The sequence below is a fragment of the Nonomuraea sp. NPDC052634 genome, assembly GCF_040678535.1.
Taxonomy (GTDB): Bacteria; Actinomycetota; Actinomycetes; order Streptosporangiales; family Streptosporangiaceae; genus Nonomuraea; species Nonomuraea fastidiosa.
This window is the reverse complement of sequence record NZ_JBFATY010000005.1, coordinates 1-56,313: the sequence shown is the minus strand read 5'-3', so window position 1 is coordinate 56,313 and position 56,313 is coordinate 1. Positions and strand designations below refer to the sequence as shown.

General features: G+C 70.4%; 49 protein-coding genes, 1 pseudogene and 1 riboswitch (1 of these 51 only partly in view). Of the genes and pseudogenes, 22 read left to right on the top strand and 28 right to left on the bottom strand.

Annotated features, from left to right (window positions below):
- A protein-coding gene (locus tag AB0K67_RS22690; protein ID WP_364063418.1) for a S8 family serine peptidase crosses the window boundary here: on the bottom strand, window positions 1-2,893 show its 5' portion. It extends 701 nt beyond the left edge of the window; the window shows 2,893 of its 3,594 coding nt (coding positions 1-2,893); its start codon is at window positions 2,891-2,893; its stop codon lies beyond the left edge, outside the window.
- Window positions 2,894-3,044: 151 nt separating this feature from the next.
- On the opposite strand from AB0K67_RS22690, the gene AB0K67_RS22685 reads away from it, so the two are divergent.
- Entirely contained in the window at window positions 3,045-3,758 is a 714-nt protein-coding gene (locus tag AB0K67_RS22685; protein WP_364063415.1) for an HAD family hydrolase, read from the top strand.
- Window positions 3,759-3,858: 100 nt separating this feature from the next.
- Here AB0K67_RS22685 and AB0K67_RS22680 read toward each other — a convergent pair whose 3' ends face one another.
- From AB0K67_RS22680 to AB0K67_RS22665, 4 genes are all read right to left on the bottom strand, one after another.
- Window positions 3,859-4,353 carry a hypothetical protein gene (locus AB0K67_RS22680; protein ID WP_364063412.1) on the bottom strand — a complete coding sequence of 165 codons (495 nt, stop codon included), beginning with the start codon at window positions 4,351-4,353 and terminating at the stop codon, window positions 3,859-3,861.
- Between the two features lie 205 nt (window positions 4,354-4,558).
- Window positions 4,559-5,089, bottom strand: a complete 531-nt coding sequence (locus AB0K67_RS22675; RefSeq protein ID WP_364063409.1) for a TetR family transcriptional regulator — start codon at window positions 5,087-5,089, stop codon at window positions 4,559-4,561.
- A gap of 304 nt (window positions 5,090-5,393) precedes the next feature.
- Complete coding sequence (gene lpdA, locus AB0K67_RS22670; RefSeq protein WP_364063406.1) at window positions 5,394-6,773, bottom strand: dihydrolipoyl dehydrogenase; 1,380 nt, start codon at window positions 6,771-6,773, stop codon at window positions 5,394-5,396.
- 39 nt (window positions 6,774-6,812) lie between these two features.
- Window positions 6,813-7,187: a tautomerase family protein gene (locus AB0K67_RS22665; RefSeq protein WP_364063403.1), complete on the bottom strand. Its 375-nt coding sequence runs from the start codon at window positions 7,185-7,187 to the stop codon at window positions 6,813-6,815.
- Between the two features lie 18 nt (window positions 7,188-7,205).
- Here AB0K67_RS22665 and AB0K67_RS22660 point away from each other — a divergent pair, with 18 nt between their 5' ends.
- From AB0K67_RS22660 to AB0K67_RS22650, 3 genes are all read left to right on the top strand, one after another.
- A complete protein-coding gene (locus tag AB0K67_RS22660; RefSeq protein ID WP_364063401.1) occupies window positions 7,206-7,856 on the top strand; it encodes a response regulator transcription factor in 651 nt (216 codons plus the stop codon).
- A 6-nt stretch (window positions 7,857-7,862) separates the two neighbouring features.
- On the top strand, window positions 7,863-8,915 hold the full coding sequence (locus AB0K67_RS22655; RefSeq protein ID WP_364063398.1) for a quinone-dependent dihydroorotate dehydrogenase: 1,053 nt from the start codon (window positions 7,863-7,865) through the stop codon (window positions 8,913-8,915).
- Between the two features lie 115 nt (window positions 8,916-9,030).
- Entirely contained in the window at window positions 9,031-9,591 is a 561-nt protein-coding gene (locus AB0K67_RS22650; RefSeq protein WP_364063396.1) for a GNAT family N-acetyltransferase, read from the top strand.
- A 14-nt stretch (window positions 9,592-9,605) separates the two neighbouring features.
- Here AB0K67_RS22650 and AB0K67_RS22645 read toward each other — a convergent pair whose 3' ends face one another.
- The 4 genes from AB0K67_RS22645 to AB0K67_RS22630 all read right to left on the bottom strand — a co-directional run bounded on the left by AB0K67_RS22645 (window position 9,606) and on the right by AB0K67_RS22630 (window position 13,599).
- The gene (locus AB0K67_RS22645) at window positions 9,606-11,198 is read right to left on the bottom strand and encodes a beta-N-acetylhexosaminidase (RefSeq protein ID WP_364063393.1); all 1,593 of its coding nucleotides are present in this window, start codon (window positions 11,196-11,198) and stop codon (window positions 9,606-9,608) included.
- Complete coding sequence (locus AB0K67_RS22640) at window positions 11,195-12,094, bottom strand: N-acetylmuramoyl-L-alanine amidase (protein ID WP_364063391.1); 900 nt, start codon at window positions 12,092-12,094, stop codon at window positions 11,195-11,197. The genes AB0K67_RS22645 and AB0K67_RS22640 overlap by 4 nt, the downstream gene beginning before the upstream one ends.
- A gap of 88 nt (window positions 12,095-12,182) precedes the next feature.
- The gene (locus AB0K67_RS22635) at window positions 12,183-12,431 is read right to left on the bottom strand and encodes a hypothetical protein (RefSeq protein WP_364063388.1); all 249 of its coding nucleotides are present in this window, start codon (window positions 12,429-12,431) and stop codon (window positions 12,183-12,185) included.
- A gap of 118 nt (window positions 12,432-12,549) precedes the next feature.
- Window positions 12,550-13,599 (bottom strand): LacI family DNA-binding transcriptional regulator, encoded by a 1,050-nt coding sequence (locus AB0K67_RS22630; protein ID WP_364063385.1) that lies wholly within the window; start codon window positions 13,597-13,599, stop codon window positions 12,550-12,552.
- A gap of 221 nt (window positions 13,600-13,820) precedes the next feature.
- Between AB0K67_RS22630 and AB0K67_RS22625 the strand changes: the two genes are divergently transcribed.
- Window positions 13,821-14,417 carry a TetR/AcrR family transcriptional regulator gene (locus tag AB0K67_RS22625; RefSeq protein ID WP_364063383.1) on the top strand — a complete coding sequence of 199 codons (597 nt, stop codon included), beginning with the start codon at window positions 13,821-13,823 and terminating at the stop codon, window positions 14,415-14,417.
- Window positions 14,418-14,677: 260 nt separating this feature from the next.
- Here the strand turns inward: AB0K67_RS22625 and bldC are convergent, their stop codons facing one another.
- Complete coding sequence (gene bldC / locus AB0K67_RS22620; protein ID WP_013133571.1) at window positions 14,678-14,881, bottom strand: developmental transcriptional regulator BldC; 204 nt, start codon at window positions 14,879-14,881, stop codon at window positions 14,678-14,680.
- A gap of 321 nt (window positions 14,882-15,202) precedes the next feature.
- Window positions 15,203-16,066, bottom strand: a complete 864-nt coding sequence (locus AB0K67_RS22615; RefSeq protein WP_364063380.1) for a hypothetical protein — start codon at window positions 16,064-16,066, stop codon at window positions 15,203-15,205.
- Window positions 16,067-16,175: 109 nt separating this feature from the next.
- Between AB0K67_RS22615 and AB0K67_RS22610 the strand changes: the two genes are divergently transcribed.
- Entirely contained in the window at window positions 16,176-17,255 is a 1,080-nt protein-coding gene (locus AB0K67_RS22610) for a Glu/Leu/Phe/Val dehydrogenase dimerization domain-containing protein (protein ID WP_364063377.1), read from the top strand.
- 151 nt (window positions 17,256-17,406) lie between these two features.
- The gene (locus AB0K67_RS22605; RefSeq protein WP_364063374.1) at window positions 17,407-17,637 is read left to right on the top strand and encodes a DUF3073 domain-containing protein; all 231 of its coding nucleotides are present in this window, start codon (window positions 17,407-17,409) and stop codon (window positions 17,635-17,637) included.
- Between the two features lie 212 nt (window positions 17,638-17,849).
- Here the strand turns inward: AB0K67_RS22605 and purM are convergent, their stop codons facing one another.
- Entirely contained in the window at window positions 17,850-18,875 is a 1,026-nt protein-coding gene (purM, locus tag AB0K67_RS22600) for a phosphoribosylformylglycinamidine cyclo-ligase (protein ID WP_364063371.1), read from the bottom strand.
- Complete coding sequence (gene purF, locus AB0K67_RS22595; protein ID WP_364063368.1) at window positions 18,872-20,308, bottom strand: amidophosphoribosyltransferase; 1,437 nt, start codon at window positions 20,306-20,308, stop codon at window positions 18,872-18,874. Before purF ends, purM begins: the two co-directional genes overlap by 4 nt.
- A gap of 259 nt (window positions 20,309-20,567) precedes the next feature.
- On the opposite strand from purF, the gene AB0K67_RS22590 reads away from it, so the two are divergent.
- A complete protein-coding gene (locus AB0K67_RS22590; protein WP_364063365.1) occupies window positions 20,568-22,439 on the top strand; it encodes a hypothetical protein in 1,872 nt (623 codons plus the stop codon).
- 375 nt (window positions 22,440-22,814) lie between these two features.
- On the opposite strand, the gene AB0K67_RS22585 is transcribed toward AB0K67_RS22590, so the two are convergent.
- Window positions 22,815-23,252, bottom strand: a complete 438-nt coding sequence (locus AB0K67_RS22585; RefSeq protein ID WP_364063362.1) for a sterol carrier family protein — start codon at window positions 23,250-23,252, stop codon at window positions 22,815-22,817.
- Window positions 23,253-23,381: 129 nt separating this feature from the next.
- Between AB0K67_RS22585 and AB0K67_RS22580 the strand changes: the two genes are divergently transcribed.
- Together AB0K67_RS22580 and AB0K67_RS22575 are read left to right on the top strand one after the other, a co-directional pair.
- A complete protein-coding gene (locus AB0K67_RS22580) occupies window positions 23,382-25,463 on the top strand; it encodes a PhoX family phosphatase (RefSeq protein WP_364063359.1) in 2,082 nt (693 codons plus the stop codon).
- Between the two features lie 34 nt (window positions 25,464-25,497).
- The gene (locus tag AB0K67_RS22575) at window positions 25,498-27,378 is read left to right on the top strand and encodes an ABC transporter ATP-binding protein (RefSeq protein ID WP_364063356.1); all 1,881 of its coding nucleotides are present in this window, start codon (window positions 25,498-25,500) and stop codon (window positions 27,376-27,378) included.
- Here the strand turns inward: AB0K67_RS22575 and AB0K67_RS22570 are convergent.
- Complete coding sequence (locus tag AB0K67_RS22570; RefSeq protein ID WP_364063353.1) at window positions 27,339-28,754, bottom strand: DHA2 family efflux MFS transporter permease subunit; 1,416 nt, start codon at window positions 28,752-28,754, stop codon at window positions 27,339-27,341. The genes AB0K67_RS22575 and AB0K67_RS22570 overlap by 40 nt on opposite strands.
- A 71-nt stretch (window positions 28,755-28,825) precedes the next feature.
- On the opposite strand from AB0K67_RS22570, the gene AB0K67_RS22565 reads away from it, so the two are divergent.
- Together AB0K67_RS22565 and AB0K67_RS22560 are read left to right on the top strand one after the other, a co-directional pair.
- Entirely contained in the window at window positions 28,826-29,479 is a 654-nt protein-coding gene (locus AB0K67_RS22565; protein ID WP_364064729.1) for a TetR family transcriptional regulator, read from the top strand.
- 10 nt (window positions 29,480-29,489) lie between these two features.
- Window positions 29,490-30,236, top strand: a complete 747-nt coding sequence (locus AB0K67_RS22560; protein ID WP_364063350.1) for a methylenetetrahydrofolate reductase — start codon at window positions 29,490-29,492, stop codon at window positions 30,234-30,236.
- On the opposite strand, the gene AB0K67_RS22555 is transcribed toward AB0K67_RS22560, so the two are convergent.
- From AB0K67_RS22555 to purS, 7 genes are all read right to left on the bottom strand, one after another.
- Window positions 30,197-31,666, bottom strand: a complete 1,470-nt coding sequence (locus tag AB0K67_RS22555) for an MFS transporter (protein WP_364063347.1) — start codon at window positions 31,664-31,666, stop codon at window positions 30,197-30,199. The genes AB0K67_RS22560 and AB0K67_RS22555 overlap by 40 nt on opposite strands.
- Before the next feature lie 40 nt (window positions 31,667-31,706).
- Window positions 31,707-32,369, bottom strand: a complete 663-nt coding sequence (locus AB0K67_RS22550; protein ID WP_364063344.1) for a Crp/Fnr family transcriptional regulator — start codon at window positions 32,367-32,369, stop codon at window positions 31,707-31,709.
- 45 nt (window positions 32,370-32,414) lie between these two features.
- Window positions 32,415-34,439 carry an adenylate/guanylate cyclase domain-containing protein gene (locus AB0K67_RS22545; protein ID WP_364063341.1) on the bottom strand — a complete coding sequence of 675 codons (2,025 nt, stop codon included), beginning with the start codon at window positions 34,437-34,439 and terminating at the stop codon, window positions 32,415-32,417.
- 121 nt (window positions 34,440-34,560) lie between these two features.
- Complete coding sequence (gene purL, locus AB0K67_RS22540) at window positions 34,561-36,810, bottom strand: phosphoribosylformylglycinamidine synthase subunit PurL (protein WP_364063338.1); 2,250 nt, start codon at window positions 36,808-36,810, stop codon at window positions 34,561-34,563.
- Window positions 36,807-37,487 (bottom strand): phosphoribosylformylglycinamidine synthase subunit PurQ, encoded by a 681-nt coding sequence (purQ, locus tag AB0K67_RS22535; RefSeq protein ID WP_364063335.1) that lies wholly within the window; start codon window positions 37,485-37,487, stop codon window positions 36,807-36,809. Before purQ ends, purL begins: the two co-directional genes overlap by 4 nt.
- A 134-nt stretch (window positions 37,488-37,621) precedes the next feature.
- Window positions 37,622-38,011: an ATP-binding protein gene (locus tag AB0K67_RS22530; protein WP_364063332.1), complete on the bottom strand. Its 390-nt coding sequence runs from the start codon at window positions 38,009-38,011 to the stop codon at window positions 37,622-37,624.
- Window positions 38,012-38,232: 221 nt separating this feature from the next.
- Window positions 38,233-38,478, bottom strand: a complete 246-nt coding sequence (purS, locus tag AB0K67_RS22525) for a phosphoribosylformylglycinamidine synthase subunit PurS (protein WP_364063329.1) — start codon at window positions 38,476-38,478, stop codon at window positions 38,233-38,235.
- Between the two features lie 226 nt (window positions 38,479-38,704).
- On the opposite strand from purS, the gene pdhA reads away from it, so the two are divergent.
- From pdhA to AB0K67_RS22505, 4 genes are all read left to right on the top strand, one after another.
- Entirely contained in the window at window positions 38,705-39,796 is a 1,092-nt protein-coding gene (gene pdhA, locus AB0K67_RS22520; RefSeq protein WP_364063326.1) for a pyruvate dehydrogenase (acetyl-transferring) E1 component subunit alpha, read from the top strand.
- Between the two features lie 42 nt (window positions 39,797-39,838).
- Window positions 39,839-40,819 carry an alpha-ketoacid dehydrogenase subunit beta gene (locus tag AB0K67_RS22515; RefSeq protein ID WP_364063323.1) on the top strand — a complete coding sequence of 327 codons (981 nt, stop codon included), beginning with the start codon at window positions 39,839-39,841 and terminating at the stop codon, window positions 40,817-40,819.
- 10 nt (window positions 40,820-40,829) lie between these two features.
- The gene (locus tag AB0K67_RS22510) at window positions 40,830-42,290 is read left to right on the top strand and encodes a dihydrolipoamide acetyltransferase family protein (RefSeq protein WP_364063320.1); all 1,461 of its coding nucleotides are present in this window, start codon (window positions 40,830-40,832) and stop codon (window positions 42,288-42,290) included.
- Between the two features lie 115 nt (window positions 42,291-42,405).
- Entirely contained in the window at window positions 42,406-42,699 is a 294-nt protein-coding gene (locus AB0K67_RS22505; RefSeq protein WP_364063317.1) for a Dabb family protein, read from the top strand.
- Between the two features lie 16 nt (window positions 42,700-42,715).
- On the opposite strand, the gene AB0K67_RS22500 is transcribed toward AB0K67_RS22505, so the two are convergent.
- Both AB0K67_RS22500 and AB0K67_RS22495 read right to left on the bottom strand, forming a co-directional pair.
- Complete coding sequence (locus AB0K67_RS22500) at window positions 42,716-42,979, bottom strand: hypothetical protein (protein WP_364063314.1); 264 nt, start codon at window positions 42,977-42,979, stop codon at window positions 42,716-42,718.
- Between the two features lie 147 nt (window positions 42,980-43,126).
- On the bottom strand, window positions 43,127-44,932 hold the full coding sequence (locus AB0K67_RS22495) for an acyl-CoA dehydrogenase (RefSeq protein WP_364063311.1): 1,806 nt from the start codon (window positions 44,930-44,932) through the stop codon (window positions 43,127-43,129).
- A 102-nt stretch (window positions 44,933-45,034) separates the two neighbouring features.
- Here AB0K67_RS22495 and AB0K67_RS22490 point away from each other — a divergent pair, with 102 nt between their 5' ends.
- The 3 genes from AB0K67_RS22490 to AB0K67_RS22480 all read left to right on the top strand — a co-directional run bounded on the left by AB0K67_RS22490 (window position 45,035) and on the right by AB0K67_RS22480 (window position 46,689).
- Window positions 45,035-45,832, top strand: coding sequence for a methyltransferase domain-containing protein (locus AB0K67_RS22490; RefSeq protein WP_364063308.1), 798 nt, complete (start codon window positions 45,035-45,037; stop codon window positions 45,830-45,832).
- A gap of 23 nt (window positions 45,833-45,855) precedes the next feature.
- Window positions 45,856-45,918, top strand: a riboswitch (guanidine-III (ykkC-III) riboswitch).
- 34 nt (window positions 45,919-45,952) lie between these two features.
- Window positions 45,953-46,267 (top strand): multidrug efflux SMR transporter, encoded by a 315-nt coding sequence (locus tag AB0K67_RS22485; RefSeq protein ID WP_364063305.1) that lies wholly within the window; start codon window positions 45,953-45,955, stop codon window positions 46,265-46,267.
- A 32-nt stretch (window positions 46,268-46,299) separates the two neighbouring features.
- Window positions 46,300-46,689, top strand: a complete 390-nt coding sequence (locus AB0K67_RS22480; RefSeq protein WP_364063302.1) for a VOC family protein — start codon at window positions 46,300-46,302, stop codon at window positions 46,687-46,689.
- Between the two features lie 4 nt (window positions 46,690-46,693).
- Here AB0K67_RS22480 and AB0K67_RS22475 read toward each other — a convergent pair whose 3' ends face one another.
- Window positions 46,694-47,155, bottom strand: coding sequence for a hypothetical protein (locus AB0K67_RS22475; RefSeq protein WP_364063299.1), 462 nt, complete (start codon window positions 47,153-47,155; stop codon window positions 46,694-46,696).
- A gap of 67 nt (window positions 47,156-47,222) precedes the next feature.
- On the opposite strand from AB0K67_RS22475, the pseudogene AB0K67_RS22470 reads away from it, so the two are divergent.
- Together AB0K67_RS22470 and AB0K67_RS22465 are read left to right on the top strand one after the other, a co-directional pair.
- Window positions 47,223-47,639 (top strand): annotated as a pseudogene (locus tag AB0K67_RS22470) (GNAT family N-acetyltransferase); the annotation flags it as partial.
- Between the two features lie 60 nt (window positions 47,640-47,699).
- A complete protein-coding gene (locus AB0K67_RS22465) occupies window positions 47,700-48,152 on the top strand; it encodes a GNAT family N-acetyltransferase (RefSeq protein ID WP_364064726.1) in 453 nt (150 codons plus the stop codon).
- On the opposite strand, the gene AB0K67_RS22460 is transcribed toward AB0K67_RS22465, so the two are convergent.
- Window positions 48,139-50,148 (bottom strand): molybdopterin-dependent oxidoreductase, encoded by a 2,010-nt coding sequence (locus AB0K67_RS22460; protein WP_364063296.1) that lies wholly within the window; start codon window positions 50,146-50,148, stop codon window positions 48,139-48,141. The two genes, AB0K67_RS22465 and AB0K67_RS22460, sit on opposite strands and share 14 nt — an antisense overlap.
- Window positions 50,149-50,366: 218 nt before the next feature.
- Between AB0K67_RS22460 and AB0K67_RS22455 the strand changes: the two genes are divergently transcribed.
- Entirely contained in the window at window positions 50,367-52,742 is a 2,376-nt protein-coding gene (locus tag AB0K67_RS22455) for a lysylphosphatidylglycerol synthase transmembrane domain-containing protein (RefSeq protein WP_364063293.1), read from the top strand.
- A 10-nt stretch (window positions 52,743-52,752) separates the two neighbouring features.
- On the opposite strand, the gene mgrA is transcribed toward AB0K67_RS22455, so the two are convergent.
- On the bottom strand, window positions 52,753-53,745 hold the full coding sequence (gene mgrA, locus AB0K67_RS22450; protein WP_364063290.1) for an L-glyceraldehyde 3-phosphate reductase: 993 nt from the start codon (window positions 53,743-53,745) through the stop codon (window positions 52,753-52,755).
- Window positions 53,742-55,832, bottom strand: a complete 2,091-nt coding sequence (locus AB0K67_RS22445) for a S9 family peptidase (RefSeq protein WP_364063287.1) — start codon at window positions 55,830-55,832, stop codon at window positions 53,742-53,744. The genes mgrA and AB0K67_RS22445 overlap by 4 nt, the downstream gene beginning before the upstream one ends.
- Between the last annotated feature and the right edge of the window lie 481 nt (window positions 55,833-56,313).

The following is a 56,313-nucleotide window of genomic DNA, read 5'->3' as shown; positions in this document are numbered from 1 at the left end:
AGTTGGACTCCCAGGTGTGCATGTGCTGCACGATGTGCTGCCACTGAGTGTCGCCGGAGCTGACGTACTCGGCCCTGCGGTTGGCGGTCGGCAGGACGCGCTGCGTCTCCATCTGGGCGTCCAGGCTGTAGATCTGCCAGGGCCGCCAGCCGAAGCGCTGGTCCTTGGCGTACCGATCGCTGCCGGTCGCCGGGTAGTGGGAGTCGACCAGGGCGGTGTTGCGCCAGTTCACGTCGTGCACGATCTTCTCGGGCACCCGGCCGGAGGAGACCTGCATGACCTCGTACAGGTACGGGGTCTGGAACCGGCCGGTCACCTCCACCGTGCCGCCGCCCTTGCGCAGGCGGTCGAGCAGCACCTGGCCGCGATCATGCGTGATCATCAGGGCGGGCAGCGGGTCACGGTCGCCGGTCGGCTGCCACGGCTGCCACATCGGCGAGCCGTCGGGGCCGACCACGATCACCGCGGCCGCGCCGCGCTCCTTGAGGCCGTCGAACTTGCTGTTCCAGTCGCCCTGCTCCTTGCTGGTGATGACGGCGATCTTGCCCTTCAGCTTGCCGTCCGCGTCGCCGTCGGCGAGCTTCCAGCGCTTGGTGCCGGAGATCTCGGGCGACCTGATCGTCGGACGGACCAGCAGGGTGTCGCGGCCGACCTTGACGGTCACCCGGGGCGCGGCGAGCTGCCAGCGGGAGGAGAACTCGAACGTGCCCTCCTGCACCTGGGCGGTCGGGGTGACGGCCAGGGCCTCGACGGAGGGGAAGTTCATCGCGCCGAAGGCGAGCCTTCTGTTGCCGATCGTGCGGTAGGTGAAGTAGGTGGCGATGCCGTCCTGCATCACCGGCTGCGAGGTCCTGATCTCGATCGGCACGGCCTTCCTGGCGTCGAGCACGACCTCCAGGTCCCGGTCCACCTTCAGCTCGGGGAAGAGGATCAGGGAGTCGACGGGCAGCTCGTCGTGCGACTCGCCCATGACGGCCTGCGTGTGGTAGACGCCCTCGGGGACCTCGACGGTCCAGCCCGCCTCCTCGTCCAGGATGTAGCCGAACGCGTCGTCCCTGCTGGACGCGCTCTGCATCATGATCACGGGGACGCGGGCGGGCGAGCCGTCGCGTTCGATCCCGGTGAAGTGCACCTTGTGCATCTTGCCGCGGGTGGTCAGCGCGAGCGTGGTGTGCGCGAACGCGGAGCCGTCCGCGGTGGTCGCGGTGACGTAGCCGGCGTGCCGGCCGTGGACCAGCTTGGTCAGGTCCACCTGGACGTCCACGGTGGCGCTCTGGCCCGGCTCGACGGTGACGGAGGCGGCCGACAGGGTCAGCGCGCCCTCACCGGGTGCGTCGCCGTCCAGGTTGGACAGCGTCGGCGTGAGCGTCAGCGTGACGGGGGAGTCGCCCGAGTTGGTGTAGGTGATGGTGCCGGAGGGGGTGCCGGTGGCGCCGTCCTCGAACACGCCGAGGCTGAGCGAGGAGGTGGCGGTGACGGTCTGGCGCAGCGCGCGGGCCACGTCGAGGCGGCCGCCGCCCTGCTCGTACGGGGTCTGCCCGTCGATCGTCTTGGCCGTCGAGACCAGCGCGTCCTTGAGCTGCCCGGCCGTCCAGTCCGGGTGCCGCTGGGCGAGGATCGCCGCCGCGCCCGCCACGTGCGGCGTGGCCATGGAGGTGCCGCTCGACCGGGTGTAGCGGTCGTCCAGCGGGTTGCCCATCATCGTGCCCTCGGCCCTGGCGGCGGTGATGTTCACGCCGGGCGCGGTGATGTCCGGCTTGATGGCCTCGTCGAGGCGCGGGCCCCTGCTGGAGAACGGGGCGAGCTGGTCGTTGCCGTCCACGGCGCCGACGGTCAGCGCGGAGGTGGCCGCGCCGGGGGAGCCGACGGTGTACTCGTCGCCCGCGTTGCCCGCCGCGATGACGAACAGGGTGCCGGTCTGTTCGGTGAGCGTGTCGACGGCGACGCTCAGCGGGTCGGTGCCGTCGGTCGGGTCGCCGCCGAGGCTCATGCTGACGATGTCGGCGCCGCTCTCCCGCGCCGCCCACTCCATGCCGGCCAGCACCTCCGACTCGGTGCCGCTGCCCTGGCTGTTGAGCACCTTGCCGATGACGAGCTGCGCACCCGGGGCCACGCCCTTGCGCTGCCCGCCGGAGGCGGCGCCGGTGCCCGCCACGGTCGCGGCGACGTGGGTGCCGTGGCCGTGCTCGTCCTTCACCGAAGGGTCCGCGGTGAAGTTCCTGGCCTCGGCGATCTTGCCGGCGACGTCGGGATGGTTCTCGTCGATGCCGGTGTCCAGCACGGCGACCTTCACGCCGCTGCCGTCGTACCCGTCCTGCCAAGCCTGCGGCGCGCCCACCTGCGGGACGCTGTTCTCCAGCGTCGCGTGCACCTTGCCGTCGAGCCACACCTTGGCGAGCCCATCGCGCAGCCTGGGCTCGCTCGACGACGCGCTGAACAGCGTGGGCAGGTCGTCCTTCTCGGCGCGCATCGTGGTCGCGTTGACGCTGCGCAGCGTGACGCCCTTCGCGCCCTTGTCCTGGTAGGACAGGATGAGCGGCAGCACGTCGCTGCTGTCGTCGTCATAGCCCTGCTCGATGAGGTCGCTGACGGAGAACAGCCGCTCGTCCACCAATCCGCGCGACAGGTAGGGCACCATGTCGGCGGGCGTGACGACTAATTCGCCGTCCTCCTCGCGGGTGAAGAACCTGACATCCTCACGGCCCTTGGCGGGGTGCACGGTCGCGGCGCGCTTTCCGCCCGCGAATTCCTGTACGGTGACCACGTCACCGGTGATCAACGTGACCCGGTGCAGCTCCCCGCCGGCCTCAGGGCCGGGCTCCGCGGCCTGGGCCGGAGCCGCAAGCAGCGCCAGGCCCACGCCGGTGGCGGCGAAGAGTGGGATCCATCTCATGAAAAAACCGATCTTTCGTGCGGCTTTACCCGCTCATGAGAATGGAGGATCCCGGCGGTCCGCAGGGCGCAAACCGCCTGGTCAAATGACGACATGTCGTGAAAATGACAGCCGCGAGGGGAATCGGGCGGGGACGGGCAGTATGAGACGTATGCCGCGCACCCACATCCTCTTCGACTTCTTCGGCACGCTCGTCGACTACTCGCCGAGCCGCACCGAGCAGGGCTACGACTCCTCGTACGCGCTGCTGCGCGAACTCGGCGCGACCCTGTCGTACGAGGAGTTCCTGGACGGATGGTCGCGCACGTCGGCGGCCTTCGACCGGCGCAGCGACGCCGACGACAGCGAGTTCTCGATGACCGAGTGCGGCGCGGCGTACCTGGGCGAGGCGCTGGGGCGCGCGCCGCGCGACGGAGAGGTGGAGGAGTTCGTCACCCGCTACCTGGCCGAGTGGAACACCGGCGTGCGCTACCTGCCCGGCCTCGCCGACCTGCTGGGCGAGCTGGCGGCGGGGCACCGGCTCGCCGTCGTGACCAACACGCACACGCCGTCGCTCGTGCCGGGGCACCTGGCCGCGATGGGGGTGCTGGAGGCGTTCGACGCGGTCGTCACCTCCGTCGAGGTCGGCTGGCGCAAGCCGCACCCCCGCATCTACGCCGCCGCGCTCGACACGCTGGGCATCGAGGCGTCATCGGCGGTCTTCGTAGGCGACACCTACGAACCCGACTTCGCCGGGCCCGAGCGGCACGGGATCCCGGCCTTCCTCATCGACCCCGACCGGCGGGCGGCGGTGCCGGACGAGCGGCGGCTGAAGTCGGTCTTCGCCCTGCCGGAACGACTGCGCTCCGGCCCGCACGGGGGCTGAGACGGCGCCTCGGGGAGGCGCGGGGCGGCCGGGACCCGGGCATGGGACGGCGGTGACCGGCCCCCCACCCATTGGGCCGGTCACCGCTGGTGCCCCTAGGTCAGGCCAGCGGCTCCTTGCGCTTCGGCGTCACGCTGGCCAGCAGCAGGAGCAGCGCGGCCTGGGCGAGCATGCCGGGCGCGAGCGGCGGCGCGCCGCCGACCGACTTGGTCAGCGCCGACCACCACTGGGCGAGCGGCGACATCGAGTCCCAATCGGGATCCATCGCGCCCATGCCGTGGTTGGCCACCACGTGCATGAGGACGCCGTACGCCGAGGCCAGCAGCACGATCACGGCGAGCACGCGCACCACCGTGAGCGCCGGACCCGCGTCGCGCACGGCGAGCATGAGCAGCGCGACCGCGAGCAGCGCTATGGCCACCCACGGGATCAGCTGGACGGGGCTCTGCCAGTGCCGCTCGAAGGCCAGCTCGAGCGCGGCGCCCACGATGCCGATCGCGACGAGGGCGAGCAGCCCGAGCCGCAGCGCCGCGGCGCCGACGGGCCCGCGGCGGTGGCTGGACCGTGCGGTCGTTCGAGGAGTGGTTGAGGTCATGTGCGGGGACCACCGTCCGGTACGAGGGGTCTTCGTCGATACCACGGTCTCGGGGGATCCTCAGATATTTCTCAGTGGAATGTGAAGATCTGGTGAGAAGTGCTGTCAGGGGTGCTGGTACGGGCCGTCAGAGGGCTTGGGCCGGTCGGGGTGGAGGGTGAAATGTGAAGATCTGGAAGTGCTGTCAGGAGTGTTGTAAGGCCCCTCAGAGACGTGTAGCGCGCTCGAAGAGCCGTACCAGGTCGTCCGCTACGCGACGGGGATCGTCCGACAGGGCCAGGGCCTCGATGGAGGCGCGGAGCGCGGTGCTCATCACCTCGGCGTCGAACGCACCGAACGCCCCCTCACGCTGCCCCTCCGAGAACAGCCCGGCGGGAAAGCCGTCGGAGGCCGCCTCACGGGTGTTGCAGACGATCTGCCGCAGCGCCCGTACGTGCTCGGGCCGCGCGGCGGCGAAGTCGAGCCGCGCCCGGATGTACGCCGCCAGCCGAGCCGCGAAGTCGGAGGCGCCGGCGGCCTCGACCGCCCGCCGTACGAAAGCCGCCTCCTCTTCCCGCACCACCCGCGCCACAGTCGCGAGCAGCTCCTCCTTGTCGGCGAAGTGGTACGAGATGAGCCGCTTGCTGCTGAGCCCGGCCTGCCGGCAGATGGCCTCGAAGCTGGTGCCCGCGTACCCCCGACGCGCCAGCACCGTGATCGTGGCGGACGTGATCTGCGCCCGGCGCGCCTCGGACACCGGCAGGCGCCTCGCGGGGACCCCCATGGATGCACACTTCCACGCCCCGGCTCGGGACATCCCCAGCGATGCTTAAAGTCTGCAGCCGGTCACACCCCCGTAAGCCACCCACGAGACGGGCGAAGCGCGCCTCTCGCGGGTGACCCGGCCGCACCAGCCGGCCCGGGGGACGCAGGCCGAGCCGGTCGCGGCTGTGACATCGAACAGACTGCTGCGACATCGGACAGACGGCTGTGACATCGAAGACATCGAACAGACGGCTGTGACGCAGGGAAGACGCGTGTGCGTCAGGGAAACCGGGTGCTCACATGTTGATCATGTGGCCGGCGAGCCCGTGGATGGCCTCCTTGACGGCCTCGCCGAGCGTCGGGTGCGCGTGGACGTTGCGCGCCACCTCGTGCACGGTCAGGTCCCACTGCTGCGCCAGCGTGAGCTCGGGCAGCAGCTCGGTGACCTCGGGCCCGATCATGTGGGCGCCGAGCAGCTCGCCGTGGGTGTTGTCACTGATGATCTTCACGAAGCCGGTGGTGTCGCCGAGGCCGTGGGACTTGCCGTTGGCGGTGAACGGGAACTTCGCCACCTTCACGTCGAAGCCCTTCTCGCGGGCCTGCTTCTCGGTGTAGCCGAAGCTCGCCACCTGCGGCTGGCAGTAGGTCGCGCGCGGGATCATCACGTAGTCGAGCTCCATGGTCTCGGCGTTCGCGATGGTCTCGGCGGCGATGATGCCCATCGACTCGGCGGCGTGCGCCAGCATCAGCTTGGCGGTGACGTCGCCGATGGCGAAGATGTGCGGCACGCTGGTCCGGCAGCGGCCGTCGACGGCGATCGCGCCGCGCTCGGTCAGCTCGACGCCGGTCTTCTCCAGGCCGTAGCCCTCGACCCGCGGCTGGAACCCGATGGCCTGCATCACCTTGTCGGCCTCGAGCACCTGCGTCTGGTCGCCGCGGGTGACGGTGACCTTGACGGAGGAGCCGGTGTCCTCGATGGAGTCGACGCGGGTGGAGGTCATCACCTCGATGCCGAGCCGCTTGTAGCGCTTGGCCAGCTCGGCCGAGACCTCCTCGTCCTCCAGCGGCACGATGCGGTCGAGGAACTCGACGATCGTCACCTTGACGCCGTAGTTGTGCAGCACGTACGCGAACTCGACGCCGATCGCGCCGGCGCCCGCGATGATGATGCTGCTCGGCAGCTCCTCGGAGAGGATCTGCTCCTCGTACGTCACCACACGCTCGGAAAGCTGCGTGCCCGGGATCAGCCGGGTGGTGGCGCCGGCGGCGATGATGCAGTGAGAGAACGTGATGGTCTCGCCGTTGACCTGGAGCGTGTTGGGGTCCAGGAACGTGCCGCGCCCGTTGTACTCGGTGATGGCGTTCTTCTTCATCAGGTAGTGAACGCCCTTGACCCGCCCGTCGGCCACCTTGCGGCTGCGCTGGAAGGCCGCGCTGTAGTCGAAGGTGACCTCGCCGTTGATGCCGAAGGTCTTGGCCTCGTTCTTGAAGATGTGGGCAAGCTCGGCGTTGCGCAGCAGCGCCTTGGACGGGATGCAGCCCACGTTCAGGCAGACGCCACCCCAGTACTTCTCCTCGACGACCGCGGTGCGCAGTCCGAGCTGGGCGGCGCGGACGGCGGCCGTATACCCTCCAGGACCCGCGCCGAGTACGACGACGTCATAGTGAGTGCTCATGTGTCGGACCATACCGCCCGGGCGTACCTGCCCCTGACCTCAGACCTCCACCTTGTACGGCAGCGCGAGCTCATCGGCGGGAACGCCGCGGATGCCCCAGTTCTGCGGAGGCATCTCGATGATCGTGATCTCGACGTCCTGGGGATCGTACCCCGACCTGTCGTAGATCTCGCGAATCAGCGCCTTCTTGGCGGCGTCGCTGCGCCCGGAGAAGCAGATGATCTCGATGATGAGATAACGCTCACTGCGCTGCGGGCAGATGAAGTCGTCGGCGTCGAGCAGCAGGAAGCGGTGGAACCGCTTGTCCTCGGGCAGACCCCACGCGCTCACCAGGCTCGCCTGGATGAGGTCGGAGAGCTCGCGCCGCCGGTCGGCCCAGACGTCCCTGCGGCCGTACACCTTCACCTGCGCCATGCGGTCACTATAGAGGGCGTGATCCGCATACTCCTGGCCGACGACGAGGCCATGATCAGAGCGGGGGTCAGGGCGATCCTCGAATCAGACCCCGAGCTGAACGTCGTGGCCGAGGCGGGCGACGGCAGGCAGGCGGTCGATCTGGCCATCAGCCACCATCCCGACGTCGCGCTCCTCGACATCCGCATGCCGCGCCTCGACGGCCTGGCCGCCGCCGCGGAGATCCGCAGGGCGGCGCCGGGCACGGCGGTGGTGATGCTCACCACGTTCGGCGAGGACGACTACATCGCCAAGGCGCTCGACGTGGGGGCCGGCGGGTTCCTGCTCAAGTCGGGCGACCCGCGCGAGCTGCTGGCCGGCATCCACGCGGTGGCCGACGGGGCGGCGTACCTGTCGCCGAAGGTCGCCCAGCGGGTGATCGCGCAGTTGTCCGGCGGGCGCATGGCGCGTGGCGCGGCGGCGCGCGACCGCATCGAGCAGCTCACCGAGCGGGAGCGCGAGGTGCTGGCGCTGCTCGGGGCCGGGCTGTCCAACGCGGAGATCGCGCGTGAGCTGCACATCGTGGAGGGCACGGTCAAGGCGTACGTGAGCGCGATCCTCACCCGGCTCGACGTGCGCAACCGCGTACAGGCCGCGATCATCGCCCACGAGGCCGGCTTGGTAGCCTGACGCGTGATGTATCGCCTCGTGTTCACGCAGGTCTTGCGGCGTTTCGACGCCGAGGCCGTGCACCGACTCACCGTGAGCGCACTCGCGCTCCTCGCCCGGCTGCCGCTGCTGAAGCGGCTGCTGCACCGGGCGTACGCGCCGCACGACCCGGCCCTGCGCGTGAGCGCGTTCGGCGTGCACTTCCCCGGGCCGCTGGGTCTCGCCGCCGGTTTCGACAAGGACGCCGTGTGCGCCGAGGCCATCGCCGCGCTCGGCTTCAGCCACGTCGAGGTGGGCACCGTCACCGCGCACGGCCAGCCGGGCAACCCGCGGCCCCGCCTGTTCCGCCGCTTCCGCGAGCGGGCGCTGATCAACCGGATGGGCTTCAACAACGCGGGCGCCCACGCCGCGGCCCGCAGGCTGCGCCGCCCGCGCGGCGTCCCTGTCGTGGTCGGGGTCAACATCGGCAAGACCAAGGTGGTCCCGGAGTCGGGCGCCGCCGCCGACTACGTCGCGAGCGCCAAGGAGCTGGCCCCGCTCGCCGACTACCTGGTGGTGAACGTCAGCTCGCCCAACACGCCCGGGCTGCGCGACCTTCAGGCGGTCTCCCTCCTGCGGCCGTTGCTCACCGCGGTCAAGGAGGTCTGCGACTCGACGCCGCGCCGTACGCCGCTGCTCGTCAAGATCGCGCCCGACCTGGCCGACGAGGACGTCGACGCGGTCGCCGAGCTGGCCATGGAGCTCGGGCTCGACGGCATCATCGCCACCAACACCACGATCAAGCACGACGGCGAGCGCGGCGGGCTGTCCGGCCGCCCGCTCAAGGAGCGCTCGCTCGAGGTGCTGCGGCGGCTGCGCGCCAAGGTCGGCGACCGGATCACGCTGATCTCGGTCGGCGGCGTCGAGGACGTCGACGACGTCTGGGAGCGCATCCTCGCGGGCGCGACGCTCGTCCAGGCGTACACGGGCTGGATCTACGGCGGCCCGCTGTGGGCCTCCCACATCCACCGGCGGCTGCTGCGCCGGGTCCGCCGCCACGGGCTCACCTCGATCACGGAGGCCATCGGCCGTACGGCGTGACCGGCGTCCCCTCAAAGTGGCAGGCGTCCAAAGTGACCGGCGTCCAAAGTGGCCGGCGTCCCCTCGAAAGTGATCGGGTCTCCGCTAGAGCGGCGGCTCCTCTAAGGTGGGGCGAGTGATCCGACCCGTGACCCTTCCCGGCGGCGTGGTCATGCGCCTGGCGACCGAGCGGGACGCCGAGGCGCTGCTCGACGCCTACACCCGCAACCGCGACCACCTCAAGCGCTGGGAGCCGCGCCGCTCCGAGGCGTTCTACACCCTCAAAGCGCAGGCCGAGGGGCTCAAGGGCCAGCTCCAGGCGTGCGAGAGGGGCCAGGCGGTGCCCTGGCTGCTGCTCGACGGCGAGCGCGTGGTCGGCCGCATGACGCTGAGCAACATCGTGCGCGGCCCCTGGCTCAGCGCCGACCTCGGCTACTGGGTCGATGCCGCGTACAACGGCCGCGGCATCGCCACGGCCGCCGTACGCGAGGTGTGCCGGCTGGCCGACGAGGAGATCGGCCTGCACCGCGTCGCGGCGGGCACGCTGCTCGACAACGCCGCCTCGCAGAGCGTGCTGCGCAAGAGCGGCTTCGAGCCGTACGGCACCGCGCCCGACTATCTGGAGATCGACGGCCGCTGGCAGCACCACCTGCTGTGGCAGCGCATACTCAACGACCGCCCCGCGTTCTCGTTCTAGATCAGATGCGGCGCTCAAATACTGGGCCTGGTGGATGCGGCGTCGTGCGTCATGGCGTCGATGCGGGCCATCACCTCGGTGACCCGCACGGCGCTCGGCCGGTGCGGACGGCGGCGCTGCCACGGGCGCGGCCCGGCCGCCGGCCGGTACTCCACGCCGAGCGCGTCCAGCCGCGCCAGGTGCCCGGCCAGCCGGCCGTCGAAGTCGTCGCGGGCCCGTCCCGCCCAGGCCACCTCCGCGAGCGCGCAGGCGCGCGGCCACATGCGGTAGTCGGCCGTCCTCGGGTCGGGCACCCGCTCGGTCCAGAGCTGGGCCTGCACGCCGATGACCCGCGCCCGCTCCTCCTCGCTCCAGTCCGCAGGCGCGGGCTCGAACGCCGCCACGTCCGCCACGGTGATCGCGTCGCCGATCGCCATCGGCTCGTCGGGCGAGCCGGCCTCGGCGTAGTCGAAGTAGAGCGGGAACACCGGCGTTGCCACCACGTCGTGACCGGCCGCGGCGGCCCTGCGGCCCACGTTCATGCCCCGCCACGGCATGACGATCGTGTCCTTGCGCAGCTCGCCGCTGACGAACGCCTCGTCCCACACCACGGCCCGCGCGCCCCGCTCGGCCAGCACGTCGGCCAGCCGGCGTAGGAAGTGCGCCTGCAGCTCCGCCACGGAGCCGAGCCCGAGCGACTCCCGGTACGCGGTGATCTCCGGCGACGCCGCCCACCGGTCCAGCACCACTTCGTCGCCGCCGATGTGCACGTAGGGGGTCTCGCCCAGCGCGCCGAGCAGCTCGTCGAAGATCGTGGTCAGGAACTCCACGGTCTTCGGCAGCGGCGACAGGATGGCGGGGGAGATGCCCCACCGGTCCAGCACGTCGTGCCGCTCGCCGGTGGCCCCCAACTCCGGGTAGGCGGCCAGGATCGCCGACGCGTGGCCGGGCACGTCGATCTCCGGCACGATCGTCACGTGCCGCGAGCGCGCGTAGGCGGCCATCTCGGCCAGGTCGTCGAGGGTGTAGTAGCCGCCGTGCGGCACCTCGTCGTACGCGTCCGGCTCGCGGTGGTGGTTGATAGCCGTGCGCGGCCGGTGCGAGGCGACCTCGTGCAGCAGCGGGTAGGCCCGGCTCTCCACCCGCCACCCCTGGTCGTCGGCCAGGTGCAGGTGCAGCCGGTTGAGCTTGTGCACCGCCATGAGGTCGATCAGCCGCAGCACCTCGCGCTTGGGGAAGAAGTGGCGGGCCACGTCGAAGTGCAGGCCCCGCCAGGCGAAGCGGGGCGCGTCCTCGATCCGCACCCCGCGCACCGGCCAGGCGGCGCCGGACGAGAACCGGTAGGAGGCCGGCGGCAGGAGCTGGCGCAGCGACTGCGCGGCGTAGAACGCGCCCGCGGGGCCGCCCGCGACGATCTCCACGCCCCGCGAGCCGACCGTCAGCCGGTACGCCTCCTCGCTCAGCGCCGGGTCGCGGCGCACGTCGATCTCGCCGTTGTCGCCGGGCAGCGGGTCCAGCCCGGCCAGCGCCGCGCGTACGGAGGCGATGAAGTCGCCGGAGACCGTGGGCGACGGCGTCAGCTCGAAGGAGGAGGAAAGGTCACGAAGCAGCTCTGGGCGAGGAATCATGCTTGCAGATAGTGCTGCAATCCGTTGGCCAGCGCCACAGCGATCTTCTGCCGGAACTTCGGGTCGCGGAACTTGGCGGCCTCGGTGGCGTTGCGCATGTTCCCGCACTCCACGAAGATCTTCGGCACCGTCGACAGGTTGAGCCCGCCCAGGTCGCTGCGGTAGTCGAGGGCCTTGCGCCCGATGTAGGTCGAGTACGGCAGCCCCGTGCCCTTGCGGAAGGCGTCGCGCACGGCCACGCCCAGCCTGCTGGAGGCGCCGACGACCTTGTCGACCGGCCCGTTGATCTTCTTCGGCATGATGACGTGGAAGCCGCGGTTGGCCGGTGCGGAGCCGTCGGCGTGCACGGAGATCGCGGCGTCGGCCTTGGCCTTGTTGCCGATCGCGGCCCGCTCGGTGATGCACGGCCCCACGCCGTCGTTGCCGCTCCTGGTCAGCTTCACCGTCGCGCCGCGGCTCTCCAGGATCTTGGTGAGGCGCTTGGAGACGTCCCAGGTGAAGGCGGCCTCGCTGTAGCCGTCGTTGGTGGACGTGCCGGTGGTGTCGCAGGCCTTCATCTGGGTCAGCACGTTGACCTTGCGGTTGATGGCCTTGGGTGCGCGCCAGTTGCCGCCGTTGTGGCCGGGGTCGATGACGACGACCTTGCCCTCGAGCGGCTTGGCCTTGGGCGGCGCGTCCTTCGCGGGCGCCTCTTTCGCAGGTGCTTCCTGTGCGGGCCCTTCCTTGGCGGGCCCTTCCTTGGCGGGCCCTTCCTTGGTGGGCGCTGTGGCCGCCGCCTGCCCCGCCGCGGTCGCTGGGGCGGCCTGACCTGCCGCGGCGTCACCGGTGCCGGTGCCGCCACACGCGGAGGCGATCAGGCCGCAGACGGCGAGGACTGTGGCTGGTAGAGCACGCATGCCGTCCAACTTACGGCAATCTACGCACTCGATCTCGACAAATGCCTAGCGTGGCGTGCCGCTTGCGAGCGCCGCACGCCGTACGTCCTCACCAGACGCGTTCCCCGGCCTCCTGACGTTCGAGCAGGGCGGCCAGCTCCCGCGCGTCCTCGGCGTCGAGGCCGAGGACGACGCGGGGACGGCCCCACGGATGGTCGAGCGAGTGGGCGACGTAGCTGGCGACCGACTCGGCGGCGCCGTCGGTGCCCCGTCCTCTGCCCGCGCGCCACTGCCCCCAGGCGCGTTCGAGCTCAGCCGCGGCGCGCTGGGCGCAGGACACCAGTTCCGGATCACGCATAGCTGTTCCCCCGGATCAGACCGTGGCCGGATCGGATCCGGCCACTCCTAGCATGACCCTGCCGAGTAAACCGCCGTGTGGCGGCAACGCCACACGGCTTGACCCGGTTTTGAGGCTCTCAGGCGGGTCCCGTGGTCCGCCGGACGATCAGCTCGGGGTGCACCTCCCGCAGGCGTGAGCCCTTGCCGGGGTCGCCGATCCTGTCGCTCAGCAGCGCGGCCGCCGACCTGCCCATGGTGCGGCGAGGCTGGTCGACCGAGGTGAGTGAGATGTGCCGGGACGCCGACAGGTGGGTGTTGTCGTAGCCGACGACGGAGAGGTCCTCGGGGACGCGCAGGCCCAGCTCTCTCGCGGCGGAGAGCACGCCGAGCGCGACCGTGTCGTTGGCGGCGAAGATCGCCGTGGGCCTGGGGTCGCGGGTGAGCAGCGCCACCGCCGCGTCCCTGCCGCCGTCCTCCGTGGACTCCGCGGCCTCGACCATGATGTACGGCGCCAGCGAGTGCCTGCGCATCGCCACGAGGTAGCCCTCGCAGCGCGACGCCCGCCGGCCTTCGATGTGCGCGATGCGCTTGTGGCCCAGCTCGACCAGGTGGTCGATGGCCAGCCGCGCGCCGTGCTGGTCGTCGTCGACCACGATGTCGACGCCGTCGAGCTGGATGTCGCGCTCTCCCACGACCACGGTGGGGGTGTAGGAGGTGGCCTCGATCAGCGTCTCGCTGGTCGGGGCGATGCCGAGCAGGACCAGCCCGTCGACCCGGAGCTCCAGGAAGGCCTCGACGGCCTCGTCCTCGAACGCGGGGTCCCATTGGCTGTTTCCGATCAGCATGCGCAGCCCGTCGCCGTGCAGGCTTTCCTGCAGGCCGTCGAGGAACTCCGCGTAGAACGGGTTGTGCAGGTCGGCGACGAGCGCGCCCACCAGATGTGTACGTCCTTCGACCAGGCTCCGCGCGACCGCGTTGGGCCGGTAGCCAAGCTCGCGGGCCGCCTGTAGCACGGCCTGGCGGCGGTGCTCGCTCACGTGCGGGGAGCCGCGCAGCACGAGTGAGACCAGCGATTTGGACACGCCGGCTCGTTCAGCGACATTACGGATGGTCGGTCTGGGCCGAGGCAGCGCGTCTACCTCTCTTAGCTCAGTGACGGTGGAAGTGTTGACGGGCGGTCCTGACATGTGTCTCCCCCGCGATGCGGATATGGGCACCTGTCTGACCAAACGATCGAGTTGACCGCAGGGTACGGCTTGCGTCACGGATTGCCGTAATCGAGTCGCCCGGCGGCCCGCGTTCCGGCGCCCGCCATGGGGGAAGACAGCCCTGACCGGTCGGATACTGTGCAGATGTGACACCCGGGAAGTCAGCCGAGACGGCGCGACCGGCTCGGCGCAGGCTCAGTGTGGACCGCCGCAGGGAAGAGCTGATGGCGGCGGCGCTGGAGTTGTTCTCCACCCGTGACGCGGAAGACGTGTCGATCGATGACGTCGCCTCGAAGGCGGGGGCTTCGCGGGCCCTGGTCTACCACTACTTCGGTGGCAAGCAGGAGCTCTACGTGGCCGCACTGAGAAGCGCGGCGGAGCAGCTGGAGTCCCGGCTTCAGCCGCAGGAGGGCGGCAGGCCGCTCGATGAGCTGACCTCCGGGCTCAAGCGCTATTTCGACTTCGTCGAGGAGCACGCGGCGGGCTTCGCGGCGCTGCTGCGCGGCGGCCCGGCCAACAGGACGGGCGAGGTGGGCGAGATCGTCGACGGCGTGCGCCGGCGGCTCTTCCTCCTCATCCAGAAGCAGATGGGCGTCGAGGAGCCCAGCCCGGTGCTGCGCACGACGCTGAGGTCGTGGATCGCCTCCGTCGAGACCGCCGGGCTCGACTGGCTCGAGCATCGCGACATCGACCGGCCGACCCTGGAGAAGCTGCTGGTCGACCAGATGGTCGCGCTGCTTCGCGTCGCCGCGTCACATGACGGCGACGTCGCCGGTCTACTCGAACGGCCGGCGTGACGGCACAGGGGCGCGGACGACACCACGGACGACGCAGCGGACGACACCGCGGACGACGCAGCGGACGACGCCAGCGGACGGCACGGTGAACGACGCAACGGACGACACGGAAGAGACGCAGCGGACGACACGGAAGAGTGGCGCCGGGCGGGCGGCGCCAACTTCCATCCGACGTCTCGTCGTCACAGTGGTGGACCCGGCCAGAAAGGCGACCCGGTCCACCCCTTCAAACCCCCCTGAGGTCCGTGACGACCTTCCCGCTACTCGGAACGCTGCTGCGGGATGCCCGCGAGCAGCGCCCGAACCTCGGTCTCCCGGTAACGCCGATGACCGCCGAGGGTACGAATCGACGTCAACTTGCCCGCCTTGGCCCACCGCGTAACGGTCTTGGGGTCGACCCTGAACATGGTCGCGACCTCAGCGGGCGTGAGCAGTGGCTCGGCCTCGGGTGTACGAGCTGACATTTGTGCGGCCTCTCCTCCGTGTGGACCGGCTTGCGATCCTGTGACTGCCTTTGCGCGTGTCACGGATGTCCCCCTATGGCACAGAGCGTGCGGCTTTTCTGAGCCATATGCGGCATCACCCGATGTGACCATACCGCCACTCAGAGCGATTGGCGAGCCCTTCTTTGACCCAGCTGCCCGCCCCCGTGGCCATGTCACGCTCGGTGATTCTAGCGACACGGTTCGTGGTATCGCAGTGAAAACGGCAAACTACTCAGTTCGCAGAAGAGAGCAGCCGCGAGACGTGACCTACTCATGCAGGTCAGACGGCCGTATTGGGGCTCAGTTGGCAGATTCCAGCAGTTGCATTGACTTCCACCGCAGGATGACCCTCTGGTACATGGCATAGGCAAGTTCTTCTTGACCCGTGTCCAGGCCCGTCAAAGCGGCAGAAAGCTCCGCAACCGACTGGTCGGCCTGCAGGGCGTCGTCGTCCATCAGGTGGACCAGCCCGCCGTAGTCGAGCTCCACCAGCGAGTGCGGATGGAACTCCTCCAGCCACCTGGCGACGTCCTCGACCTCCAGATTGGCCGCCGCGTCGCCCAGGTGGCGGCGCAGCACGTTGAGCGCGCGGGCGGTCCGCCTCCGGGCCTGGGCCATGGACGTGACGTAAATGAGGTTGCGGCCGGTCGTGGTCGTCACGTCCTGTCCCGGGTTGGCGGAGCCGAGCACCAGCCAGCGCTCGTTCCCATCAAACGGCACGAACCACGACGGCGGCACGTGCCACGCCGTGGTGCGGATGTGGGTCCGCAACGCGGCCGAGCCGGCCTGTCTCTTGTACCGGTCGAAGTCGTCGGCCACCTGGTCGGCGATCGCCTTGGGCACCAGATGGTCCATGATTTTCGTGGGAGTGGTGCCACGAAGCCGTGAGAAGGCCAGCCACGACCGCAGGCGCGTCTGCCAGGGGCAGACATAGAGACGGTCCTCAACGCGCCGGAGATAGGCGTTGGGGCTCTCCTGGGCGGGAACTGGTTGAGGGGGCGTGCCGAGCAGACGCATGAGCGACTCGCCATGCTCCGCATTGAGCGCGTTCGCGCGTCGCGGGCGGTCACGTGACTCGGCATATTCGGCCCACACCTTGCGCTCGGACTCGGCGAACGCGGTCAGTGGCTCATAGACACGGAGGTAGGCGGCATAGGGCAGCACGGAGGCATCGTGTCACGAAGCGAACTCGCGTGCATCGTCGTGTGTCTTACTACGCTGTGAGGTTATCTCCGCCGCAAAGGAGCGGTGGACCGGACAGGGAGTCACTACCGTGACCGACGTCTTCGGAGCGTCCCACAAGGACGTACATGAGCAGGTCGTCTTCTGCGCCGACGAGCAGAGCGGCCTTCGTGCCATCATCGCCATCTACAACACGGCCCTGGGCCCGGCACTCGGCGGCACGCGGTTCTACCCGTACGCCGGCGAGCAGGAGGCCCTGGCCGACGTGCTCAACCTCGCCAAGGGCATGGCCTACAAGAACGCGCTGGCCGGCCTCGACCTGGGCGGCGGCAAGGCCGTCATCATCGGCGACCCGTCCCGCGACAAGAGCGAGGCGCTGCTGCGCGCGTACGGCAGGTTCGTCCAGTCGCTCGGCGGGCGCTACATCACCGCCTGCGACGTGGGCACCTACAGCGAGGACATGGACATCGTGGCCCGCGAGTGCCGGTACGTCACCGGCCGCACGGTCGCCAACGGCGGCGCGGGCGACTCGTCGATCCTCACCGCCTTCGGCGTGTTCCAGGGCATGCGCGCCTCCGCCGAGCGGGTCTTCGGCACGCCGTCGCTGCACGGCAAGCGGGTCGGCGTCGAGGGCGTCGGCAAGGTCGGCCACCGCCTGGTCGATCTGCTGCGCGAGGACGGCGCCGAGGTCGTGATCTGCGACGTCTCGCCCAAGGCGATCGAGCGGGTGCGCCAGCGTCACCCCGAGGTCGACGTGGTCGAGGACGCGAGCGCGCTCATGACCTCCGACATCGACGTGTTCGCGCCCTGCGCGCTGGGCGGCGTGCTCGATGACGACTCGGTGGCGAAGCTGCGCGCCAAGATCGTCTGCGGCGCGGCCAACAACCAGCTCGCCCACCCCGGCGTCGAGAAGCAGCTCGCCGAGCGCGGCATCCTGTACGCGCCCGACTACGTCGTCAACTCCGGCGGCGTGATCCAGGTCGCCGACGAGATCGGCGGCTTCGACATGGAGCGCGCCAGGTCGAAGGCCGCCCAGATCTACGACACGACTCTGAAGATCTTCTCGATCGCGGCCGACGAGGGCGTTCCTCCCGCCGTCGCAGCGGATAGGCTGGCCGAGCGCAGAATGTCGGAAGTCGGGCGTATTCGGTCCATTTGGCTGGGCCACTGACGCCCCGCGCCCATACGGCGTACCGAGCTGGGCACAAAACAGGTACGGTAATAGGCGAACGATAGGCTGACGCCCGAAGTCAGGCGGCGTCAGTGTGTGGTGCGTTAGCGACGAGGGGTCGGGGACGACCCCACACGAGGGGGTCGAGCCAATGGGGCGCGGCCGAGCAAAGGCCAAGCAGGTCAAGGTTGCTCGCCAGCTGAAGTACAACAGCGGTGGCACGGATCTTGACCGTCTTCGCGACGAACTCGGGGTCGGAGACTCCAGCCGCAACAACGACGCCGACGACCTCACCGATGAGCTGGCGGATCGCTATGCCGATTACGCCGATGACTATGCCGCCGGTGACGACGACGACGGCCGCAGGTCCGGCCGCCGATAGCCGTTCTTCTGGTCGATGTGACCGGTTGATGTGACCGGTTGATGTGACGAGGGCCCGGCGCGGGTCCCCTGCGGACGCGCCGGATCCTCGCTCACGCTTCGGGCCCCACGGGCTGCCGTGGGGCTCTCGTCACATTTACCAGCGGGCCCGAACGAACAATGGCCCGGCCGTTCTCACGGCCGGGCCATCTGTGCGTGGCGGGCTTTGGACGGTCAGCGGTAGCGGGCCCGGCCCTCGCCAGGGACGACCTCGCCCAGCACCCAGGCGTCCAGCCCGCGCTCGGCCAGCAGCCTGATCGCGGTGTCCGCCGCGCCGGCCGGCAGCACGGCGGCCATGCCGACACCGAGGTTGAACGTCTTGTCCATGTCCGGCTGCGCGATGCGCCCGTGGCCCGCGAGCACGCCGAAGATCGCCGGAGGCGTCCACGACGAGCGGTCGAGCACCGCGTCGAGGTGCGCGGGCAGCGAGCGCGACAGGTTGGCCTCGATGCCGCCGCCGGTGATGTGGGCGTACGCGTGCACCTCCACCTGCCTGGCCAGCTCCAGGCAGTCGAGCGCGTAGATGCGGGTGGGCTCCAGCAGCTCCTCGCCCAGCGGCCGGCCCAGGTCGGGCAGCACGGCATCGAGCGACAGGTCCGCCTCGCGCAGCACGTGGCGTACGAGCGAGTAGCCGTTGGAGTGGATGCCGGACGACGCGAGGCCCAGCACCACGTCGCCCGCCGCGACCCGGTCGGGCCCGAGCATCTTGTCGGCCTCGACGACGCCGGTACCGGCGCCCGCCAGGTCGTACTCGTCGGGGCCCATCGCGCCGGGGTGCTCGGCGGTCTCGCCGCCCACCAGCGCCGCCCCGGCCAGCCGGCAGCCCTCCGCGACGCCGCCCACGATCTCGGCGACGCGCTCGGGCACCACCTTGCCGCAGGCGATGTAGTCGGTCATGAACAGCGGCTCGGCCCCGCACACCACCAGGTCGTCGAGGACCATGCCGACCAGGTCGATGCCGATCGTGTCGTGCTTGCCGTACCGCTGGGCGATCATCACCTTGGTGCCGACGCCGTCGGTGGACGTGGCGAGCAGCGGGCGCTTGTAGCGCAGCAGGGCGGAGGCGTCGAACAGACCGGCGAAGCCGCTCGCGTCGTCCACGACCTCCGGCCGCCGCGAGCGCGCCACCTTGTCCTTCATCAGCTCGACGGCCCGCTCGCCGGCCTCGATGTCGACGCCGGCCGCCTCGTACGTGCTCACGCCTTGCTCTCCAACACGAACTTGCCCACGTTGTCCTGGTCGATCGGGATCGGGTACTCGCCCGTGAAACAGGCCCGGCACAGCCGGTCGGCGGGAAGCGTCGTGGCCCTGGTCAGACCCTCAAGCGAGATGTAGCCGAGCGAGTCGGCGCCCAGCGAGGCCCTGATCTCCTCCACCGTCAGCGAACCCGCGATCAGCTCGGCCCTGGTGGCGAAGTCGATGCCGTAGAAGCACGGCCAGGCCACCGGCGGCGAGGAGATGCGGACGTGCACCTCGCGCGCCCCCGCCTCGCGCAGCATCTTCACGATGGCCCGCTGCGTGTTGCCGCGCACGATCGAGTCGTCTACGACGATCAGCCGCTTGCCCTCCACGACCTCGCGCAGCGGGTTGAGCTTGAGCCTGATGCCGAGCTGGCGGATGGTCTGCGACGGCTGGATGAACGTGCGGCCCACGTACGAGTTCTTCACCAGGCCCTGGCCGTACGGGATGCCGCTCTCCTGGGCGTAGCCGACCGCGGCCGGCGTGCCCGACTCCGGCGTGGGGATGACCAGGTCGGCCTCCACCGGGTGCTCCCTGGCCAGGATGCGGCCCACCTCGACGCGGGTGGTCTGCACGCCGCGACCGGCGATCGTGGTGTCGGGGCGCGCGAGATAGACGTACTCGAACAGGCAGCCCTTGGGGTCGGCGAGCGCGAAGCGGCGGGACCTGACGCCGCGCTCGTCGATCGTCAGCAGCTCGCCGGGCTCGATCTCGCGGATGAACGTGGCGCCCACGATGTCGAGCGCCGCAGTCTCGGAGGCCACCACCCAGCCGCGCTCAAGGCGGCCGAGCACCATCGGGCGGATGCCCTGCGGGTCGCGGGCCGCATACAGCGTGCGCTCGTCCATGAAGACCAGCGAGTACGCGCCCTTGACCTGCGGAAGCAGCTCGGCGGCGGCGTCCTCGACGGACCTGCTGCGGTCCTGCGCGAGCAGCGACGTCAGGACCTCGGTGTCGGTGGTGGCGCGGATGGAGCCGGGCGCGAGGCGCTGCGCCAGCTCGGGGGTGTTGATGAGGTTGCCGTTGTGGGCCAGCGCCAGTCCGCCCACTTCGGTGGAGCTCAGCGTGGGCTGTGCGTTCTCCCACACGCTCGAGCCGGTCGTGGAGTAACGGCAGTGTCCGATGGCCAGGTGGCCGCGCAGGGTGCTGAGCACCGACTCGTCGAAGACCTGGGCGACCAGGCCCATGTCCTTATAGACGAGAATGCGGCTGCCCTCGCTGACCGCGATGCCCGCGGACTCCTGCCCGCGGTGCTGCAACGCGTACAGCCCGTAGTAGGTGAGTTTGGAAACTTCCTCGCCCGGAGCCCAGACGCCGAAGACGCCACAGGCGTCTTTAGGTGCGCGGTCGTTAGGGTCCAGGTCATGGCCGAGCCGGCCGTCGCCCTTCAGCACATGCCTCAGTCTAGGTTGGCCGCGTACGTGCTTGCACACCTGGGGGTGACTCAGCGGACTTGCGGTGACCTGCCCGCTTTCGTCCTTATCGTCGGTACGGCCTCCGCCTGCCGATCGCCCGCTCCCTTACTCACGTTCTGACGTTTTGTCACACGGTGACCCAAGGATGAGGGCTCTCTTACCGTGTCGCGCGGTTTAGCGGTCGCTCTCCGCGAAAGGGTGAGGTATCCGGCATGCAGACCCGTCGGGAGACGCAGACGTGACCACACCTGGGGACCCCAACGAGCCCCGCCCGGGGCAGGACCAGCGTCGAGAGCAGCAGGACACGCCCGAACCCGAGTGGTGGAACGAGGGCGCCCTGCCCGACGACGACCGCCCGCCCGGCCGGTCGCCGGGCGAGGGCGACGAAGGTGCGGGCGAGGAAGGTGCGGGCGAGGAGCCCGGTGAGCCCAGGCAGCCGGGTGAGGAGCCGATCGCACCGGCGCCGCCCGTGGTGCCGCCGCCCGATGTGCCGCCGACGCACGAGCCCCGACCGGCCGGGCGGCCGTCACACCCCGACCTGCCGACCTCGCCCGAGACCTCGCAGCCGGTCGGCGGCGGGACCGCGCCCGAGCGGCCGTCTCACCCTGACCTGCCGACCGCGCCTGAGGTGCCGGGACCGATCGGCGGCAGGGGCCCGTCTCCGGTGGGCGGCGGGACGTCGCCCGAGCGGCCGTCTCACCCTGACCTGCCGACCGCGCCTGAGGTGCCGGGACCGATCGGCGGCGCCGGCGCGTCCGGGCCGTCGCAGCCGGCCGGGGGCGGGGAAGGCCCGTCCGGGGGCGAGCCCGGAGCCGGGGGCGAGGACACGGGCGGGAGGTTGCGACCCGCTCGCGGTGAGGACACGGGGGAGGAGCCGCGAGCACCGAAGAGTCCGCCGGAGCGGCCTTCGGGCGGCGACGCCGAGGAGACGCAGGTGTTCCCGATCCCCGGCGGCAGGCCGACCTACCCGGGGTGGGGCGGAACATCGCAGGAGGAGGAGCCCCCGGCCAGGCCGCAGCCCTCGCGCTACGAGCAGCCGGGCGACCAGCCGGACCAGCCGCACTTCGCGCCGCCGGGCGGCAGCTCGCGCTGGGAGGGCGGCCAAGCGGGCACACCACCCGCCGGAGCCGGCCCGGCAGGCACACCGCCGCACGCGGGCGAGCAAGGCGGCGACCAGGCCCACCCGGCCGAGCAGCAGGAGCAGCGCGACCAGGCGTACCGGGAGGGCCGTCAGTACGAGCAGAGCCGCGGCTACCAGCCCGGCGAGGGCGAGGAACCGGGCGGCGTCTGCATGCCGGGCGAGGGCGACCAGCCGGGCGGCATCTGCCTCCCGGGCGAGGGACAGCAGGGCCAGAGCTACCAGCCAGGCCAGGGCTATCGGCCGGGTGAGGGCTATCGGCCGGGTGAGGCGCAGGCGGGCCAGGGCCGGCAGCCGGGCGAAGGGCAAGAGGGCCAGGGCCGGCAGCCGGGCGAAGGGCAAGAGGGCCAGGGCTGGCAGTCAGGCGAAGGGCAAGAGGGCCAGGGCTGGCAGTCAGGCGAAGGGCCAGGGGGCCAGGGGCAGCAGCCGGGCGAAGGGGAGCAGCCGGGCCAGGGTCACCAGCCCGGGCAGTACCCGTCCGGGCCGTACCCGTCCGGGCAGGGGCAGCCGTACCAGGGCGGGCGCGACGAGGACCAGACGATCCCGGGCACGATGCCGTCAAGCCCGTACGGCGGCCCGCCCGGCTACCCGCCGCCTCCGCCTCCAGGCGCGCCCTACGGCCCGGGAGGCGGCCAGTACGGCTACGGCCAGTACCAGCCGCCCCGCCCGGGCAATGGCCTGGCGACGGCCTCGCTCGTGCTCGGCGTGGCCAGCCCGTTCCTGGTCTTCGTCTGCTTCACGGGCCTGATCACCGCGATCCTGTCGATCATCTTCGGCTGGGTCGCGCTGGCCAAGGGCGCGGGCCGGGGCCGCGCGATCGCCGGCATCGTGATCAGCGTCCTGTCGCTGATCCTGTTCGCGATCGTGGCGATCTGGTTCTGGAACGTGGTGCAGGAATGCGCCCAGCTGCCGAGCCCGGCCGCCGATCGCTGCTTCGAGTCGAAGTTCCCGTGGATGACCGGCACCGAGTGACCAGGCCGGCCCGCTGCGGAGGCCTTATCCGCTCAGAGCCGGGCCGCGACCGGGGGCCGCGACCGGGGGCCGCGACCGGGGGCCGCGACCGGAGGGCCGCCACGGCCGCAGGGCGGCACCGATGCCGGAGTCGCTGAGGGCGCGTAAGTGCCAGGGGGAGCGGCTGCGGCTGCGTCAGGCCGCGAGCGGCGGGCCGGACGGCAGGTCGTCAGTGGCCGGGCCGAGACGGCGGGGTCGCGGAAGGCCGGGCGGGATGCGGCGTGGCCGAGTGGGATGCGGCGGGGCCGTGTGGGGGGCCGGGCCGAGTGGGATGCGGCGGGGCCGAGTGGGGGGCCGGGCCGAGTGGGACGCGGCGGGGCCGAGTGGCGGGGCGGGTCAGAGGGGCAGGTACGGGGAGAGGTCGGCGCGGGAGCCGCTGGCGGAGACAGCGCCCTTGGCGACCGCCTCGTCCCAGGTGAGCCGCCCCAGCGCGAGCTCGAGCCACGTGCGACCGTCCATCTCGACGACGTTGGGCGGCGTGCCGCGCGTGTGCCGGGGCCCTTCGATGGCCTGGACGGCGGCGTACGGCGGCACGCGGACCTCGACGGTGCGGCCGGGCGCGGCGGCGGCGAGCTTGTCCAGCAGGTACCGCACGGCCAGCCTGGCGGCGTCGCGCTCGGGCCGCAGGCCGCGGTCGTAGGCGGCGAGCACGGCGGCGACGAGCGCGTCGGGCAGGGCGGAGGCCGGCCCGTCGTACGGGGGCGAGTCGAGGGCGACGAGCTGGCCGTCGAGCGCGGCTCTCAGCTTCTCCGGGTCGAGCTTGCGTGGTGGCACCCCTCCATTGTCTCGCGGCAACCGTTCATCGAGACGCGTTCATCGAGACGGAGAGTTTCGTTCACCTCCGGTTTCGACGCCGCCCGTAGCCTCCCCGCCGTACAACTGCGCACTTTTTCTGGAGGACCTGTGGCGAACCCCAACGCGGGAGGTCGTCGGCTGCTGCCGCTGCTGTCGACCCCGCACAAAGGTGGCCGATCCGCGCTGACCTGTCAGTTCCGCTGCGGCAACGCGTGCGCGCACGACGTCGCCAACACCACGGACAACGCCTATTTCGGCGACGTGGTGAAGGAGGCCCTGTCGCGACGCGGCGTGCTGCGGGCGGGCGCGCTCGGCGCCCTGGTCGCGGGTGCGGGCATCGCGGGGGCGGCGCCGGCGCACGCGGACGGGCAGGCGGCGACGGCGGGGGCGGCGGCGGAGACGGCGAGCCGTCCCGGCGGCGGCTCCGGCCTGCGCTTCACCCCGGTGCCGCCGAACAAGGAGGACGCGCTGCGCGTCCCCGAAGGCTACAAGTCCTCGGTGGTGGTGCGCTGGGGCGACCCGGTGCTGCCGGACGCGCCGGAGTTCGACTTCGAGAACCAGACGGCGGACGCCCAGGCCAAGCAGTTCGGCTACAACTGCGACTACGTGACGGTGTTCCCGCTGGGCCGCGACCGGGCGCTGATGTGGGTGAACCACGAGTACACCGACGAGAGCCTGATGTTCCGCGGCTACACGGGCGGCGCCGAGGCCACGGAGGAGCAGATCAGGATCGCGCTGGCCGCGCACGGCGGCTCGGTGGTGGAGATCGAGCGGGTCGGCGGCAGCGGCCAGTGGAGGCTGGTCACCAAGGGGCGCCGCCGCTACAACCGGCGCATCACGGCCCAGACGAAGATGCGCTTCAGCGGCCCGGCGGCAGGGCACGAGCTGCTCAGGACGGCCGCCGACCCGAAGGGCCGCACACCGATCGGCATGCTCAACAACTGCTCGGGCGGCACCACGCCGTGGAAGACGGTGCTGACCGCCGAGGAGAACATCGACCAGTACTTCGTCAACGGCGACAAGGTCCCCGCGAAGCAGAAGCCGTACATCGAGCGCTACACGATCACGACGGGCACCCCCGAGGACAACCGCCGCTTCGACCGGGTGGAGGAGCGCTTCGACCTGGCCAAGCACCCGAACGAGGCCAACAGGTTCGGCTGGATCGTGGAGATCGACCCGTTCGACCCCGACTCCACGCCGATCAAGCGCACCGCGCTCGGCCGGTTCAAGCACGAGGCGGCCACCACCACGCTGGCCCGTGACGGCCGCCTGGTCGTCTACATGGGTGACGACTCGCGCTTCGAGTACATCTACAAGTACGTCTCCAAGGACCGCTACATCCCGGGCAACGACCGGCACAACCGCTCGCTGCTCGACGAGGGCACCCTGTACGTCGCCAAGTTCACCGGCGACAGCCCGGAGAAGGAGATCGACGGCTCCGGCAGGCTGCCGAAGGACAAGGAGTTCGACGGCTCGGGCGAGTGGATCCCGCTGGTGTCGGGCGACCGCTCGTACGTCAAGGGCATGTCGGCGGCCGAGGTGCTGGTCTACACGCGGGTCGCGGCCGACAAGGTGGGCGCGACGAAGATGGACCGCCCCGAGGACATCGAGCGCAACCCGGTGACCGGCGGCGTGTTCGTGGCGCTGACCAATAACACCAACCGCACCCCGGCCCAGGTGGACGAGGCCAACCCGCGCCCGTCGAACAAGCACGGCCACGTGCTGGAGATCACCGAGCGGCGCGGCGACGCGGGCGAGCGGCGCTTCGCCTGGTCGCTGGTGCTGGTGTGCGGCGACCCGAAGGACCCGGACACCTACTTCGCCGGTTACGACAAGCGCAAGGTCTCGCCGATCTCCTGCCCGGACAACGTGACGTTCGACAAGGACGGCAACCTGTGGATCTCCACGGACGGCAACGAGCTGGGCTCCAACGACGGCCTGTTCGTGATGCCGGTCAAGGGTAAGGAGCGCGGGCACCTGCGCCAGTTCCTGACCGTCCCGGTGGGCGCGGAGACGTGCGGCCCGCTGGTCTCCTCCGACCAGCGCAGCGTGTTCGTGGCGGTGCAGCACCCGGGCGAGATCGACGGCGCCTCGCCGGAGAACCCGGGCAGCCGCTGGCCGGACGGCGACCAGCCGCGCCCGGCGGTGGCGGTGGTCTGGCACGGCAAGGGCAAGAAGATCGGGGCTTGACCTCAAGTTAAGTCGAGGTCCTACCGTCCATGCCATGAGCATGGAGATGACGGCCTGGCACCAGCTGTACTCGATGAACAACCGGCCGGAGCGTCGCAAGCTGTCGCGGGCGACGCTCCGGCGCATCGCGGCCTTCGCCCGGCCGCATCGGGCGAAGATCACGTGGTTCGTGCTGCTCAGCATCGTGCTCGCGGGCCTCGCCGTGGGCTCCCCGCTGCTCGCGGGCCGGGTGGTGGACGCCATCTTCCAGGGCGAGCCGCTCGGCGTGGTGGTCGTGGTGTCGCTGGCGATCGCCGGGATCGCGATCGCGGAGGCCGGTCTCGGGCTGCTGAACCGGTGGCTGTCGGCGGGGCTCGGCGAGGATCTCATCCTCGACCTGCGTACGGCCGTCTTCGATCACGTACAGAAGATGCCGATCGCGTTCTTCACCAGGACCCGCACCGGTGCCCTGGTGAGCCGGCTGAACAACGACGTGATCGGCGCGCAGCGGGCCTTCACCGACACGCTCTCCAGCGTGGTGGGCAACCTCGTCACGCTCGTGCTGACGCTGATCGCGATGATCGGCATCTCGTGGCAGATCACGCTGCTCGCGCTGCTGCTCCTGCCGGTGTTCATCCTGCCGGCGCGGCGGATGGGCGGCAGGATCGCCCGGCTGCGGCGCGAGGCGGCCGACCACAACGCGGCCATGGGCAACCAGATGACCGAGCGCTTCTCCGCGCCGGGCGCGACGCTGGTCAAGCTGTTCGGCCGGCCCGCGCACGAGTCGGCCGAGTTCGCCCGCAGGGCTCGCAGGGTGCGCGACATCGGCGTGCGCACCGCCATGACGCAGACCACGTTCGTCACCGCGCTCACCCTGGTCTCCGCGCTCGCCCTGGCGCTGGTGTACGGCCTGGGCGGCTTCTACGCCCTGCGCGGCCAGCTCGCCCCCGGTGCTCTGGTGTCGATGGCCATGCTCCTCACCCGCCTGTACGCCCCGCTGACCGCGCTGGCCAACGCCCGCGTGGACGTCATGAGCGCGGTCGTCAGCTTCGAGCGCGTCTTCGAGGTGCTCGACCTCAAGCCGCTCATCCAGGAGCGGCCGGGCGCCCGCGAGGTGCCCGAGGGCCCGGTCTCGGTGGAGTTCGAGGACGTGCGCTTCTCCTATCCCTCGGCCGACAAGGTCTCGCTTGCCTCGCTTGAGGAGGTGGCCGTGCTCGACACGCGCGGCGGCGAAGAGGTGCTGCACGGGGTGTCGTTCCGCGCCGAACCCGGGCAGATGGTGGCCCTGGTCGGCTCATCGGGGGCGGGCAAGTCCACGATCGCCCAGCTTCTCCCGCGCCTGTACGACGTGGACTCGGGCGCGGTGCGGATCGGCGGCGTGGACGTACGCGACCTGACCGCCGACTCCATCCGCGACACGCTCGGCATGGTCACCCAGGACGGCCACCTGTTCCACGACACCATCCGCGCCAACCTGCTGCTGGCCAGGCCGGAGGCGAGCGAGGAGGAGCTGTGGGACGCGCTCACCCGCGCCCGCCTCGCCCAGCTCATCAGGTCGCTGCCGGACGGGCTGGACACGGTGGTGGGCGAGCGCGGCTACCGGCTGTCGGGCGGCGAGCGGCAGCGGCTCACGATCGCCCGGCTGCTGCTGGCCAGGCCGCGCGTGGTGATCCTGGACGAGGCGACGGCCGCGCTGGACTCGACGTCGGAGGCGGCGGTGCAGGCGGTGCTCGGCGAGGCGCTCGAGGGCAGGACCGCCGTGGTGATCGCGCATCGGCTGTCCACGGTGCGGGCGGCCGACCTGATCCTGGTGATCGAGGACGGGCGGGTGGTCGAGCGCGGCACGCACGCCGAGCTGCTGGCGGCGGGCGGCCGCTACGAGGAGCTGTACCGCACTCAGTTCGAGGACCCGACGGCCACGGGGGCCGCCGCCTGAGCGTCGCCGGTGGCGGACCGGTCGCGCCGCAGCGCGTAGAGCGCGATCGGTACACCGGTCAGCACCACCACGGCCGCGATGACCAGCGTGAACCGGTAGCCGTCGAGGAAGGCGGCGACCGGCGGCAGTCCGCTCGCGCCCTGCCTGGCGTTCAGGATCGCGCCGAGCACGGTGATGCCGAGCAGCCCGAAGACCTGGCGGAAGACGTTGAGCGCGCCGGAGGCGATGCCGGCGCGCTCGCCGGGCATGCCGTCGAGGATGGCGGCCGTCAGGGGGACGAGCAGGCCGCCGCCGAGGCCGTACAGGATGAACCAGGGGGCCACGTCGGCGTAGCCGGCGCCCGCGCCGACGCGGGAGAGCATGAAGATCGCGACCGCCATGAACGTCATGCCGAGCGCGACCGTGCGCGCGACGCCGAAGCGCGCCGCGATCCGCTGTGACAGCACCGACAGCACGCCCATCACCACCGCCATCGGCACGAACGACGCGCCCGCGGCGGTGGGGGAGAAGCCGAGCACGTTCTGCAGCCACAGGGCGCTGAAGAAGTAGACGCCGAACACGCCGAACGTCCAGACGCCGGTGATGAGCAGGCCGCCGGAGAACACCCGCGAGCGGAACAGCGACATCACGATCATCGGCTCGGCCGCCCGCCGCTCGGCCAGGAGGAACGCCGCCGACGCGAGCACGGCCAGGCCGAGGCAGGCCAGGATCGGGGCCGAAGTCCAGCCGGCGCTTTCGCCCTCGATGAGCGCGTACGTCAAAGCGAACAGCGCGAGTGCGGAGGTGACCAGGCCGGGCAGGTCGAGGCTGTGCCGCACCCGGTCACCGGCCGGCGCGATCGCCCACAGCGCGAGCGCGGCCGTCACCACGCCGATGGGCACGTTGATCAGGTAGATCCAGCTCCAGTGCAGGTGCTCGCTGATGAATCCGCCCGCGGCGGGCCCGATCGCCATGGACAGCGGCATCGCCGCGCCCCAGATGCCCACCGCCTTGGCGCGCTCGCCGGGGTCGGTGAAGGTCTGCCGGATCAGCGTGAGCGTGGCCGGCGCGAGCAGGGCCGCGCCGGCGCCCTGCGCGGCGCGGGCGGCGATGAGCATTCCGCCGGAGACGGCGAGCCCGGCCACCAGCGAGGCCAGCGTGAAGATCGCCAGCCCGGTGAGGAAGACCCGGCGGGCGCCGAGCACGTCCGCGAGCCGCCCGCCGGCCAGCATGAGCCCGGCGAACACCAGGACGTACGAGCTCACGATCCATTCGAGCCCCGAGATCGTCAGCTCTAAGTCCCGCTGGATGGTGGGCAACGCGACGTTGCCCACGTTGTTGTCCAGGAAGGTCATGAAGCCGCCCAGCGTCACGGCGGCCAGCGCCCACCACTTCACGATAAATCCTCCTATACACCGTACTTGTACGGCGTATAGGTAACTTGTACGCCGTATAGTTGTCAACCGTGATGGGAAAGCTGACCGCGCAGGCGATCGCGGAGCGGGCGCTGCAGATCGGCGACGCCGAGGGCATCGAGGCCGTGACCATCCGGCGCCTCGCCGCCGACCTGGGCGTCACCCCGATGGCCCTCTACTGGCACTACAAGAACAAAGAGCAGCTGCTCATCGGCATGGCCGACCACCTGATCGGCGGCTTCGCCCCCAAGGAGGCCGACGAGCGGCCCTGGCAGGAGCAGCTCCGCGAGCTCATCCTCGGCCTGGTCAGGACCCTGCGCTCCTACCCGTGCGCGAAGACCATCCTGGAGCAGATCGACCCCATCACGGTGCCGAGCTTCCTGACCGTCTGGGAGGCGGCGCTGCGGCTGACCCGGCTGGCCGGCTTCGGCGTCGAGGAGAGCTGCCTCATCACCAAATACCTGCTGGACTCGGCCATCTCCTTCGCCGGCGCGCCCGTGCGCCACCGCGCGGGCCGCACGCCAGAAGAGGTGGAGGAGATCGGCAGGACCAAGCGGGCCGGGCTGCAGGCGCTGAACGCCGACGCCTACCCCCACCTGGTCGAGATGGCCCACCTCCTGGTGACCCCGCTCGACGCCCGCCTGTACGACACCTTCGGCGTCGACCTCGTCATCAGCGGCATAGAGGCGCTGGCGGCCAGACGTTAGAGTCCCGATCATGGCCTTCGAGCTGATCTGTGAGATCGAACCGCCGACCCGCCCCGATCTGAAGCACGTCAGGCATCAGATCGGCACGCTGAGCACGATCGCCCACGCCTTCCTCATCCCCGACAACCACATCGGCCGTGCCACCGTCTCCAGCGTGGCCGTGGCGCACGAGGTCGAGGCGATGGGCGGGCGCGGCATCGCCTGCCTCAACTCGCGCGACCGCAACCTCCTCGGGTTCCGCCGCGACCTGCTGACGGCCGCCGCGTACGGCGTCGAGCGCTTCCTGTTCGTCTACGGCGACAAGCCCGCGAGCGGCAACCGTACGAGCGATCTCACCGTGCGCTCGATGATCGAGGAGGCGCGGGAGTTCTCGCCCGGCTTCCAGGTGGGCGCGGGGGCGGCGCTGCGCCCGCTGCCGGCCTGGAAGCGCACAGCCGACTTCCTGTTCTCGCAGGTCAGCTTCTCGGTGGAGGCCCAGCTCCGCTGGCGCGATGAGCACCCCGTCGATCTGCCGGTCTACGCGGGCGTGATGGTGCTGGCCAGCGAGCGGCACGCCCGCACCCTGGCCGCCGCCATCCCCGAGATCGCCATCCCCGACGAGCTTGTGAGCGCGGTGGCGGCCGACCGGATGGCGGGGGTCGAGGCCGCGTGCGAGCAGGTGCTGGCGCTGCGCGAGAGCGGGGCGTTCGCCGGGGTGCACCTCATCCCGGTCGCCCGCTACCGCGAGGTGGAGGCGCGGCTGGCCGCCGCGCTCTGAGGCCGTGCCAGGACAGCGAGCACGGCCCCCGCCAGGGCCACGGCGGCCAGCACCGCGTACGCCCGCTGGAAGCCGTCCATGAGCTGTCCCACGGCCACCGGCGAGAGCGCCGACAGCGTGCCCGCGTACACCTGGGCGCGCAGCTCGGGCCCCACCGACGAGGTCAGCACGCTGAGCGACAGGCCGACGCTGAGCACGATGCCGACGTTCATCACCATCACCCGCAGCCCGTTCACCACGCCCAGGCTGCCGGCCGGCAGCTCGCTCATCACCTGGGTGGTGTTGCCGGTCAGGAACGTTCCGCTGCCGCAGCCGGCCACGAACAGCCCGATCCCGATCACCCAGTACGGCGTGCGCGCGCCGGCCGTCAGCGCCAGCGTGCCCAGCCCGGCCGCGCTCAGCAGTGCGCCGCCGACGGACAGCGCGTACGGCGACACCTTCCGCCCCAGCATGCCCACGATCGGCGAGGCCAGCCCGATCCCCACCGGCACGGGCAGCACGCTCAGCCCCGCCTCGAACGCGTCCACGCCCCGCGCCGCCTGGAAGTACAGCGCGACGACCAGGATCAGCGCCGAGCGGGCCAGCGCGTTGCAGAACGAGGCCAGGTTCGCGCACGCCAGCAGCCGCCCGCCGAACAGCCGCAGGTCGAGCACCGGGTTCTCCGACCGCCGCGCGGCCCACACGATCAGCGGCACCAGCACGGCGAACGCCGCCGCCCCCGCGAGCACGACCGGGCTGGAGACACCCCGCGAGCCCGCCTCCGACAGCGCCAGCAGCAGTGCCGACAACGCGGCGAACACCAGCACGTTGCCCAGCGCGTCCACCGGCTGCCTGGGCCGCCGGGGCATCCTGCGCAGGACCGCCGCGCCGACGCCGAGCGCGAGCAGCCCGGCGGGCACGTTCACCCAGAAGATCCACTGCCAGCCGGCCGTCTCCGCGATGAGGCCGCCTACGGTCGGCCCGGCGAGCTGAGCGACCGACATCGTGCCGATGTAGACGCCCATGCCCTGGCTGAGCCGCTCGGGCGGGAACGCGTCGGTGATGATCACCGTGCCGTTCGCCAGGATCATGGCCGCGCCGACCGCCTGTAACACGCGCATCGCGATGAGGAAGCCCACGGACGGCGACAGCCCGGCGAGCAGCGAGGCCAGCGTGAACAGCGCGAACCCCGTCAGGTAGACCTCGCGCCTGCCCAGCAGGTCGGCCACCCGGCCGAAGAACACCAGGCTCGCGGTGTTGACCAGCAGGAACGACAGCAGGATCCAGCCGGACTCCAGCGGGCCCGCCTGGAAGTGCCGCACGACGGCGGGCAGCGCCACGTTCAGCGTGCTGCCCGCGATGCCGATGAGGACCAGGCCCAGGCTGGTGACCGCGCAGACCCGCCAGGCGTAGCGCATGCGGGTGGCGTCGGGTGAGGTGACCGCGACCATGATTTCCACTATGACGTACGTCGTACGTCGTGGAATGTCATCATCTGGCGCGCTTGCGCAGACCCTCCAGGTCGTGGATGACCACCCGCCGCCTGCCGGTCTCGATCAGCCCCCGGTCGCGCAGCGCGCGCAGCGCCTTGCTGACGGCCTCGCGGGAGGCGCCGGTCCAGCCGGCCAGCTCGTCCTGCGAGAGCGGCAGCGCCACCCGCACGCCCTCGGCGGTCTTCTCGCCGTACCGCTCGGCCAGCTCGATCAGCCGGGTGGCGACCCTGCCGGTGGTGTCGAAGGCGCCGTACTCGATGCGCTTTCTGTCGGAGTCGCGCAGCTTGGCGCTGATCTGCTGCATGAGCAGCACCGCGACGCGGCCGTGGGACTCCAGGAACGAGACGAAGTCGCGGACGACGATGCCGGAGATCGGTTCGAGCGCGGTGACCGTGGTCGAGCGGGGCGAGCCGTCGATGGCCGACAGTTCCCCGATGAGCGCGCCTGGGCCGCGCACGGCCAGCACCACCTCCGTGCCGGCGCTGGTGTGCGACGAGCACTTCACCCGGCCGTCCAGCAGCACGAGGACCCAGTCGGACGTGTCGCCCTCGGTCATGATCGTCGTGCCGCGATCCCACCGCCGCTGGCGGCCGGCCGCTTTGAGCGACGCGACCTCCTCGTCGGTCAGCAGGGTGAGGAATTCGCCAGGTTCGGGGGCCATGCGCCGATTATGGCGGCAAGCGGACCCCGCATCTATGTCGATCTTCTAGTCGAGGCCCTTCAGCACGTACGCGGTCACCGGCTCTTCCTTGCCCTTCAGGCTGAGCGCGCCCAAAGAGTTCACCGAGACGTCATCTCCGAGCTGCCGGTACGTCGCCTCGCCGATCACCACCGTGCCGGGCTCGGCGATCGCCTGCAGCCGGGCCGCCACGTTCACGCAGTCGCCCATCGCGTTGAAGCCGCGCAGCTCGGGGCTGCCGATGTTGCCCACCAGCGCGGGCCCGGTGTTGACGCCCACCCGGAACGTCGGCCACTCCACGCCGTCGGAGCGCTGCCAGGCCATCTCCTCGGCCACCTCGGCGGCGGCCCGCTGCATCTCCAGCGCCGCCTTGCAGGCCGCCCGCGCGTGCCCCGGCTGCGTGGCCGGCGCGTTGAACAGCGCGAGCAGCGCGTCTCCCACGAACTGCACGATCGTGCCGCCGTTGCGGAGAATGCAGGGCACGGCGACCGTGTGGTAGCGGTTGAGCATGTCGACGATCTCGCCCGGAGTCACCTTCTCCGAGAACGTCGTGAAGCCCTTGAGGTCGGCGAAGAGCGCGGTCAGCTCCTTCACCTCGCCGCCCAGCTCCGCCTGCGCCGGGTCGGCGAGCAGCGCATGCGCCACGTCCGGCGACATGTACTGGTGGAACAGCGTGTGCAGCTCACGGTAGAGCCGGGCGTTCTCCAGCGAGATCGACAGCTGCCCGGCCAGGGTCGCGGCCAGCGCCTCGTCCTGGCTGGTACGCCCGATCGGCACCTCCAGCACGCCCGCCAGGTGGCCCTTGACGGTCAGCGGGAAGGCCAGCAGCCCGTCGCGCCTGATCGGGTCGTCGCCCGCGAACACGTACTCGCGCGAGCCGATCTGCGTCTTGCCGTCGGACACCAGCGCGATCTTCACATCACCGTACGCCTGCCGCACCCGCTCGAGCGAGGCCGTCAGCAGCTCGTCCTCGGGCAGACCGACCCGCGTCTTGACGCTCACGTCCACCAGCGCCGACAGCCGCTCCGACAGCTCGCGCTCCTCCGCCAGCGCCCGCCCGGCCCGGTCGAGCACGGCGGCCTGGCCCTCGTTGAGCCGGAACTTGCCCGACAGCCGGGCCGCCGCCAGCGGCTCGCCCTTGCGCACGTGCTCGACCAGCTCCTCCAGCGCCCGGTCGTAGTCGCGCCTGATGCGGGCCACGGTCTCCGACAGCGCCACCGAGTCGAACAGCCCCGCGCTCGACCCCTCGCGCCGGAACTGCAGGTAGGCGCTGTAGGCCACGAACCCGAACGCCAGCGTCAGCAGCAGGTGCCACTCCCACCACGACAGGTGCCAGTTGAGCTGCGACATCCCGGCCACCATCGACTCGGCGAGCAGCGCGTACGCGGTGATCAGGCTGACCAGCATCGCCGACGGGCGCCGCCGGTGCAGCAGGAACATCATCACCGCCGAGGCCGAGTACAGCAGCAGGCCCGGCACCGACCCCCACGTCAGCCAGCCGATCGGCGAGACCTCGGGCGGCTCGCTCACCGCGGTCAGGCCGGGCACCAGCGACACCACGCCCCACAGCGCCATGACGCCGAGCAGCGCGCCCCGGACGAAGTGCTGCCACGACAGCACTGCCGCAGCGACCCGCTCGCCCAGCGGCAGCGCGGAGACGAACGCGAACACCGCCGCGATCGACAGCCCGAGCTGCTGTCCCGCGTCGAAGCCGACCGAGCCGGCCGGCAGGATCACCTTGGGGGTGGCCAGGCCGTGCAGGAAGAAGAAGCCGGCGTTGGTGATGAACACCATGGACACCAGGAACAGCCGGGCGTCGCTGCGCCGCCGCGACGCCTCGCTGATGAGCACGCCGAGCACGAGGTTGACGCCGGCGATCAGGATGATCAGCCAGAAGTGGCTCGGGTTGTGCTGCCACGGGATGTTGAGGTGGTCGTTGGCCAGCAGCAGCCAGAGGCCGAGCATGGGCAGCGCCAGGTGGATGCCCCAGACCACGCCGCGTACGGGCTGGGTGGCCGGTGGGAGATAGGACGCCGGATCGGGGGTCGACACAGACCGATTATCCACGCGCACCCGCTGCCGCTACTGCGTCGTTTTACTCACCCGGAAAAGCACCGGCAGATGAAAAGGGCCGGTACGGATATCCGTACCGGCCCTCAGAAAAGTCGTCGCGTCAGCCGAACAGCGCGGGAAGCGTCGCGGTGTGCGTCTCCCGCAGCTCCTCGACCGGCACCTCGAACACGTCCTTGACGACCAGCGACGAGCCGCCGGTCTCGCCGAGCCCGTAGCAGGGCACGTCGTGCCGGCCGCACAGGGAGGCCAGCTCGTCGTACGCCTCGGGCCGCACCACGACCAGCGCCCGCGCCGCCGACTCGCTGAACAGGTCGGTGAACGGGTCGCCGGTCAGCTCGACGGTCGCGCCGATGCCCTTGGCCAGGCACGACTCGGCGAGCGCGATGGCCAGACCGCCGTCGGACAGGTCGTGGGAGCCTTCGAGCAGCCCGCGCCGCGCCGCCTCGACGAGCACGGTGCCGAGCGCCTCCTCGGCCTCCAGGTCGGCCTGCGGCGGCAGCCCGCCCAGGTGGCCGTGGACGACGTGGGCCCACTCCGAGCCGCCGAACTCCTCGTGGGTGTCGCCCAGCAGCACGACCCGCAGCCCCTCCGCTACGAACCCGGTGGGCACCCGCTTGGCGACGTCGTCGATGACGCCGAGCACGCCCACCACCGGCGTCGGGTGGATGGCGGTCGAGCCGGTCTGGTTGTAGAAGGAGACGTTGCCGCCGGTCACCGGCACGCCCAGGGTCTTGCAGGCGTCGGCGAGCCCGCGCACGGCCTCGGCGAACTGCCACATGACCTCGGGGTCCTCGGGAGAGCCGAAGTTGAGGCAGTTGGTGACGGCGAGCGGCTTCGCGCCGGTGACGGCGACGTTGCGGTACGCCTCGGCCAGCGCGAGCTGCGCCCCCGCGTACGGGTCGAGCTTGGCGTAGCGGCCGTTGCCGTCGGTGGACAGCGCGATGCCCCGGGTGGTCGGCTCGGCGCCCGCGATGGCCTCGGAGATGCGCAGCATGCCCGCGTCGGCCGGCTGGGCCAGCACGGTGTTGGAGCGCACGTAGCGGTCGTACTGGTCGGTCACCCACGCCTTGGAGGCGAGGTTCGGCGAGCCGAGGAGCTGCAGCAGCGTGTGCCGCAGGTCGGTCGGGCGCGGGAGCCGGTCGGGGGTGTCGGCGTTGAGCGCCGCCTGCCCGGCGGGCTCGTGGAACGGCCGCTCGTAGACCGGCCCGTCGTCGGCCGCGGTGCCCGGCGGGATGTCGACGATGACCTCGCCGTTCCAGGTCATGACGAGCCTGCCGGTGTCGGTGACCTCGCCGATGACGGTGGCCGGGACGTCCCACTTGGCGCAGATCGCCATGAACGCCGGGATGTCGTCGGGCCGGACCACGGCCATCATGCGCTCCTGCGACTCGCTCATGAGGATCTCCTCGGGCCTGAGCGAAGGGTCGCGGAGCGGGACGAGGTTGAGGTCGACGGTCATGCCGCCGGTGCCCTTGGCGGCCAGCTCGGTGGTGGCGCAGGAGACGCCGGCCGCGCCGAGGTCCTGGATGCCGACCACGACGTCGGCGGCGTACAGCTCCAGGCAGCACTCGATGAGCAGCTTCTCCATGAACGGGTCGCCGACCTGCACGGCGGGCCGCTTGGCCTGCGACTCGTCCTCGAACGTGGCGCTGGCCAGCACCGACGCGCCGCCGATGCCGTCGGGGCCGGTGGCCGCGCCGAACAGCACGACCTTGTTGCCCGGCCCGGGGGCGGTGGCGAGTTTGATCTGGTCCTTACGGAGCAGGCCCACGCACAGCGCGTTGACCAGCGGGTTGCCGATGTAGCAGGGGTCGAAGGCGACCTCGCCGCCGATGTTGGGCAGCCCGAGGCAGTTGCCGTAGCTGCTGATGCCCTCGACCACGCCGGGCAGCACCCGCCGGGTGTCGGGGGCGTCGGCGCCGCCGAAGCGCAGCGCGTCCATGACCGCGATCGGGCGCGCGCCCATCGACATGATGTCGCGCACGATGCCGCCGACGCCGGTGGCCGCGCCCTGGTGCGGCTCGACGTAGGACGGGTGATTGTGCGACTCGATCTTGAACGTGGCCGCCCAGCCGTCGCCGATGTCGACCACGCCGGCGTTCTCACCCATGCCCACCAGCAGCGCGTCGGACTTCGGCGCCTTGGTGGCGAACTGCTTGAGATGGACCTTGGACGACTTGTACGAGCAGTGCTCGGACCACATGACGCTGTAGATGGCCAGCTCCGAGCCGGTGGGGCGGCGGCCCAGGATCTCTTTGACCCGGTCGTACTCGTCCTGCTTCATGCCCAGCTCGGCGAAGGGCATCGGCTCGTCGGGGGTCTGCGCCGCGCGCTGCACGGTGTCAGTCATGCGTTCACCAGGTTCTTCAGGATGGAGGTGAAGATGCCGAGGCCGTCGGTGCTCGGGGCGCCGACCAGCTCCTCGACGGCGTGCTCGGGGTGCGGCATGAGCCCGACGATGTTGCCGGCCTCGTTGCGGATGCCGGCGATGTCGTTGAGCGAGCCGTTGGGGTTGCCGATGTAGCGGAAGACCACGTGCCCGCCCGACTCCAGCGCGGCCAGCGTGTCGTCGGAGGCGACGTAGCGGCCCTCGCCGTGCTTGATCGGCAGCACGATCTCCTGGCCCTGCGCGAAGTTGTTGGTCCACGCCGTCTCGGTCTGCTCGACCCTGAGCCGCTGGTCACGGCAGACGTAGTGGAGCGAGGCGTTGCGGGTGAGCGCGCCGGGCAGCAGGTGCGCCTCGCAGAGGATCTGGAAGCCGTTGCAGGTGCCGATGACCGGCAGGCCCGCCTTGGCGGCGGGCACCAGCTCGTCCATGATCGGCGCGAACCGGGAGATGGCGCCGCAGCGCAGGTAGTCGCCGTAGGAGAAGCCGCCGGGCAGGAAGACCGCGTCGACTCCCTTCAGGTCGTGGTCGGCGTGCCACAGCGGGACCGCCTCCGCGCCCACGAGGCGCACGGCTCTGGCTGCGTCCTGATCGTCGAGAGTGCCGGGAAACGTGACAACGCCCACACGGGCAGCGCTCATGACAGTCGTCCCCTCCGGAGGAATGCGCACGCCACCGTCCCATCGGGGCGGTTCGGCGGTATCACCAGGTTATCGGGTGCGCTCCGGTGGTCGGCATCGGCTCGGACGCGGGACGTACGCGCAGGTGGAGCGGGTCACACGGCGGCGAGCTCCCGGGGACGCGCCTCGGCGTCGTCGTCGTCCCAGGAGAGGTTCTTGCGCAGGTGGACCGTGGTGCCACGGCCCGGCGTGACGCCGAACGAGATCTCATCGACGACCGAACGCATGATCAGCAGGCCGCGGCCGTTCTCGGTGTCGGGAGGAGGGAAGTGCGGAGGCATCGTCGGCACCCCGTCACCGTTGTCGGCCACGCGTACGTCGCAGTGGCCGGCACCGATCGCCGCCGTCACCTCGTAGCGGTTGGCCGGCCCTCCGTGCCGGACCGCGTTGGAGCACGCCTCGGAGACGGCGAGCAGCATGTCGGCGATGCACGTCTCGCTCACGTTGAGTGAACGCATGGCGTCGCCTAGCACTCGCCTGACCATCGGTATGCCGATCGCATCCCGAGGCAGTGCCAACGAGAACTCAATATCCACCGGACTCCTCCGGGCTCCGGAATGTCACCTGGAGTAGGTTTCCCTGAGAAAACGGGGCTAACCGCAAAATCACGTTGTTGTTATTTACTGTTGGCAAGCCCGTGGGATTGTGGCACGCCCGAACCCGGCTTTAACCACCCCAGGGGAAATCCAGCCCCCAAATGTGCCTTCTACCCCTCAACCCGGACGACGTAGTCCTCGATCACGGTGTTGGCGAGCAACGTCTCAGCCATCTTGCGCACTTCGGCGAGCGCCGCCTCGTCGGCCGGGCCTTCGATCTCCAGCTCGAAGCGCTTGCCCTGGCGGACGGCGGAGACGCCGGAGAAGCCGAGCCTGGGCAGCGCCCTGGCGATCGCCTGGCCCTGCGGATCGAGGATCTCGGGCTTCAGCATGACGTCCACGATGACGCGGGCCACTGCGTTCCTCCTGGGAGCGGTGGGTGGATGGGAAGCACAGCCTACCGGCGCGTGTGCCTGCCGACACAACGGGAACGGGGAGGACGAGGGGCTTGCGCGCAGGGCTGTGATGTCTGCCACGATGGCCCCAAAAGCGTACGAACCTCCACCTCCCGGTTCGGCGCTACGAAGGCTGGCCTAAGGTGGCAACCCCACCCCGGACCGGCCCCGACCACAGGAGTGGCACGTGACACAAGACGCCTCTCGTGGTGCTGACGCACCTCCTGAGCTCGTCCAGTTGCTCACCCCCGAGGGAGAGCGGGTCGAGCATCCCGACTACGACATCGATCTGACCTCCGAGGAGGTCCGGTCGCTCTACCGCGACCTGGTGCTGGTCCGGCGCATCGACCTGGAGGCCGTCGCCCTGCAACGCCAGGGCGAGCTCGGCATCTGGGCCTCGCTGCTCGGCCAGGAGGCCGCGCAGATCGGTTCGGGGCGCGCGCTGACCGACTCCGACATGGCCTTCCCCACCTACCGTGAGCACGGCGTGGCCTGGTGCCGCGGCGTCGACCCGGTGAAGCTGCTCGGCCTGTTCAGAGGGGTCAACCACGGCGGGTGGGACCCCAAGGAGCACAACTTCCACCTCTACACGATCGTCATCGGCAGCCAGACCCTCCACGCGGTCGGCTACGCCATGGGCATCCAGCGCGACGACGCCAGCGCCGCCACCATGGTCTACTTCGGCGACGGCGCCACCTCCCAGGGCGACGTCAACGAGTCGTTCATCTGGGCGAGCGTGTTCAACGCGCCGATCGTCTTCTTCTGCCAGAACAACCAGTGGGCCATCTCCGAGCCGCTGGAGAAGCAGACCCGCATCCCCCTCTACCGGCGGGCATCCGGCTTCGGCTTCCCCGGCGTCCGGGTGGACGGCAACGACGTCTTCGCCTGCCTCGCCGTGACGCGCAAGGCGCTGGAGGCGGCGCGTACCGGCCAGGGTCCGACGCTGATCGAGGCGTTCACCTACCGGATGGGCGCCCACACCACCACCGACGACCCCACCCGCTACCGGGTCGCCAGCGAGCTGGAGGCGTGGAAGCTCAAGGACCCGATCGAGCGGGTCAAGTCGTACCTGTTCAAGACCGAGCAGGCCGACCAGGCGTTCTTCGACTCGGTCGAGGCCGAGGCCGACCAGCTCGGCGCCGACCTGCGCAGGCGGTGCCTGGCCATGCCCGACCCCGAGCCGCTGGCCATCTTCGACCACGTCTACAGCGAGCCCCACGCCCTGATCGACCAGGAGCGCGCCCAGTTCGCCGCGTACTTGGAGGGGTTCCGTGACTGAGCGAGGCGAACTGGGCGGCCGGTTCTGGGCGAAGGAGGCGTCGTGACCGTACTCAGCCTGTCCAAGGCGCTCAACGAGGGCATGCGCAAGGCCATGGAGGACGATCCCAAGGTCCTCATCATGGGCGAGGACGTCGGCAAGCTGGGCGGCGTGTTCCGGGTCACCGACGGGCTGCAGAAGGACTTCGGCGAAGACCGTGTCATCGACACCCCGCTCGCCGAGTCCGGCATCATCGGCACCGCGATCGGCCTGGCGCTGCGCGGCTACCGGCCGGTGTGCGAGATCCAGTTCGACGGGTTCGTCTTCCCCGCCGCCGACCAGATCATCACCCAGCTCGCCAAGATGCCGATGCGCTCGCTCGGCGCGATCAAGCTGCCCGTCGTCGTCCGCATCCCCTGCGGCGGCGGCATCGGCGCGGTCGAGCACCACAGCGAGTCGCCCGAGGCGTACTTCACGCACACCGCAGGGCTGCGCGTGGTGGCCTGCTCCAACCCCGCCGACGCGTACACGATGATCCAGCAGGCCATCCGCAGCGACGACCCGGTGATCTTCTTCGAGCCCAAGCGGCGCTACTGGGAGAAGGCCGAGATCGACACCTCCTCCACCGACTGGTGGCCGCCGCTGCACGCCGCCAGGGTCGTACGCCCCGGCTCCGACGCGACGCTGCTGGCCTACGGCCCCATGGTGAAGACCTGCCTGGAGGCCGCCGCTGCGGCCGAGGACGACGGGCGCTCGCTGGAGGTCATCGACCTGCGCTCGCTCAACCCGCTGGACGAGCCGGTCGTCATGGAGTCGGCGCGGCGTACCGGCCGGGTCGTGGTCGTGCACGAGGCGCCCGTCAACAGCGGCTTCGGCGCCGAGCTGGCCGCCAGGATCACCGAGCAGTGCTTCTACCACCTGGAGTCGCCCGTGCTGCGCGTCGGCGGCTTCTCGACCCCCTATCCGCCCTCGAAGCTGGAGGAGCACTACCTGCCCGACCTGGACCGCGTGCTCGACGCCGTCGACCGGACCTTCGGGTACTGAGGGGGTTGCGATGCGACGCGAGTTCAAGCTGCCCGACGTCGGCGAGGGCCTGACGGAGGCGGAGATCGTCCGCTGGCACGTCAAGCCCGGCGACGAGGTCAAGGTCAACCAGATCGTGGTGGAGATCGAGACGGCGAAGTCCATCGTCGAGCTGCCGATCCCCTGGGACGGCGTGGTGGCCGGGCTCATGGCGGGCGAGGGCGAGACGGTCGACGTGGGCGTCCCGATCATCGCGGTGGACACCGCGGGCGAGGACGGGGCACCCGCGGCGGCTCCCGAGGCGCCTGCCGACGACATGGTGCCGCAGCCGCCCGCCGAGGGCGCGGTGGAGCCGGGCGTGCACGGCAGCCCCGCACCCAAGGAGGAGCGCCAGGCGGTCCTGGTCGGCTACGGCGTGAAGACCGGCGCGACCAAGCGCCGCCCGCGCAAGCAGGCCGCGCCGGGCCGGCCCACGAACCCGCTGGCCAACCCGGACCGCGTGGGCCTGGACGCCCCGCTCTCCAGCCCGCCGCCGCCCACCGCGACCAGGCCGCCCGCCCCCGCACCCGCCCCTGCGCCCGCTCCCGCCGCAGGTCCCGCTGCGGCTCCCGGTCAGGCGCGGCCGCTGGCCAAGCCCCCCGTACGCAAGCTCGCCAAGGACCTCGGCGTCGATCTCGCCACGGTGACGGGCACGGGCCCCCAGGGCACGATCACCCGCGAGGACGTCCAGGCCGCGGCGGCACGGGCGCAGCAGCGGCAGCAGCCGGTCGCGGCGGTGAGGGCCCCCCAGGAGCGCGAGGAACGCATCCCGATCAAGGGCGTGCGCAAGATGACCGCCCAGGCCATGGTGACCAGCGCCTTCACCGCCCCGCACGCCACCGAGTTCCTCCAGGTGGACATGACGGCCACCATGGACGCCGTGCGCCGCCTGCGCGAGCTGCCGGAGTTCGCGCAGGTCAAGGTGTCGCCGCTGCTGCTGGTGGCCAGGGCGGTGCTGACGGCGATCGGCAGGCACCCGATGATCAACTCATCGTGGGACGAGGACGCCCAGGAGATCGTGGTCAAGCACTACGTGAACCTGGGGATCGCCGCCGCCACCCCGCGCGGCCTGGTGGTGCCGAACGTCAAGGACGCGCACGAGCTGTCGCTGCCCGAGCTGGCCGCGCGGCTCGCGGAGCTGACGGAGACGGCCAGGGCGGGCCGCACGCAGCCCGCGGAGATGGCGGGCGGCACGTTCACGATCACGAACGTCGGCGTCTTCGGCGTCGACGGCGGCACCCCGATCATCAACCCCGGCGAGGCCGCGATCCTCGCCTTCGGCCAGGTCAGGGACATGCCGTGGGTGGTGGACGGCGCGCTGGCGGTGCGCAAGGTGGCGACGCTGTCGCTGTCGTTCGACCACCGCATCGTGGACGGTGAGCTGGGCTCGCTGTTCCTGCGCGACGTGGGCGCGATGCTGGAGGACCCCATCAGGATGCTCGCCTGGAGCTGACACCGGTACGACGGCCGCCGGGAGGACCCCTCTCCCGGCGACCGCCGTACGGCGGGGACACCCGCACCCACCGACCTCAGAGTCGCCTGAGGCCCCTCCAGATACAGTGGCTTTCATGATTCGCCACATCGTGCTGTTCACCTGGAGCGACGACGCGATCGACGAGCAGAAGGCCGCGGTGCCCGAGGCTCTGAAGACGCTGCCGGGCCTGATCCCGGAGATCAAGTCGTACACGTACGGCCGGGACGCCGGCATCAACCAGGGCAACTACGACTTCGCGATAGTGGCGGACTTCGACAGCACCGACGACTACCTCGTCTACCGCGACCACCCCGAGCACCAGGCGATCATCGCCGGGCACATCAAGCCGATCGTGGCCTCGCGCGCCGCCGTCCAGCTCAGCCTCTGAGCGGCCTCCGGGGGTCTCAGACCTCCGGCGGGTGGTTCTCGCGGTGCATCAGCCGGCCTTCGGACGTGCTGCCCCGGCGAGGGGCCAGCACGATGCTCAGCACGATCCCGGCGCCGCCGACGATCATGAAAATGAGGCCGATGACGTCCATGTGCACGCTCTGGCCGAAGACGTCGGGCTCGATCGCGAACCTCAGGATGGCGCCAAGCGTGAGGAAGAAGATGCTTACCCCGACACCCATGACGACCTCCAGGGAAAAGACGCGTACCGCCACGGTCATACCCGGGTAAGGCACAGCGCACCCGTCGATATCACGCCAGAGGTGACAGAGAGCGCCCGGCCCTGCCCGCGCTCAGCCGGGCGACGAGTGCCACCGCTCCTGGCTGCGCCCGCGCAGGACACAGCCAGGAGACGGGGATGAAGGGGGTCAGAAGGCGGCCTCGGGCAGCTCCATCAGCTCCTGGCCGGTGGAGTCGAGGCTGCGGCGCTCGGCGGCCAGGCGGGGCAGCACGGTCTTGGCGAAGAACGAGGCCGCGGCGACCTTGCCGAGGTAGAACGGGTCCTCGCCGCCGGACAGCTTCTCCAGCGCGACCTCCGCCTGGCGCTGCAGCAGCCAGCCGATGATGAGGTCGCCGAGCGCGAGCAGGAACCTGGTCGTGTTCAGGCCGACCTTGTAGACCTCCTCGGGCTTCTCCAGCGAGGCGAGCGCCCAGCCCGCCATCGTGTCGCCCATGGCCTTGACCTCGGCGGCGGCCTCGGCGAGCAGCTTGCGCTCCTCCTTCAGCCGGCCGTTGCCCGCCTCGGAGGCGGCGAACTCGTTGATCTCGGCGAGCAGCTTGCCGATGGCCGAGCCCTGGTTGCGCAGGATCTTCCTGAAGAACAGGTCCTGGCCCTGGATGGCGGTGGTGCCCTCGTACAGGGTGTCGATCTTGGCGTCGCGGATGTACTGCTCGATCGGGTAGTCCTGGAGGTAGCCCGAGCCGCCCAGGGTCTGCAGCGAGCGGGCGAGCAGCTCGTACGACCGCTCGGACCCCACGCCCTTGACCACCGGCAGCAGCAGGTCGTTCATCTCGTCGGCGTGCCGGTCTTCCGGGTCGATGAGCAGGGCGTCCTGGAAGGTCGCGGTGTAGAGCACCAGCGCGCGCATGCCCTCCACGTACGCCTTCTGCAGCATCAGCTCGCGCCGCACGTCGGGGTGGTGGGTGATGGTGACCCTGGGGGCGCTCTTGTCGGCGCTCTTGGTCAGGTCGGCGCCCTGCACGCGGGCCTTGGCGTACTCCAGGGCGTTGAGATAGCCGGTGGACAGCGTGGCGATGGCCTTGGTGCCGACCATCATGCGGGCGTGCTCGATGACCATGAACATCTGCTTGATGCCCTCGTGCACCTCGCCCACCAGCCAGCCGACCGCCGGGTGCTTGTCGCCGAAGGTCAGCTCGCAGGTCGTGGAGACCTTCAGGCCCATCTTCTTCTCGACGTTGGTGACGTAGACGCCGTTGCGCTCGCCCAGCTTCCCGGTCTCGAGGTCCACGTGGTACTTCGGCACCAGGAACATCGACAGGCCCTTGGTGCCGGGGCCGTGGCCCTCGGGGCGGGCCAGCACGAGGTGGAAGATGTTCTCCGCCATGTCGTGCTCGGCGCTGGTGATGAAGCGCTTGACGCCCTCGATGTGCCAGGTGCCGTCAGGCTGCCTGATCGCCTTCGTACGGCCCGCGCCCACGTCGGAGCCGGCGTCGGGCTCGGTCAGCACCATCGTGGCGCCCCAGTTGCGCTCGATGGCCAGCTCGGCGAAGCGCTTCTGCTCGGGGGTGCCGAGCCGCCACAGCGTGTACGCGAAGTTCGGCCCGGCCGCGTACATGTAGAGCGCCGGGTTGGCGCCGAGCACCATCTCCGCGGTGGCCCAGGCGACGCTGCGCGGCAGGCCGGGTCCGCCCAGGTCGGCGGGCAGGTCGAGGTTCGCCCAGCCGCCGTCGACCAGCGCCTTGTACGACTTCTTGAAACCCTCGGGGAGCTTCACGGAGCCGGTGGCCGCGTCGAACACGGGCGGGTTCCTGTCGCCCTCTTCAAAGGAGTCGGCGAGCACGCCGGTCGCCAGGCGGTTCATCTCGTCGAGCACGGAGCGTACGACGTCCTCGTCGATCTCCGCGAAGGGCCCGGTGCCGAGGATCTCGCCTCTCCCGAAGACCTCGAAGAGGTTGAATTCCAGGTCACGCACGTTGCTCTTGTAGTGGCCCATGGGCGTCGATCTCCTTGAACCGAGGCTGCTGTACTGGTCAGTAACCTTACTCTGCAATGCTACCCACGGGTAACCCACGGCATGCATGGCATGCTCGTCTCCATGGACGCCGAAGAACTCGCCGCGCGCTGGCGAGAGCGACTCGAATCCTGGGCGATTCCGGATGAGATCCTGGCCAAGGCCGTCGCGGACCCGTGGAGCCATTCGCCGGAGAGGTTCGGCACCCGTACGGACCGGGCGCTGGCCGAGCCCGACGACGGCCCCACCATGACCCGGCTGTCGGAGGCGCTGCCCGACAAGGGCACGCTGCTCGACGTGGGTTCGGGGCCCGGCGCGTCGTCGCTGCCGCTGCACGAGCGCATCGGCCACCTCTACGCCGTCGACACCTCCGCCTCCATGCTCCAGGGGCTGACGGCCAGGGCGGAGAAGCTGGGCGTGCCGGTCACCACGGTCGAGGGGCGCTGGCCCGACGTCGCCGATCAGGTGCCGGTCGCCGACGCCACCATCTGCGCGCACGTTGTCTACAACGTCCCCGACCTGGCGCCCTTCCTGCGCGCGCTCGACGAGCACACCAAGGGGCGGGTGGTGATCGAGCTGCCGGACCGCCACCCCATGAGCTGGATGACCCCGCTGTGGCAGCATTTCCACGGCGTCGACCGGCCGGTGCGGCCCATCGCGGAGGACTGCGTGGCGCTGGCGGCCGCCATGGGCTTCCCCGTCCAGGTGGAGGAGCGGGAGTCCCCCCTGGAACGCTTCAACTCCCTGGAGGAGCTGGCCCAGAGCGTCTGCCGCCGGGTGTGCCTCGACCCGTCGCGGGCCGAGGAGGTCGCCGAGACGGTCCTCGAGCTGGGCATGTGGCCCCTGCCGCGGGACCGGTGGGTCACCATCTGGTGGGAATGATCGCACGCGGGGCCACGTTGCCCTGAGTGAGCCGACGAGGCTCCCGGACGAGACGCGCCGTACCCGGTACGCCAAGACGACGCACCCGAGTCAGTCATCGTCATCGAGGGAGCAACCATCATGGCGTGGATCGTCCTGGTACTGGCCGGCCTGTTCGAGGTCGCCATGGCCCTGTCGCTCAAACTCAGCAACGGTTTCAGCAACCTGTGGTGGACGCTGTCGTTCGCCGTCACCGCCGTGCTGAGCTTCGGGCTGCTGTCGTACGCGCTGAAAAGCCTGGAAGTGGGCACCGCGTACGCCGTGTGGACCGGCGTCGGCGCGGCCGGCACGGCCATCCTCGGCATGATCGCCATGGGCGATCAGGTGTCGCCGGCCCGGCTGATCTGCATCGCCCTGATTCTGGCGGGCGTCATCGGGCTGCGAACACTGGCTTGACGCCTTTGATGGTGTCGTGCTGGGCTGTCTCCATGATCGAGATTCACGCCGTCACCTTTGACGCGGCCGACCCGTACGAGATCGCGAGCTGGTGGAGCAAGGTCACCGGGCTGCCCTTGGGGGAGGGCGACAAGCCGGGCGACGACGCGGTGATGCTGCGCACGAAGCAGGACCCCTACCTGCTGTTCATCAGGGTGCCCGAGGGCAAGACGGTGAAGAACCGGCTGCACCTCGACGTCAACGCCACCGAGGGCAGGACCCGTGACCAGGAGGTCGAGCGGCTGATCGGGCTGGGGGCGACCGTCTACCAGGATCTGCGCAATCCCGACGGCACCGGGTGGGTCACCATGCTCGACCCCGAGGGCAACGAGTTCTGTGTGTGCAGGTCACCGCAGGAGCGGGCCGCTTCCGCGGCCGGATGAGGGTCTAGTGCGCTGATCGCGCCCGTCCCCGCAGGCAGAGCGTCGCGACGCCGGCGATGAGGTAGACGAGCACGCCGTTCCACAGCGCGTCCCAGCCGGCGCCGAAGACCCCCTCGCCGTCCAGCACGAGCTGCACGGGGTAGTCGAGCACGGCCATGATGCCGGCGGGCAGGAGCGCGAACTTCCACGGGTGCCGCAGCGACCAGTGCCTGGCCTGCCGGGTGACCCGGTCGCCCTCCTCGGGCTTGGACACCGCGCCGATGGCGGCGACCAGCGAGAACAGCGCGATGCCGAGACCCAGCGCCCACGACAGGTCGCCGCCGTCGCCGATGACCGCGTCCCAGAGCAGGCCGACGGCGGCCACCGCGCCGCCGGTGATGGCGGCGGTCTTCCATGGCGCGCCGCGCAGCGCGGCGGCCGAGAGCGAGACCTCGTCTCGTCGGGTTATTTCGTTCATGTCAGCCATGCTGCCGTTCGTACCTGCCGAGAGGCATCGGGGGCGGACCCTGAGCTGTCCCTGACATGATGTCGCCATGACGGACATCCCGCTTGTTCCCCTCGGGCCCGGTGACGAAGATCGGTTGCGCGATGTGCGGCTGCGCGCGTTGCAGGACACGCCCGACGCGTTCGGCTCCTCGTACGCCAGAGAGGTCGAGTTCACCCCGCAGAAGTGGGCGGAGCGGCTGGCCAACCCCGACAGCCGCTACTGGGTGGCCACATCCGGCGGCCAGGACGTCGGCCTGGTCTGCGTGCTGCTCGAAGACGAGGGCAGGCACGCCCACCTGCTGTCCATGTGGGTCGCCCCCGAGGCCAGAAGGAAGGGCGTCGCCTCCCGGCTGGTGGACGCCGCCGTGGAGTGGGCAAGGAGCACCGGGGCCGAGGAGATGGGCCTGTGGGTCGTGGACACCAACCACGCCGCCCGCGCCCTGTACGCCGCCAAGGGCTTCACCCCGAGCGGCAGGACCATGGCCCTGCCGTCCAACCCGTCGCTCATGGAGTCCCACTACGTGATGTCGCTCATCTTCCGCCCCGCGCGCAGGGACGACGTGCCCGCCATCGTCGCCATGCTGGCCGACGACCCGCTCGGCGCGCAGCGCGAGGGCGACCCCGGCGACGAGCGCTACCTCGCCGCCTTCGAGCGCATCGACGCCAACCCCTACGACGAACTGATCGTGGCCGAGCGCGAGGGCAAGGTCGTGGGCACCATGCAGCTCACCTACCTCGCCGGTCTGTCCCGCCTGGGCGCGGAGCGCTGCCAGATCGAGGCGGTCAGGGTCGCCGCCGCGGCGCGCGGCCAGGGCCTCGGCCGCAAGATGATCACCTGGGCGATCGACCGGGCCAGGGCGCGCGGCTGCGCGCTGGTGCAGCTCACCTCCGACAAGACGCGTACGGACGCGCACCGCTTCTACGCCTCGCTCGGCTTCACCGACTCCCACGTCGGCTACAAGCTCAAGCTGGACTGATCTCCACCAGGTTGTCGTGGAAGCCCGCGCCGCGCCCCATGTCGGCGTCCCGCTCGGCCACGACGGCGTTGGGATTGGCGCCGCCGGGGCTGAGCTTGGGCCAGCGGCCCTTCGTCGAGGCGACCACGCCGGCCGACACCCGGTCGCTGATCTCCACGTCCGCGAGGAACTCGCCGCCGTCGTTGTGCACGCGCACCCGCTGGCCGTCCTTCAGCCCCCGCGCCTCGGCGTCGGCCCGGTTGACCAGCACCACCGGATCCTTGGCCCGCCGCCGCAGCTCCGGGTTGTTGCCGAAGGTCGTGTTGAGGAACGTGTGCGAGGCCGGCGTCACCAGCCGCAGCCGGTACGGCGAGCCGTCCGCCGCGACGGTCGTGTGCGGCGGCACGTACGCCTCGCCCTTCCTCGGAAAGCGCATGCGGCCCGACCGCGTCGGGAAGCCGTCGGCGAACGGTATGAAGGGCTTGGGGTAGTTCATCCGCACCCAGCCCTCCTTGCGGAGCCTGTCGAGCGTGATGCCCTCAAGCGAGGGATGCCCGCTGTTCAGTAGCTGCTCGGCCAGCTCCAAGTCCGAGTCGTACAGCGACGGCTCGGTCATCCCCATGTGCGCCGCCAGCCGCCGGAACGTCTCCGTCGTCGACAGGCACTCGCCGGGCGGCTGCACCGCCTGCTCGTTCCACACCAGGTACATGTGCCCGTAGCCGGCGTGCAGGTCGTGGTGCTCGGTCTGCATGGTCGCGGGCAGCACGATGTCGGCGTAGTCCACCGTGTCGGTGGGGAAGTGCTCCATGACGACCGTGAACAGGTCCTCGCGCATGAGGCGCCGCCTGATCGCGTTCGAGTCGGGGGAGGAGCCCACCGGATTGGCCGCGTACACCCACAGGCACTTCACCGACTCGTCGAGCTGCGAGGCCAGCTTCGTCATCACCAGCGTGCGCACCGGGCCTGGCAGCAGGTCCTCGCGGGTGTCGATGTTGAGGTGCACGTGATCGCTGGTCGAGAAGGCCATGCCGCCGCCCTGGTAGCGCCAGTCGCCGGTCACCGAGGGGACGGCGGAGATCGTCCGCAGCGCCGTGCCGCCGCCCTTGTGCCGCTGCAGCCCGTGCGTGGCGCGCAGCCCGGTCGGGCGCGTGTGCGCCAGCCTCATCCCCAGCCTGTGGATGTCCTCGGCCGCAATGCCGGTGATCTCCGCCACCTTCTCGACCGGGTGGGCCAGGATCTCCTCGCGGAACTCCGCCCAGCCCTCGGTGTGGGCCTCCAGGTACTCGTCGTCCTGGGCGTTCTCGGCCAGCACGACGTTGAGCAGGCCGAGCGCCAGCGCCGCGTCCGTGCCCGGCCTGATCGGCAGCCACTCGTCCGCCTGGTCGGCCGTCCTGGTGCGGATCGGGTCGATCGCCACCACGTACGCGCCGTCCGCGCGCGCCTGCTGGATGAACTTCCACAGGTGGTGGCCGCTGGTCAGCGTGTTCGTGCCCCACAGCAGGATGAGCTTCGAGTGCGCGAAGTCCTCGGGGTCCATGCCGGCCGCGGTGCCGTTCGTCCGGCGCAGGCCGCTGTTACCGGCCCCCGAGCAGATGTTCAGCCAGTGCTTGGACGCGCCCAGCATGTTCCAGAACCGCCGGCCCGCCACGCCCTCGCAGCCCTGGATGTAGCCGAGCGTGCCCGTGCCGAGGTACGGCCAGATGGCCTCGCCGCCGTACTCGTCCACGATGGCGCGCAGCCGCGTGGAAATCTCGTCGAGCGCCTCGTCCCACGTGATCCGCTCGAACCGCCCCGAGCCCTTAGGCCCGACACGCCGCAGCGGATAGAGGATGCGATCGGCGGCCCGGGTCTGCTCGAGGTAACGGTTGACCTTCACGCACAGCGCGCCCCTGGTGTAGGGCTGATCCGGGTTGCCGCGCAACGTGACGGCGCGGCCGTCCTCCACTCCGACCACCCACGAGCAGGTGTCCGGGCAGTCAAGCGGACAGGCCCCCAATACTCTCAATGCACCCGACATGCGACACAGCCTATGTCGCCACGTACACAGGAATTCAAAGGTGAACCGGGGGAAGGGCAGCGTGTAGCCTGCCCCCTGCGACGACTGCGGGGGGACGGTCGGGCACAGTGAAGGCCTCGAGATCGTACAGTCCGCCACGGGAAGGTGCAGAATCGCTGTCGGTGGCCGATATCAGGGAACGAGATGACACGGAGGACCTCACGGAGGGGGATCCTGCCGTGGCCGAGTCACGCGCGGAAACCGACGTCTACGTCGTAGAACCGCTGCTGCCTCAGCGCCTGCGCCGCCCCTCCGACCTGCTGCGCTTCTTCGCCACGCTCATCGTGCTCGGCGCGGTGATCCTGCTCGCCCTCGTCGCCAAGCAGACGCTCATCGGCCTGGAGGCCGATGTCAAGGAGGGCGCCGAGCTGGTGCCGCTGCTCAGCAGGATCGCCGCCTTCCTCGGTGGCGCGGCCGTGCTCATCGTGCCCGTGGCCTTCGCGGTCGAGCGCGTCTTCCACCGCGACGGCCTGCGCGTCGCGGAAGGGCTCATCGCCGCCATCGTCGGCATGGCCGGCTCGTTCCTGCTCGGCCAGTGGCTCGTCAGCGGCACCATGGAAGATCTGCGCGTGCTGCTCACCGGCGACCGGACGATCGAGCCGCTCAACACGCTGCTCACCTCCGTCGTCGCCTACGCCACCGCCGTCCGCATCTCCCGCCGCCCCACCTGGCGGATGCTGATGTGGACCACCGTCGCGCTCTACATCCTGGCCTTCTTCTCCGGCCGCCAGATCACCATCCCGAGCGCCATCGTCACCGTCCTGGTCGGCATGGCCATCGGCTACGCCACCCTCTACGGCGTCGGCAGCCCCAACACCCGCCCGCCGGGCAGCGCCGTCGTGGCCGCCCTGCGCAAGCTGTCGTTCTCCCCGGTCTCCGCCCGCCGCGTCGAGGACGACTATCAGGGCAGCCGCCGCTACGCCGTCGGGCTCAAAGACGGCACCAGCCTCGACGTCACCGTCCTCGACCGCGACCGGCAGGTGGCCGGGCTGCCGTACCGGCTGTGGCGGCGCATCAGGCTCAACTCCGAGACCCGCCGCCGCGCCATCCGGTCGCTGCGCGCCGAGCTCGAACGCGAGGCCCTCATGGCGTACGCCGCCCAGGCCGCGGGCGCCAGCACCCCCCGTCTGCTCGGCACCAGTGAGATCGGCACCGAGGCGGCCCTGCTCGCCTACGAGCACATCGAGACCCGCCCGCTCGACGAGGTGCCCGACGAGGAGATCGACGACCAGCTGCTCCACCAGATCTGGGAGCAGGTCGCGCTGCTGCAGATCCAGCGTCTCGCCCACCGCAGGCTCACCGGCGACAGCATCCACATCGACACCGCCGGCCGCGTCGTGCTCACCGACGCCCGCAGCGGCGAGGTCGCCGCCGGAGACCTGCTGCTCAGGCTCGACGTCGCCCAGCTGCTCACCTACCTCGCGCTGCGCGTCGGCCCCGAGCGCTCCGTGCGCGCCGCGGCCGACGTCATGGGCCCCGACGCGCTGGCCGCCGCCATGCCGCTGCTACAGCAGATCGCGCTCACCCGGGAGACGCGCGCCGCGCTGGCCAAGGCCAAACACGTGCTGCCCGGCATCCGCGACCAGATCGTCGCGCTCAAGCCGCAGAGCAAGGTCGAGGAGATCCGCCTCGAACGCTTCCGCCCCCGCACGCTCATCACGATCATCGCCAGCACGATCGCCGCCTACATCGTGCTCTCCCAGCTCAGCCAGGTCGACGTCTACCACGTCGTCACCACGGCCAACTGGGCCTGGTCGGGCCTTGCGCTGGTGGCCTCGTTCCTGAGCTTCGTGGCCGCCGCGCTCATGCTGCGCGGTTTCGTGCCCGAGCACCTGCCGCTGTGGCGCACGGTGCTCGTGCAGTTCGCGTCCTCGTTCGTCAAGCTCGTCGCGCCCGCCGCGGTGGGCGGTGTCGCGATCAACACCCGATACCTGCAAAAGCGCGGCATCCACCCGGCCAGCGCGGTGGCCAGCGTGGGGGCCTCGCAGCTCATCATGCTGGTCTTCCACATCGGGCTGCTCGCGCTGTTCGCCTACATCACCGGCTCGAGCACCGCCACCTCGTTCACGCCGTCACGCGGGCTCGTGCTCGCGCTGCTCGGCGTCGCGGTGCTCGTCGTGGTCGTGCTCGGCGTGCCGCCGCTGCGCCGCCTGATCACCGGGCGGCTGAGCAAGCTGTTCTCGAACGTGCTGCCGCGGCTGCTCGACGTGCTCCAGTCGCCGCGCAAGATGATCGAGGCCGCCACCGGCACGCTCATGATCACCCTGATGTTCGTGCTCTGCCTCGACGCGTGCATCGCCGCCTTCGGCCACGACATCAGCTTCACCGCCGTGGCCGTCGTCTACCTCACCGCCAACGCCATCGGCTCGGCCGCGCCCACACCGGGCGGTCTGGGCGCGGTCGAGCTGGCGCTGGTCGGCGGCCTCGTGCTGGCCGGGGTGCCGAAGGAGCTGGCCACCTCGGCGGTGCTGCTCTACCGGCTGCTCACGTTCTGGCTGCCGGTGCTGCCCGGCTGGGCCTCGTTCACCTACCTGCAGCGCCACGAGGCCCTCTGACCGCGCGTGCTCAGCTGCGGCGGCGGGACTCGGTGATCTTGTCGATGGCCGCCAGCTCGTCCTGCGTGAACGCGGGCCCGTCCACGCACGCCACGTTGTCCTCGAGCTGCTTGACGCTGCTCGCCCCGATCAGCACGCTCGTCACCCGCGAGTCGCGCAGCGTCCACGACAGCGCCATCTGCGCCAGCGTCTGACCCCGCGTCTTCGCGATCTCGTTGAGGTCGCGGGCCAGGTCGCGGTCGATCTGGTCCTCGCTCAGGAACCGGCTGGTCGCCGCCCGCGAGTCGGCCGGCACGCCGTCGAGGTAGCGGTCGGTCAGCAGGCCCTGCGCCAGCGGCGAGTAGACGATGCAGCCCATGCCCGCCTCCTCCAGCGTGTCCAGCAGCTCGTCCTCGATCCACCGGTTGATCATCGAGTACGACGGCTGGTGGATGAGCAGCGGCGTGCCCAGCTCGCGCATGATCCGCGCGGCCTGCGCCGTCTGCTCCGCCGAGTAGTTGGAGATGCCCGCGTACAGCGCCTTGCCCGAGCGCACCGCGCGGTCGAGCGCGCCCATGGTCTCCTCGAGCGGCGTCTCCGGGTCGGGACGGTGGCTGTAGAAGATGTCCACGTACTCCAGGCCCATGCGCTTGAGCGACTGGTCCAGGCTGGCCAGCACGTACTTGCGCGAGCCCCACTCGCCGTACGGGCCCGGCCACATGTCGAAGCCCGCCTTGGTCGAGATGACCAGCTCATCCCGGTACGGCAGGAAGTCCTCGCGCAGGATCCGCCCGAAGTTGCTCTCCGCCGACCCGTACGGAACCCCGTAGTTGTTGGCCAGGTCGAAGTGCGTCACCCCGAGGTCGAACGCCCGCCGCAGGATCGCCCGCGAGTTCTCGATCGGCCGGTTGTCGCCGAAGTTGTGCCACAGACCCAGCGACACCGCCGGCAGCTTGAGCCCGCTGCGCCCGCTGCGGTTGTACGGCTGCCGCTCGTAGCGCCGCTCGTCGGCCTGATACGTCATGACGTGCCTTTCTCGATGATCCAGGACAGCGCGAACGCCTCTTCACGCCAGGCGTCGTACCGTCCGCTGCGCCCGCCGTGCCCCGCGCCCATCTCCGTCTTCAGCAGGAACGGCCCGCCGCGCGCCGTGGCGCGCAGCTTCGCGATCCACTTCGCCGGCTCGTGGTAGAGCACGCGGGTGTCGTTCAGGCTGGTGATCGCCAGAATCGGCGGGTACGGCCTGCCGTCCACGTTCTCGTACGGCGAGTAGCTCTTCATGTACGCGTAGACCTCGGGGTCGTGCAGCGGGTCGCCCCATTCGTCCCATTCGATCACGGTCAGCGGAAGCGACGGATCGAGGATGGTGTTGAGCGCGTCCACGAACGGCACCTCGGCCACGACACCCGCGAACTCCTCGGGGGCCAGGTTCGTCGCCGCGCCCATCAGCAGCCCGCCCGCCGAGCCGCCGCGCGCCACGACCTTGCTGCTCAGGCCCGCCGCCTTCATGTGCCTGGCCGCCGCCACGAAGTCGGTGAACGTGTTGCGCTTGCGGGTGAGCTTGCCCTGCTCGTACCAGCTCCTGCCCATCTCGCCGCCGCCCCGCACGTGGGCGATCGCGAAGATGAACCCCCGGTCGAGCAGCGACAGCCGGGGCACGGAGAAGCTCGGGTCGATCGAGGTCTCGTAGCTGCCGTAGCCGTACAGGACGGTGGGGGCGGGCGTGGCCGCGTCCTTGCGCTTGACGAGCGAGATGGGGATCTTCGTGCCGTCCTCGGCCGTGGCCCACTCGCGGGCCTGCTCGTAGTCGGCCGGGTCGTAGCCGCCGAGCACCGGGCGCTGCTTGAGCAGGATCAGCTCGTGGGAGTCGAGGTCGTAGTCGTAGACGCTGGGCGGGGTGATCATGCTCGTGTACGCCAGGCGCAGCCGCCGCGTGGTGAACTGCGGGTTGCCCGCCGGGCCGACGTCGTACAGCGGCTCGGGGAAGTCGATCTCGTAGGCGTTGCGCTCGGCCGCCTCCACCCGCTCGCGCCAGCTCGCGCCGTCGGCCGGGTAGGGCAGGATCCGCAGCCCGGTCAGGCCGTCGCGGCGGAAGTGCACCACCGCGTGGTCGGAGAACGCGTCGATCTCCAGCAGCCTGGTGTCGGACCGGTGGGGGATGATCGGGGTCCACGTGCCAGGGTCGTCGAGGGGCGCCGTGGCCAGCTCGAAGTTCTCGGCGTTCTCGTTGTGCAGGATGTAGAAGAAGTCGCCGGCGTGCTCGACGCCGTACTCCACGCCGGTCTGCCGGGGCCTGACGATCGTGAACTCGCCGCCGGGGTCGCTCGCGTCGAGGATCCGCACCTCGCTGGTGATCTTGCTGCCCGCGCCGAGCACGAGGTACTTCTCGCTGCGGGTCAGCCCGATGCCCACCCAGAAGCGCTCGTCGTTCTCCTCGTAGACGAGCACGTCGTCCTGAGTGCCCAGGGTGTGGCGGTAGACCTGGTACGGACGCCAGGCGTCGTCGACGCGGGTGTAGAAGAACGCCGAGGCGTCGGCCGCCCATGCGCCGCCGTAGAAGATGTCGGTGATCTCGTCGGGCAGGATCTCGCCCGTCTCAAGGTTCTTGAACCTGAGCGTGAAACGCTCGTCGCCCTTGTAGTCGGTCGAGAAGGCCAGCATCTTGCCGTCGGGGGAGACCGAGCTGGTGCCGATCGAGAAGAACTCGCTGTCGCCGGCGAGCTCGTTGCCGTCGAGGATCACCTGCTCCTGGTCGAGCCGCTCGCCGGGGGTGATCTCCGGTGGCGTCTCGCTGTCGGCGGGGACCCGGCACGAGATCGCGTACTGCTTGCCCTCCTCCGTACGCGTGAAGTACCACCACGCGCCCTTGCGGCTGGGCACCGACAGGTCGGTCTCCTGGGTGCGGCTCTTGATCTCCTGGAACACCTGCTCCTGGAGGTCCGACAGGTGAGCGGTCTCCTGCTTGAGGAATTCGTTCTCCGCCTCCAGATAGGCGGTGGTGTCGGGATCGTCCTTGTTGCTCAGCCAGGCGTACTCGTCGATGACGGTGTCGCCGTGATGGGTGCGCTCCGTAGGGATCTTCTTCGCCACTGGCGGCGTGTTGCTGCTCACGTGGGGAGTCTATGTTCGGTTGTGATCGTTCTGTTGCCGGAGAAGCCGGAGAACGGGCTCGAGCGGTGGAAGGGCGCTGCTAATCTTTAAGAGCCGACGGGGTCCGGCACAACCCACTTCCTTCACTTCGGTGACATAGGTGTGGTGTGTCCGGGATCGTCGGTAATCCCCTGCGACGCGCTGGTTCGGAGATCGATTCGCGGATCGGTCGAAGGGCTGGTAACTTAGAGGGGTTGTCTCCGAAAGGGGACGCGGCTTAATTCTTGGCAAGTCGTTCGATTCGGGTCAATTTGACAGGGCTCGGGGCGGCTGAAAAGATTAAGACACAACAAAACGAACGGAGTGAACGCCTCCGCCGCCGGGATCGCGGATGTGGTTTCGGTCGGGGATGTACGCGTCCGTTTCTTGAGAACTCAACAGTGTGTTAAAAGCCAGTGCATGATGCATTACCCCGTCATGTTTCCATGACGTGGATTCCTTT

What these genes read in the sequence shown, in the direction of transcription:
- AB0K67_RS22685 (WP_364063415.1), top strand. Translation starts at nt 3,045, where the DNA reads ATGCCGCGCACCCACATCCTCTTCGACTTCTTCGGCACGCTCGTCGAC.
- AB0K67_RS22680 (WP_364063412.1), bottom strand. Translation starts at nt 4,353, where the DNA reads ATGACCTCAACCACTCCTCGAACGACCGCACGGTCCAGCCACCGCCGC.
- lpdA (WP_364063406.1), bottom strand. Translation starts at nt 6,773, where the DNA reads ATGAGCACTCACTATGACGTCGTCGTACTCGGCGCGGGTCCTGGAGGG.
- AB0K67_RS22665 (WP_364063403.1), bottom strand. Translation starts at nt 7,187, where the DNA reads ATGGCGCAGGTGAAGGTGTACGGCCGCAGGGACGTCTGGGCCGACCGG.
- AB0K67_RS22655 (WP_364063398.1), top strand. Translation starts at nt 7,863, where the DNA reads ATGTATCGCCTCGTGTTCACGCAGGTCTTGCGGCGTTTCGACGCCGAG.
- AB0K67_RS22645 (WP_364063393.1), bottom strand. Translation starts at nt 11,198, where the DNA reads ATGATTCCTCGCCCAGAGCTGCTTCGTGACCTTTCCTCCTCCTTCGAG.
- AB0K67_RS22640 (WP_364063391.1), bottom strand. Translation starts at nt 12,094, where the DNA reads ATGCGTGCTCTACCAGCCACAGTCCTCGCCGTCTGCGGCCTGATCGCC.
- AB0K67_RS22635 (WP_364063388.1), bottom strand. Translation starts at nt 12,431, where the DNA reads ATGCGTGATCCGGAACTGGTGTCCTGCGCCCAGCGCGCCGCGGCTGAG.
- AB0K67_RS22630 (WP_364063385.1), bottom strand. Translation starts at nt 13,599, where the DNA reads ATGTCAGGACCGCCCGTCAACACTTCCACCGTCACTGAGCTAAGAGAG.
- bldC (WP_013133571.1), bottom strand. Translation starts at nt 14,881, where the DNA reads ATGTCAGCTCGTACACCCGAGGCCGAGCCACTGCTCACGCCCGCTGAG.
- AB0K67_RS22605 (WP_364063374.1), top strand. Translation starts at nt 17,407, where the DNA reads ATGGGGCGCGGCCGAGCAAAGGCCAAGCAGGTCAAGGTTGCTCGCCAG.
- AB0K67_RS22575 (WP_364063356.1), top strand. Translation starts at nt 25,498, where the DNA reads ATGAGCATGGAGATGACGGCCTGGCACCAGCTGTACTCGATGAACAAC.
- AB0K67_RS22565 (WP_364064729.1), top strand. Translation starts at nt 28,826, where the DNA reads ATGGGAAAGCTGACCGCGCAGGCGATCGCGGAGCGGGCGCTGCAGATC.
- AB0K67_RS22560 (WP_364063350.1), top strand. Translation starts at nt 29,490, where the DNA reads ATGGCCTTCGAGCTGATCTGTGAGATCGAACCGCCGACCCGCCCCGAT.
- AB0K67_RS22555 (WP_364063347.1), bottom strand. Translation starts at nt 31,666, where the DNA reads ATGGTCGCGGTCACCTCACCCGACGCCACCCGCATGCGCTACGCCTGG.
- AB0K67_RS22550 (WP_364063344.1), bottom strand. Translation starts at nt 32,369, where the DNA reads ATGGCCCCCGAACCTGGCGAATTCCTCACCCTGCTGACCGACGAGGAG.
- purL (WP_364063338.1), bottom strand. Translation starts at nt 36,810, where the DNA reads ATGACTGACACCGTGCAGCGCGCGGCGCAGACCCCCGACGAGCCGATG.
- purQ (WP_364063335.1), bottom strand. Translation starts at nt 37,487, where the DNA reads ATGAGCGCTGCCCGTGTGGGCGTTGTCACGTTTCCCGGCACTCTCGAC.
- AB0K67_RS22530 (WP_364063332.1), bottom strand. Translation starts at nt 38,011, where the DNA reads ATGGTCAGGCGAGTGCTAGGCGACGCCATGCGTTCACTCAACGTGAGC.
- AB0K67_RS22510 (WP_364063320.1), top strand. Translation starts at nt 40,830, where the DNA reads ATGCGACGCGAGTTCAAGCTGCCCGACGTCGGCGAGGGCCTGACGGAG.
- AB0K67_RS22505 (WP_364063317.1), top strand. Translation starts at nt 42,406, where the DNA reads ATGATTCGCCACATCGTGCTGTTCACCTGGAGCGACGACGCGATCGAC.
- AB0K67_RS22500 (WP_364063314.1), bottom strand. Translation starts at nt 42,979, where the DNA reads ATGACCGTGGCGGTACGCGTCTTTTCCCTGGAGGTCGTCATGGGTGTC.
- AB0K67_RS22495 (WP_364063311.1), bottom strand. Translation starts at nt 44,932, where the DNA reads ATGGGCCACTACAAGAGCAACGTGCGTGACCTGGAATTCAACCTCTTC.
- AB0K67_RS22490 (WP_364063308.1), top strand. Translation starts at nt 45,035, where the DNA reads ATGGACGCCGAAGAACTCGCCGCGCGCTGGCGAGAGCGACTCGAATCC.
- AB0K67_RS22485 (WP_364063305.1), top strand. Translation starts at nt 45,953, where the DNA reads ATGGCGTGGATCGTCCTGGTACTGGCCGGCCTGTTCGAGGTCGCCATG.
- AB0K67_RS22480 (WP_364063302.1), top strand. Translation starts at nt 46,300, where the DNA reads ATGATCGAGATTCACGCCGTCACCTTTGACGCGGCCGACCCGTACGAG.
- AB0K67_RS22475 (WP_364063299.1), bottom strand. Translation starts at nt 47,155, where the DNA reads ATGGCTGACATGAACGAAATAACCCGACGAGACGAGGTCTCGCTCTCG.
- AB0K67_RS22465 (WP_364064726.1), top strand. Translation starts at nt 47,700, where the DNA reads ATGTCGCTCATCTTCCGCCCCGCGCGCAGGGACGACGTGCCCGCCATC.
- AB0K67_RS22460 (WP_364063296.1), bottom strand. Translation starts at nt 50,148, where the DNA reads ATGTCGGGTGCATTGAGAGTATTGGGGGCCTGTCCGCTTGACTGCCCG.
- mgrA (WP_364063290.1), bottom strand. Translation starts at nt 53,745, where the DNA reads ATGACGTATCAGGCCGACGAGCGGCGCTACGAGCGGCAGCCGTACAAC.